A 56,610-nucleotide genomic window follows, 5' to 3' on the forward strand; every position below is an offset into this window, starting at 1 on the left:
CACAAAACCAACGCTGATGTTGCTCGATTATTTCGGGTTCATCCTGCAACGATCACGCGAATTTTAGCGAGACATCACCGATCACCAAGATAAATGTTTAGGTTATACAGTAGGTTAACAAATTAAAGATTTAACGAATTAAGTAAATACTTTTTTACGTTAAGGTATAAATCGTTATTGATGTAAATCGTTTTATATTCTAAAGTGTAAATCCTTCTTTCTGTAAAACGTGAATTACTTTTTTATGTAAAGCAGTAAATCTTTCTTTTGTAAAAAAGGAAATCATGCTTTATTCTCCGACTTGACTCGTCAAATCTCCACAGTTGAGGTGAGCGCAACATGGGTCAGATCATCGGTTTTGTATCGCAAAAAGGCGGGGTTGGTAAAAGTACACTGGCGCGGTTGCTTGCTCGTGAATATGCCGCTAACGGTTGGCAGGTGAAAATTGCTGATCTCGACCCTGGTCAGGGCACTGTTTTCAAATGGCAACAACGGCGGGTGCAGGGATTATTGATGCCAGAAATTAAGGTTGAGCGATTTCGTATTGTTGAAAAAGCACTACCGGATGCAGTGAATTATGATTTATTCATCTTTGATGGAGCAGCGCAATCCAATAGTGGCACATTGGCAATTGCTCAACACAGTGATTTGATTGTATTGCCTACGGGTTTATCTGTTGATGATTTAGAACCCACCATTTTATTGGCACATGAATTGACTGCAAAGGGCATTGCAATAGAACGTATCTTATTGGTGTTTTGTCGGGTTGGTGATAGTCAAGTTGAACTTTCTGAAAGTCTAATGTATGTGCAACAAGCCGGATACAATGTTATTCCAACTGCATTATTAGAACGAACTGCTTATCGGCGAGCGAATGATGCGGGCAAAGCATTAACCGAATGTGCTTTTTTAAACATTGAGAATGAAAGCTGATGCAGTGGCACAAGCAATAATGAATCAGCTTGCTCAATTCACTCAGGATACAACACATGGCTAAACCACCACCTCCATCCAATAAAACTTCTGTTCCTTCTCCAGTGGCAGTAGTAGATAACTTGAAACAACCGCAAGCTGGCGATCTCAAACCGCTGAACTTCAAAGTTGATCCAGCATTCCACCGTGAGTTTAAGACCTACGCTGCTACGCACGGCATCAGCATGTTGGAGCTGTTACGCGAAGGCTTTGATTTGGTTAAACAAAATCGTGTAAAGATTTAAGGAAAGGCGTATTTAAGGAAATCGTCTTTTAAGGATTTCAGGAAAAGATTTAACGAAATAAACCTTTCGTTATCATGGTAGATTTAAGGAAATAACGATTTAAGTAAAAAAGGTTTTAGTTAAAAAAGTATTTCTTTGGGCTGACTTCATGGATTAAAAGAGCAAGTCAGGTGTTTAAGAAATGTCAATGTTATTCGATTATTTCAAGTTCATTCTGTAATACTGGTATGGATTGTCGAGACATCCATTATCAGTGTATGGTTAAAGGAGCATTATCAATTGCGTTGACATTTTAATTACAGGTCGATGATATGCTTTATCAAGCATCTTCAATGGCATCAATCAATATCGAGAATCATTCAGTGAATCACTCAATCCGCAATACGAATATCAACATTCGTGCGCAACGTTGCCAGCGCGACCTCATCGATCAAGCTGCTGAGTTATTGGGTAAAACTCGCTCAGAATTTGTATTAGAAACCGCTTGTCGTGAAGCGCAAGAAGTGTTGTTGGATCAGCGCGTGTTGACACTCGACACTGAAAGTTTCCAAGCCGTTCAACTGTTATTGGATGCGCCGCCGAGTGACAATCCCAAGCTGCGGCAGCTGATGACTATGACAGTGCCTTGGGAAACATGAAATGGCAGTTTGTAGTGCTCCAACACGTTTGACGATTCACCACGATCTCATCCAGTTTGATAGCGGTGAACCCAGTCTTGATCAGTGGTTACAACAACGGGCAGTTCGCAATGAAGGTCGGGGCGCATCTCGCACTTATGTAATTGATGTTGAACACCGAGTGATTGGTTATTACTGTTTGGCAACTGCCTCGATTGCCAGTGATTTAGCACCAGGTCACTTGCGCCGGAATATGCCTGATCCTATTCCCGCGATGGTCTTAGGTCGTTTAGCAGTGGATCGTCATTGGCACGGTCAGGGTTTGGGCAAGGCATTATTGCGAGATGCCATCTTGCGCACAGTGCAGGTATCTGAATTTGTTGGAGTTAAAGCACTTCTAGTTCATGCGCTTTCTGAAGCAGCAACCCTGTTTTATCTCGCTCAAGGTTTCCATCCCTTTCCGCACAGTTCTAACACGCTATTTCTGCCACTTTCGGAGGTGAAGCAACCATAATGTCCGTGATGGGATGAACCCATCACGGATAGTTATGGTGTTAACTCGTATATCATGCCGTCAATATGCCGCAGAATGTCCTGAAACTACAGAATCGCGCAGATGGATGATTTGAACGATAAGCCCGAAGCACAACCCAAACGCACTCCGGAGCGTGAGCTCATCGAGCTTTATCCCAACTGCTTTAACCTGAAGAAACCACGCCCGTTGAAAGTCGGTATTCGTCAAGACTTGCTGGCGGCGGGGCACGCTTCAAAATTGGTCAATTCCGTTATGTATGGCTATTGCCAGCGCATCGCTTATCTCAAGGCGATGCGAATCGGTACGGCACGGATTGATTTACAGGGGCAACCCGCTGGTGAAGTGACTGAGGCTGCTGCAATCATTGCACGGGACGAGCTAGCACTGTTAAGACCCGTCAAGTCATCGAAACCTAAACCACCACACCGAAACCCACACCCGTTTTAACAACTGATGCGCCTTTAACTGCGGAGAATATCGTGAGCGGTCGCCTTGAACTTACCCTGAAATTCAGAATTACCCAAGCCAGTGGTGGTAAAAGCGGGAATGAAGATTGGAATTCAGACCGAGACCGCGCTGGTGGTGACGACTTTGAAACCCAAAGCGTGGAAGAAACTGGAGAAAGCCCAAGCGGAATGGCCGCAATGGGTCGCGTCGATGACCGGCAAGCTGGGTGCAGGTCAATAGCAATGATGGAACGATTGTGATGTTGGAGGATGCGGCAGTGCAGGTGTTCGAGAAGAAGGCGAAGGTGGCAGCGGTGGATAATTCATAATCCGTTGGGAATTCAGGATAAACGCATTTCATTGATTCAAGATGCTGCTGTGCTAACACGGTTAATTCTTTCACTTTGTATCAACCATTCTTAAACCAGCTTTTAAAGCTAAACAATCTCCCGCTGTGCGAAAGTGAGTTGTTCAATCAGATGCTGATAACGATCAAGTTGTTCCTGTTTGTTCGTAAAATCCTGTCGTAATTGATCTAGCTCTCTCTTGATGTCGGCAGTGAGCTTTTCACCCAAACTGTTACGCAACTGTTCTAATTGCTGATATAAATCGCCCGCTGCGTTGCGGAAACAATCCGCTAATTTCGTAAAAACGTCATGTAATGCCTGATTCAAGGTCTCTCGCAGGGATTCAATTGCATCGCGATCTTTGATTTCACCCTTGAAATTTCGGCTGATCAGTTGCGTCATGTCGCCCGCATCGAGTGTCAAAACCGGAATTGTTAATCTCTCCAAGCTATTGATTAGCATGGAACGAAATTGGTCGGGATCAAAGTTTTCACTTTGGGTGTCGATCTCGTTGATCAGTGTTTTACGCAAGCTCAATTTGAGAGCGTCCGGGTCGATCAGACGATTAAATCCTTGTTCAATCTCAAAAGTACAACTGCGGGCATAATGACGCAGTTGCTCAATGGCATCAGTGGGACTGAGATACTCGTAATTGATGACAACGGTTTCTGTGTAGGTCTTGCCGCCAAACCAAGTGGATGGCTTAAATAAGTGAAAACTGACTGTATGATAACGCTCTTCCGTCTTTGAACCTGAGCGAGTATTCAACTGCGCATATTGCCCGATACTGCCTTGGATTTCGTGCAGCAATTTTTTGAGGAGTGTTTTGCCTGATGCAGAGTTTCATCAATCCGTTGACCTAATATCCTTTCCAGATGACGAATGCGTGTTTCGCAGGCGGACTGCTGATCTTGCAGTTTGCGTATATCCCCTTTGTGAAGCTGTCGGTGGCGATTTTCCACTGCATCCAGCAAGCGTCGCAGACGCTCCTGTAATTGTTGACGTACACCAGGGACAATGCTGTCCTGCTGCTCCTGCAATAAGGTCTTTCGATCCTGACGAGCGAGATCATAAGCGTTTAGTAATGCTTGGAAATTACCGATGTGTTGCCAATCCTCGTCAGTAAAAGCGTAGTCGTTCCAGTTTTGGCGGGCTAACTCGACCAGTTCGCCATGCACATGCAGCATGGTTGTCGTCCATTTTTCTCTTGACCAGTTCGCATAACCGTGGGCAAACGTGCTGGCAAAAATTGGTTGAGTCATCTGTCGCAGGATGACGGCAGATTCAGGATGAATCTGTTCGCGCTGTGCCGCCATTTTGTGAATTTTTGTCGCCGCTCCACGACTCAGGCGCGTTTTTAGATTGTCTGTCGTGGCGGTCAGTGAATCTTGATCATGCCCATCGTCAAGAATGGCGGAATCGAACTGTCCCGCCACCAAGACCATGCGTTTGACACCCTTTCCGGGTAACTGCTGAGACAGCAACTCCATGTCCGGTTGATCTAAAAACTGGCTAGACCGCGATAGGAAGAACACAACATCGCATTGGCTCATGTAGTCGCGTGTTTTCTGTGTGCGGCTTTCTATCGGATCATTCATGCCAGGAGTATCGACCACTTCATAGCCTTGCAGCGCGTGATCTGGTAAGTAAAGATGCGTCATCTTCACTAAGGCAGTGTAGCGACCGTTTTCCCCCGTATAGTCATTCAAAAGACCGAGTAATCCGGTTATATCTTCGGTGCAGAATTCTTTTCTGTCGCCTTTTTGCAGTTCGGCGAACACATCAATTTCATTATCATTTGCTAATCTCACCAACTCCCGTGCGACCTTAGCCTGCGGATGGTTGCCTGCTCCAGCGGATAATGCTTCGATCTCTTGCCATTCATGCGGTTCATAAAACTCAACTTCCAAACGTGGCTGTTCGCCGTAAGTAATGCGGGTGAGATTAGCCGTTTTTGGCGTAGCGGCTTCTGGAAGGATGGGTTGACCGTCGAATAACAAGGCGTTGATGAAACTACTCTTTCCCGCTTTAACCTGACCCATGATGCCAATGCTGAGACGTTGTTCATCAGCGGAGAAACGTGCAACTTTATCTGCCAGCTCTTTTTTAAGGGCGATCAGATCGTTGACTTCAGTGAAACTATCAACGTGTTCGTTTAACTGTTCGCAGTAGGTTGAAATTTGCAAACTGAGTTGAGCGATTGGTTGATTCATTATACTAAACCTCCTCTAAGATGAAGTAGTTCTTACCCAGTGGGTAGCGCCTCGATTTGCCGGAAAACATTCTGGTCATACATTGAATAAAAATAAGAAATTCCCGATCAGTCCTATGGATTGGAGTTAATGTACCTACATGGATGTCAAACTTCTTGCTATCGGCAGTACGGATATACCGATGCTTATAAACTCCAGTGCTGTTACGATCTACTATTCCCTTAATTTCGGCAAAGAGATTGGGTAATTGAGATTCATAGATTATCTCCTTACTTTCAGTCATGCACAGCGAAATGTCCTCTGCCCGCCAGGGTACATAGGTCTCGGTGTTCTTGGTCATCATAACGAATACTTTATCTTTCTGCATTCCATACTGACGATAGGTTCCGTCCGCACTAAATAGTGCGTCGTGTTCATCAGGGTCAGCTAATCCACGTCCTCCAGTGATGATACGGCGGCCAAAGCCAATCTCCATCTGAGTCAGATATTCATTTCCAATCTTTTCACCTAGTTGCTCGTAGAACTTTTTTCTTACCCCGTTCCAATCTTTCAAGATATTATCTACAACAAATCCCATATTCATTATTGTCAAAGCCTTATTAAGCTCCTCAGTAGAAAACTTAACAATAACATCAAAAAAAGGTTTATGAAGATTGTTATTATTTTCAAGGTAGCGAACATAGTCATCAATTGATGTAAGATTATCAATAGCTTCTACAATACTTGTAAGTGTAATTTTGCCTATTGTGGTATTAGTGTATTGTTGTTCTTCTTTAGATAGATAAACATCGGATGATATATCTGTTGATTCACCATCTGGTAGTATCCATCCCCACTTAGTCTGACCTATTGTGGCATTGGTAACGTACATACCAGCGCCGTAGTACGCTACCTCAATAGGGCGGCGATATATTTCTCTGCTAAGGTTGTTCTCAGACAACCATAGTGCTACATCAAAATACACTGACGTTCCTTCACAGACCGTAAAGGTCTTAGGAATCAACAGTGTGTTGTTAGATGGATCAATATCAGATAGACTTAATTCGGAAAAATTCTGATTTTCCCGAAATAACCGGTCAAATATGGGATCATTTAATAATGGTGTAGCATATTGCTGACTATCATCTGCATCAGGCTCTGGCAAAGGAATTCCAACCGCACTCCCAATCTTTTTGAGTCCGTGAAAGAATCGCTGACTTAACCCTTGTAAATCTTCACTGATTTTCTGCAAATCGTGTAACTCACGATCAGCAAGATCACGCAAATCCTGAGCGTCACTTATAATATCTTCATCATCACTCAAAGAAAGAATAAGATTCAAACGATTTAGACGCCGCCGTGCAAGATATTGTTTATTGTCAAGAAAACACTGATATGTATTGAATTGACGCTTAAAATTGACAGCAAACCCTACTGTTTGCGGTGCTGCATTCCAAGTTTCAAGATATTTAAGAATAGGGGTTAGCGGAAACTGTTGCGGTTTACGCACTGAAATAGGAATAACATCAAGCGCAGGTAACGCACGATTAGCTAATGTCGTTCGCACCAGCGTCACAATATTTTCCATATCCTGAGGTGTCCGCTTATCGGCACGACTGATAATGATCAGGCGAGGAATTCCTGGCCGGAGACTGGCAAGGAATTTCAAATCCGCTTCGCTGATCGTGCCTGCCTCAGCGGAGATGAGCCAAATTAAGAACTGTGCCGAATTCAGTTGCGAGCGCGCAAGATGCGCATCACTGCGTTCGTGCCAATGCGGATCATCCGGCTTGGAATAGCCGGGCGTGTCGAGCAACGCCAGATTGCGAAAAGTAAATTCCGGTACGCTGACAAACGCAGAGTACAGCAACGCACTGACTTGGCTACCGTATTTCAGTTTTTCATCATGAGTGAGACTGAGAAATTCCGCTTGCGACAACCTTACGCGCCGTTTGAAGAGATTGAGCGCGGTGATGTGTTCTTCTGACCCATGCAACAGATAGGTCGGTAATGACGTGGTTTCGTCAACTTCGGTAACGAGGCGTTTTTGACCAAGCAAAGCGTTAATAAAGCTAGATTTTCCAGCACTGAAGGCTCCACCCAGACCCACTACCACCTTCTGCGCTAGATCCGGAAATTCGCAGAACTCGTGGAAACGCTCCAGTTCTTGTTTTAGGTTTTCCCATAGATCGGCAAAATTATCCGGGCTGCCACGCCGCGCCAGTGCGGGCAGATCCTGAAGCAGGATGGTTTGCAACTGTTTCAGTTCAGTGGCTAATTGATGCTGAACCGGACTGTCATCCACATCTGTATGACAGGCACGGCATAGCAGGCGGTAGCGAGATTCTAAGGCTTCAGTGGACATTGCCGGAGCGATCATCGTGGTTGTCATTGCGAATCTTTCTTTTCCAGCAAGTTTTGCATGATGTCGCGCAGTTTCTCATAATCGATCAGATAACCTTGACGCGCTTGTTCAAATGCTGCCTGTCCTTGCAACAACTCAGCCGCTAATTGATCCAGAGATTGTTGGTGTTGGCGGCTGCGTGTTTCTGTGGCGGTCATGATGTCCTGTTTGGCGGCATCTAACTGGCGTTGCAGATTGGCGCGAAACCTCTCGGAAATCTTACTGACGACTTGAGGAATCACCGAGTTGAGGATGTGTTGCTTGGCTTTCTCGCGTTGTTGAGCCGCTTGCGCTCCCTGATCGTCACCACCTTTCCAATCCACCAATCCCATCAAGACATTGAGCACCGCACCGATGGCGAGTCCAACAGGACCGAGCATGGCTAGTTTAGCGGTTACGGCAGTTATGATCGTGTAATGACAGTTTGCAATCCGATAGGTCAATTTCAGACGATGAGTCTGAGTTCGCATCGAGATTGAAGTGGCTGGAGACATTCAGACTGGTCGGTAGCTCGTTTTCCAGACGATTGAAATAGCGTCTGAGCTTTGGGGCAAACTCCTGTTCAATGCCCTCGGAAATTGCCAGACGCACCGTTTGTCCCAAACCCCCTGAAAATCGCCATTACAAAGTACCAGATGCGCCAATGCGTCCAACTGCGCGACTAAGCGGGTTCGAACCAACTCCATGATCCGTCGCGTGGCAGGACTGACCTGCGCATCCAACGTTTGGTTCTCATCTCCAGGTGCACCTTGAACTGCTGCATTTCCTGCTCTAACTGGTGACGCTGCACCATGATTTGCTCGGCGTCCAAGTTGTCCTGATTCGCCAAAGTCTTTAGGTATTTCTCCAGCCCTTGTAACTCCACCAACAAGGGCAGGATAACAGCTCGATGAAAGCGTTCGTCGACGTGCTGTTGTAGATGTTGCAAGGCGTTCAGAAAAGGTTGTATCTGCTTCCTGGCAGAAACCTGCACGACTTCCAAAAGGTCTTCCTGCAAGATTTGGCGCATTTCAGAAAGCACTTTTTGCTGCACACTATCCACGTCTGCCTGGGGTTTTTTATCGCATTTCGTAATGACCAGCAGGGCGGGCATTTTGTGGATCGCCAATTCCTTTAGAAAATTGCGCAGACTGTCGTGCAAATTACCTTCGTCCACACTGACGACTAAACAGTACGCTAGGCTACGAGGCAGGTAAGCATCGATGGCTCGCGCATGTTCATCAATGCCGGAATCCCAGCCGGGCATGTCCACGAGTGTGAGATGGGGTAAGTCTTGCAGGTTCTTAGACGGTAGGTTTGCTTGCAACCAGCCATTAGGAAGCAGCGGATTGAAATCTTGGTGTTTCACTTGCTGGCGGTTGAGTGAAATTGGTGCTTGCGCGTCTTTATAACCAGTGAATTGTTCCTGCGGCGCATAGCGTAATTCGACGGGAAGAGCAGTTTCCGGATTGACTTCTACCGCGAAGATTTTTTCTCCCAGCAGGGCATTCATTAACGTCGTCTTACCCGAACTGAATGCACCCACCAAGGGGACGCGCACGGTAAAAGCGTCGATCTCTTGACGAAAGTTGCATAAAGACTCGTTCGGACGGTGGTAGTATCGATCGAAGAACTGCTCAATCTCGGGGAAGACGGCTTGCAAGTAACGTTGTTGGGGGAGATTCCCTGGCTGGGGAATCGGGCGCTGCGCGAAAGTGTCCATAAGCTCCTTGGCAGCCCGTCGAGGTTGCCTTCCGTATTTCGATGGTGCGTTTATCCATTCAGCCGTAACGATCTATCAGGAACTGATTCCTTTCCTCTGATGCTCACTTCAGCGATTTTGTCCGCCCGTTATGAGGCTTTCAGCGTCAACTGTAGAAACGGTATTTCGTCGAGCGATAGTCATTAGTTGCCCAGTATTTCTGTGTCACCGTTTGGGCGCGATGCGCTCGCATGAATTGAAAGCACAGATTGCTGAATTACATCCTTATGAAATACCCGCGATTTATAGCCTTGAAGTCGTGGATGTGAATGCGTCATATCTGGAATGGGTGAATCAAAATACCTTGTAACTCAAATACCACCATACGCCAACCACTGTCACACTACCACTGCTACTTTGAGTAATCCCGCAATCCGACCCCGCTCGTCCGCAGCAAAGCCCATACATCTTTAATCTTACTGCGCCATTCCTGTAACTGCCTCTTCTTTACGCTTTATCGCTATTCACTTCATTATTTGCTTATAGAGATTATTTTACTGAATCAACCTTTGATGATGTTGTGTTTCTTTTCCTGCCTCTTTTTGGTTTTTGTTGTTGTTTAATTTCCCCCCTACCAAAGATACGGTTACGTTTACCATCAATGGGTTTTAAGCTGAGATAATAATCGACCTTAGTAAGATATTGACTCGCATCAATCAGGTTTTTTCTGAGTTCAATATCGTTGTGGTTGATCATCCCAATGCCTAAATGCTTATACGTTTCTTTTTTTGCATTACAGTTCCAGTAATTCCCTATACCATTAGTAATGGATTTCCAGTGCTCGCCGATTTCAGTGGCTATCGTAATGTCTTTTCGTACTTTAGCCCCATCTAAGACGTTTACCATCAATGGGTTTTAAGCTGAGATAATAATCGAGTAAGATATTGACTCGCATCAATCAGGTTTTTTCTGAGTTCAATATCGTTGTGGTTGATCATCCCAATGCCTAAATGCTTATACGTTTCTTTTTTTGCATTACAGTTCCAGTAATTCCCTATACCATTAGTAATGGATTTCCAGTGCTCGCCGATTTCAGTGGCTATCGTAATGTCTTTTCGTACTTTAGCCCCATCTAAGAAAAATATAGCTAATCCACCATAAAATGATTACAAATTACAGGCAAATAAAGCATCAACTGTGCAATGGTTCTTTTTGCGAATCGCTTTTGCTTTTGACCAGTAGTGTTCAATCGGGTTTAAGTCAGGTGAATATGGTGGTAAGTATTCTAAAATATGTCCGCTTGCTTTAATCTTCTGCTGAATATCTTGTCTTTTATGGAAAGTAGCATTATCCATGACAAGAACGCAGTTTGCTGGTAGTTTTGGCAACAAATCATCGGTTATCCATAAAAGAAAAACTTGAGAGTTAAGGAACCGCTGATCTATTTAATGTTCTCCACGTTGCCTTTTTAAAAGCATATTTTTATAGAGGGGATATTAAATAAATAGTTTTTGCTTTAGTGATTCAAAATAGTCAACCTCTTTATTAGGTAAAATTAAGGTACTCTTATGCTGTGAACTCTATATTAGGCTTTTAACAGCGCCTTTTTTGCTATTAAGAGATTAGCCAGAGCAAACAAAGTTTGTAGTTGCGCAGTGTTTTTCGCAAGCCCTTTATAACGTACCTTACGGTGCATAAATAGATTTTTAATAATGTGAAATGGATGTTCAACACGCGCGCGTATTTGCGCCTTAATTTTTTCAATCTGTTGCGTGAGATTTTTCAACAAACCATCATCCATTTTTTCAACTTTAGAACGTTTTTCAGCGATATTCCAACTGACCACTTTTTCATTAAATTTGTTTTTAACTTTTTCGCGTTTATCTGCACCAGTGTAGCCAGCATCACCAAAAACTTTTTGTTCTTGACCATGTAAAATGTTTTCAACTTGAGTGACATCATGCTCATTTGCCGCCGTGCCAACCACGGTATGCACTAACCCAGAATTAACGTCAACACCAATGTGTGCTTTCATTCCGAAATACCATTGATTTCCCTTGCGAGTAGAATGCATTTCTGGATCGCGTTCTTTTGCTTCGTTTTTTGTTGAAGAAGGGGCATTGATAATGGTCGCATCAACGATTGTCCCTTGATTTAACAACAATCCTTTCTCGCGTAAATGCGCATTGATTGTAGAAAAAATCACTGTAGTCAGTGCATGACGTTCGAGTAAATGGCGAAATTTCAACAGTGTTGTTGCATCTGGTACCGCTTCAACACTCAAATCAATACCTATGAATTGCAGTAATGATTGACTATCGTAAATTGCATCTTCCAGTGCCTCATCAGCAAGATGATACCATTGCTGTACAAAGTACATCCTTAACATCCGCTCTAATCCTATTGGCGGACGACCACGCTTACCTTGACTATCAGGGTAGTAATAAGGTGTCAATGCTTTAACCAAAGTTGACCATGGAACAATTTTTTCCATATCATTGAGAAAACGTTCACGGCGCGTCGTTTTCTTTTTTGCTAAAAATTCTGATTGTGCAAAAGAAAATTGTTTCATGCTGGTATCATATTTACATTACGACTGATGCCTATTTTATCATTTAGATCGCAACGATGCTGGCTATTTAATCAGTGTTTCCTTAAGTTAAATTAGCGTCACATTTCAGCCCACGAGACGCAACCATGATCCTTCTCCTCGGCGGTGAGAAAAGCGGCACCGGCAAGAGCACCATTGCCGTTAATCTCAGCGTGTGGCTTGCCAATGCGGGAATTGACGTATTATTGATTGATACCGACATGCAGCGCACCGCCAGCCACTTCATTGAACGCCGCAATCAACTCGGTGATCTACCCAAAGTTCATTGCACGGAAAAGCACGGCAACGTCTTTGATAGCGTGCGTGATCTTTCAACTCGTTATGAGCAAATCATTATTGATGCAGGCGGACGTGATTCTGAGGAACTGCGCACCGCAATGGTCGCAAGTCATCTGCTCTATTGCCCGCTCAAAGCCAGTCAACCCGACATTGAAACCAGTGTGCACATGAACGCATTAACTCAACTCGCACGCAGTCTCAATCCACAATTGCAAGCGCGGCTCTTATTATCCATGGCTCCCACCAATCCCGTTATTCACGAAGCAGAGCAAGCGCAGCACGTCTTAACTGAACTGCCGCAATTCACGTTATCCAATACCATCATTCGAGAGCGCAAGGTCTATCGGGATGCCATGAGTGATGGACGCGGCGTGGTGGAAATGAATAACGACAAAGCCACTGCCGAGATCACTGCGCTTGCCCTTGAAATCTACGGAGATCATCCATGAGCTTTCATCTTCCACCTGTTGATCCCAATGCGCTGCGTCAATTCGCAGATGGAGCCAAAGCGCATCGCACTCAACAAGAACCCGCGCCTTGGTCACCATTCGCACCGGATGATCTGCCGCGTTATTCAATTTCAATCCGGTTGAATGAATATCAACTCACCATGTTGCGGTTCATTGCCGAGCAGAATGATGTGAGCCAGCAAAAGGTATTGAATCGCATCGTCATACCGGAACTGGTGAAACAAGCGGAGGAATTGTTTGAAGGGTGATCAGCGCAATTGCTTTGTCAGCGGCAGCAATAAAAAGCCGTGATGCAGATAGAAGTCATGCGTCTTGGATCAACTCTGCATGAGCTTGTGCGGCGCGGTGCATTGCTGGAGTGAGTGGTGGCGGATCAAGCAACAAATCGACAAATCGCTGCTGATCCTCAAGGGATAATCGCATGACGTTGGTTTCTGCCATCTCATTCAAGTGACAGGCGCTACAGCTCAATTCTCTGGGCATCATCACCGTCATTGCGCATTCAACCATTCACGCAGCACATGATTGACTCGGGTTTGCCAACCTTTACCAGTGGCTTTGAACGCCGCCAAGATGTCGGCATCAACGCGGATGGTGGTAGGAATCTTCGTTGGTTGTTTCTGTGCGCCACGCCGCCGAGCCAGCTTTTCCTGTAACTCAGGCAACGACTGACTGGTCATCGCATTAGCCCAATGGATTGCCACTGCATCAGGAGTGTTGGGGTCATAAGGACATTCGGGATCATCGACGCGGTGTGGTGCGGCAGCGAGTGCGGCGGCAATTTGCGCCGGGCTAAAGACAGGCTTGGAAGTATTGTTGTGTGTCATGCACATTGTTAATACACCTTCATCAAAGCACCGAGGTCAACATGCAACTCACTCGTGGTCAACGCTTGCCACTTGCCACTTTAACGGGTTCGACTTTGCAACTTGGTGTTGCGCTGACGGGCATTAACGTTGACATCTCCTGCTTTGGTTTAGATGCGCAACTGCTGCAAGAGTTTCCGCACTGGCTACGGCGGGCACGAGATCAAGGGATTGTGCAATGACACTGCAACCCATCATCCTGCGACATGATCCCAGCACCGAGTTCTTCACTGCTGAACGTTGCTACATCACCGAGTTATCCAATTCAACTACTGATGAACAGCTTTCAATTGCCAGCGCCCGTGTTGCGCCCGGCATCACCACCTGCTGGCATTCTCTGGCTGACACCGTTGAACGCTATGTCATTGTGTCTGGGCAAGGCGTGATTGAAATCGGTGATCTGCCACCGCAGCATTTAACTCGCTTTGATGTCGCCATCATTCCAGCCGGATGCAAACAACGCATCACCAACACTGGAACGATTGACCTGTTATTCCTTGCGCTATGCACACCGCGCTTCCTGCCCGATAGCTATAGTGAATGGACGAGCGTAGATGAAACCGCTGATCGTGATTGATAGCGGTATCGTTCACATTTAATTCATTGCACCGAATGCACATCACCAGTATTCAAGAATTGCTTACCAGTCGCATCTTCGAATTCGTGCAGTGATTTCTCCGCTTCCTCTTTCGATATACCCAAGCGCGTTGCGATTGATTCCAAAAGATAAACCGGCTCTCCATTAGCGGTATAAGCATCCGGTTTCTCCGGCATCAATCCCATTTCCATCGCCACATCATGCGCCACATCCATAAAGGATTGCGGAGCGTTTTCCATCATGCGTGCAAATGCGCGGGCTGCTGCTGGTGATTCACCCAAACCCTGCGCGACCAATTCAGAGTATTCATTGCTGGCGTTTAAGAATGCTGCGGATAATTTATCTTGATTCATGGTTGACCTCGGTGATTGCCCCGACATCGCTGCCGGGGTGAAATGGTTAATGGAGTGATTTGGGTTGCATCAGCCCAGCGAATTGCTCAACCCGCGTCTTCGCCAACTGCTACGCTCCAACGCAGCAGTTGACGCAACAATTATATCAAAATCAATCCGTTAGTTCATTATTACTCGCGTTATTCTGAGCAAGATCAAGCTGTGTCGCGGGCTGACCGACGCCGCTTATCCGTTCGCTCTTTCTCTGGTTCGTGTTGTTTATGCGGTCGGGCATAATTGCCCGCTTAACAAATGCTGGGGCTGTAATAACAAGCTACCAAGTCCAGATATTAGTGGAGGCGCATTGAATATGCTGGCGGAAATGGCACAAAACGCTACATTTACGATTCCAATAGAGGTGTTGCATGGTCGCCTTAGTTATGAAAGCGTTGATTTTATTATTGACAGTGTTTTTAGTTGGTTGCACGCTAGCGCCCGAGTTAAGCGAAAAAGAAAGATGGGATCAATGCGGCGAGCTTTACATTAAAAATCTAAAAAAAACAGGCTTAAAAGACAACGGAAATGCTTTATCTTATATAGGTAATGCCACTGCTTTTGAAATTGTTGATCACTGTGGATATGATTTTTCGGTGCACGATTTAACTCCAGAAATGATTACTGCTTTAGATGGATGTCGAAGCGATCCCGTTTTTGAAAATCAAGGTCAAATAGTTGAAAGGTGGTTTGCGACATATCCCGATAATGGCGAGCTAGTAAATAAAGCAAAGATAGAATGCAAGCGTATTTATGACGCTAATCGCAAATAGACGCTTGACACCATCCGTCCACCTGAATTAGCCTGACTTCACCGTCACACGACGGTCGGGTTAACAGCCGGAAGACGAAGCGCGTAGTGCCACCCCAGCGAAAGGCGCATTTTTTGTGCCCGCAAAGTTTCAAATGGTGGGCTGTGTGAGGGAGCCGAAAGGCTCGCCGGTTCTTCGTTCCGGTCTGTTAACCTCGCATGGTCTGCCATTTACTGTTTAACAGCAGTTGGCAGGCTCCACTCAAAAACGGAGCTTTTATGGAACACTGCAACACCCTTTCCGCTTTACCTATCACCATGAATTCGCGGGAAATTGCGGACTTGGTTAAATCTAACCATGCCGATGTGCGTCGCTCTATTGAACGGCTTGCCGAACGCGGCGTTATCCAACTTCCGCCAACGGCTAAAGTTCAAGATAAACAAAGTTTTAGCCCTAACAACAAGACTATGGTCTATGTTTTCGATCACGCTCATAAGCGCGATTCTTTCATCGTGGTTGCGCAACTGTCGCCTGAATTTACCGCTCGCTTAGTGGATCGCTGGCAGGAATTAGAAGCTGCCGCTGCCGCACCAGCCCCCGTTGAATTATCGCGTATGCAACTGATTGAACTGGCACTTTCCGCAGAGCAAGAACGCCTCGCGTTAGAACAGCACGTTAAAGTGATTCAAGCCAAAGCCGACGCTTTTGATCGGCTCGTCACTTCAACTGCTGGTTCAGTCAACCTCACCAACGCCGCCAAATCGCTGCAAATGCGCCCGCGTGAACTCAGCAAGCGTTTGAATTCAATGCACTGGATTTACAAACGGGCGGGCGGGAACAGCTGGGTCGCGTATCAAGATCGGCTGGAGGAAGGCGTGTTGGAACAAAAAATCACCGTGATTCCCAAACCTGACGGCACGAAAGAGATACGCGAACAGGTGTTGGTGACGGCGCAAGGTCTCGGTCTACTCGCCAAAACAATTAAACCGCAGATTAACCGCAATAGAACTTGAATGGAACAGAATCACTCTGCCAATAATTAGCATTGGCAGAAATTATCGTGGATCAGCATCATCGAATAACGATCAACCGTTGATAACAAGCCCAGCCTCACCGCTGGGCTTATTGTTTTGAGACACCGCGAATTGTGGTGAGCAATTGGATATAGCCAGATTTACTCACGCCAGACACGTTCAAAGTTAACAATGTCCGCCATTCCTCGCTACTAATTGCCAGCGCAACAACTAACGCCTTATCTTGTGACAATTCCCGAAGACCAGCAGGAACAAAATCATCGTTAATTAAAGATTGTTGTATTGGTTGATTAGTCTCTACTGTGCCAATCAAACTGCTTTCTGTGACACCATATAGCGCAGCCATTTTTGAAAGTAATTCAACATTAGGCCGCTTATCACCACGTTCTAGTTTCGATAGAAAACTCTGTCCAAAGCCTAATGCTGTTGCCACTTCGTTCTGTGTCAACCCAGCAGCCTTTCTCGCTTCTTTTAACTTGATATTCAACATCATAGCACCTGCATATCCTCAACTGCTTCTCACTATCTTAACAAAGAAATCTATAAATTTTCGCTTTAATATCCCTTAAAATAGTCTCAATAAGTACTATAATAGAACCATGAACTCAGGAACAAGATGACCTTGGGTTCTGGTTGCCGGTTAATCCGGTTCTGTTTCTACATTCCCGTTGCCCTGACTACTGCCGTTGAAGTGGGCAAATCCGCGAAATCAGTGGAATGGCAGATAGTGGTCAGTTCAATCTGTTGATTTAATTTGAGCCATTTTTTTAGCGTGTGCTGCCATTTGAATAGCTTCTGCTCTTTTCTTCTTTTTGATGTGTGTTTTCAAATTCGATGCTTTGCCTTTCCAGCCCATTTCATAATTCAAACGATAACCATTGAAGTTGTCTTGGCTGATTTTTTCAAGAATGCCTAATTCAATTAGGCGCTTAAATGCTTTGTTAACATTCGGTGGTTTCATGCCCAATTCTTCAGCAATTTGTACTTGTTTGACATGAATAAAATTCTCAAAATCTACCTTGCTAACCACCATGACTAAAACCCGCCAACCCTCAACAGTTAACACGTTCGCAGCCGCTAATTCTTGCAATTTATCTTGAAACATCATGACGAATGAATCCTGAATTTTTTGTCTACGTGTCAGGAACCGTATGATTATATTCCGCAACGCAGCTACCCACTATTTTTAGCACGAGAGGCTTTGCAAGCCGTCATCACGGACATTCACCACCGCGCCCTACATCGCTAATCGGTTGGGCACTCAGAGGAGAATTGATGCTATGAACTTGAATTTACACAAAAATGCCCGCACAACTCCCGCGATCCGGCGTGAACTGCAACATTCCACTAAATCTGAGCGTGAACTCGCCCGCGCATATCATCTGAATCGGGCGACGGTGCGCAAATGGCGTCACCGCGAGACCACTGACGATGCGTCTCATTGTCCGCATCATCTACATACCACTTTGAAACCATTGGAAGAATTGATCGCCGTGGAGTTGCGCACGACGTTGTTGCTACCCATCGATGACTTGCTGGTCGTGCTGCGCACCTGTTTTAACCCTGAGGTGTCGCGCTCAGGGCTACAGCGTTGTTTACGTCGCCACCACGTTTCCAACCTTAAAGACTTGATTCCAAAAGAAGAAGGTGCGAAAAAACCACCTAAACAGTTCAAAGATTACGCGCCCGGTTTTATCCACATTGATATTAAATACCTCCCTAAGATGCCGGATGAACAAGCCCATCGCTATCTTTTTGTCGCCATTGATCGGGCAACGCGTTGGGTCTATGCCAAGGTTTTTGCTCAGAAAACTGCCGCCAACGCCAGCGCGTTTCTCCAGCAAGTGATCGCTGCTGCCGCGTTTAAGATTGAAAAGGTGTTGACCGACAATGGCAAGGAGTTTACTGATCGTTTCTGCGCTACCGGCGAACGCGAACCGACTGGTCGCCATCGCTTTGATTTAATTTGTAAAGAACACCAGATTGAGCATCGCCTAATTCCGCCCTCGCATCCGCAAACGAACGGCATGGTCGAGCGATTTAACGGACGGATTGCCGAGGTGGTGGCGACGACGCGCTTTGATTCTGGAAAGAAGTTAGAGGAAACGCTGCACCATTATGTGCGGATGTATAACCATCAGATACCCCAAAAAGCCCTTGGACATGTGTCACCGGTGCAAGCGTTGAAAAACTGGCAACAGAAGGAACCTGAACGCTTCAAAAAACAGGTCTACAATCTCTCGGGTCTTGACAAGTATCTCAAGCTGTTGGTTGAGCATCTCAATCATCGACGAATCATCGTGATGGCTTTCAATCTCAGCGGCGTAGGCACGAAGAGCAGTGGGTAAATCGGTGGGAATGGCTGCGGATGCGGGTTGCTTCATGGGGCGCGGGTTGATAGATGGCGGGCGAAAGTAAGCGTCCTCCAGTTTCTCGAACACGTCCCAAACCTGATCAGTCTCCAGCATCTTGGCATGACGAGCCGCACCGCGTTCTGTCCATAGGGTTAACGCCTTGACTCGCGGCGATATTTTCACAGAGTGACTATTAGCTACTCTGTGCAAGTCTTTGAATTCACGCAGATCATCTCCTTCCAACACAAAGAAGTGCTTGCCACACTCAAAGCGATCTTGATTGCGCGAGTGGTTTTTACGGATGTTGTCGGTTTCAGTTCTGTAGACCTGAGCCAGCAAATCAGTTGTCAGAACGCGGACATCTTGAAAGGTGATAACGGGCAGGGTTTCAATGGTTACTGCGGAATATGAAGCGCGTTTCATAAAAAGCTCCAATGTCTTAAATGGAGCCTGCCGACGCTGGTGATTATCAGAAGAGGCGACAGACTGTTAAGCGAGGTAATCACAACCGGGACATTGGAACCGGCGAGCCTTGCGGCTCCCTCGCGTACAGCCTGCCTTTGAAATCTTGCGGGCACAAAAAATGCGCCTTTCGCTGGTGGCACTACGCGCCAAGTCTCAGGGTGATTATCCCGACCGTCAGTTGTGACGGCAAAATCAGCCTATACCGAGATGAACGCGGGCGTCAAGGGCGTTGTGTTTGGGTGTGATTTCACGCCATGCGATGAAGGCGAAAAATGAATGGCTCAAGTGGAGCGCCTTTTTTTAGACATAATACATATACAGAACGGAGTCCCTGGAAGCCGCGTGGTTACTGGTCTGAAAAATGCAAAAATTATGTTAGGACATAATTAAATTATGTGACAGCATAATTTTTTGAGGTCTAAAAGTGACGACTAAACATGAGCGTTGACATCCAGGAACAGGAAAATCCACCCGAAACGCGGTATCAAGACAAACTGAACGAAGGTTTTTATGTTTATGTGCCGCGTAGACTGTCAAGACCCGAGAGATTGTAGACCTGTTTTTTGAAGCGTTCAGGTTCCTTCTGTTGCCAGTTTTTCAACGCTTGCACCGGTGACACATGTCCAAGGGCTTTTTGGGGTATCTGATGGTTATACATCCGCACATAATGGTGCAGCGTTTTTTCTAAATTTTGTGCAGAATCAAAGCGCGTCGTCGCCACCACCTCGGCAATCCGTCCGTTAAATCGCTCGACCATTCCGTTCGTTTGCGGATGCGAGGGCGGAATTAGGCGATGCTCAATCTGGTGTTCTTTACAAATTAAATCAAAGCGATGGCGACCAGTCGGTTCGCGTTCGCCGGTAGCGCAGAAACGATCAGTAAACTCCTTACCGTTGTCGGTCAACACCTTTTCAATCTTAAACGCGGCAGCAGCGATCACTTGCTGGAGAAACGCGCTGGCGTTGGCGGCAGTTTTCTGAACAAAAACCTTGGCATAGACCCAACGCGTTGCCCGATCAATGGCGACAAAAAGATAGCGATGGGCTTGTTCATCCGGCATCTTAGGGAGGTATTTAATATCAATGTGGATAAAACCGGGCGCGTAATCTTTGAACTGTTTAGGCGGTTTTTTCGCACCTTCTTCTTTTGGAATCAATTCTTTAAGGTTGGAGACATGGTGGCGACGTAAGCAACGCTGTAGCCCTGAGCGCGACACCTTGGGGTTAAAACAGGTGCGGAGCACGACCAATAAGTCATCGATGGGTAGCAACAACGTTGTGCGCAACTCCACGGCGATCAATTCTTCCAATGGTTTCAAAGTGGTATGTAGATAATGCGGACAATGAGACGCATCGTCAGTGGTCTCGCGGTGACGCCATTTGCGCACCGTCGCTCGATTCAGATGATATTCGCGGGCGAGTTCACGCTCAGATTTAGTGGAATGTTGCAGTTCACGCCGGATCGCGGGCATTTTTGTGTAAATTCAAGTTCATAGCATCAATTCTCCTCTGAGTGCCCCACCGATTAGCGATGTAGGGCGCGGTGGTGAATGTCCGTGATGACGGCTTGCAAAGCCTCTCGTGCTAAAAATAGTGGGTAGCTGCGTTGCGGAATATAATCATACGGTTCCTGACACCTAAAGACTTTGGCGAATCAGGACAACTTGGACGCCGAGCAAATCATGGTGCAGCGTCACCAGTTAGAGCAGGAAATGCAGCAGTTCAAGGTGCACCTGGAGATGGAGAACCAAACGTTGGATGCGCAGGTCAGTCCTGCCACGCGACGGATCATGGAGTTGGTTCGAACCCGCTTAGTCGCGCAGTTGGACGCATTGGCGCATCTGGTACTTTGTAATGGCGATTTTCAGGGGGGTTTGGGACAAACGGTGCGTCTGGCAATTTCCGAGGGCATTGAACAGGAGTTTGCCCCAAAGCTCAGACGCTATTTCAATCGTCTGGAAAACGAGCTACCGACCAGTCTGAATGTCTCCAGCCACTTCAATCTCGATGCGAACTCAGACTCATCGTCTGAAATTGATCTATCTGGACTGCAAACTGTCATTACCACGATCATAACTGCCGTAACCGCTAAACTAGCCATGCTCGGTCCTGTTGGACTCGCCATCGGTGCGGTGCTCAATGTCTTGATGGGATTGGTGGATTGGAAAGGTGGTGACGATCAGGGAGCGCAAGCGGCTCAACAACGCGAGAAAGCCAAGCAACACATCCTCAACTCGGTGATTCCTCAAGTCGTCAGTAAGATTTCCGAGGATCTTCGCGCCAATCTGCAACGCCAGTTAGATGCCGCCAAACAGGACATCATGACCGCCACAGAAACACGCAGCCGCCAACACCAACAATCTCTGGATCAATTAGCGGCTGAGTTGTTGCAAGGACAGGCAGCATTTGAACAAGCGCGTCAAGGTTATCTGATCGATTATGAGAAACTGCGCGACATCATGCAAAACTTGCTGGAAAAGAAAGATTCGCAATGACAACCACGATGATCGCTCCGGCAATGTCCACTGAAGCCTTAGAATCTCGCTACCGCCTGCTATGCCGTGCCTGTCATACAGATGTGGATGACAGTCCGGTTCAGCATCAATTAGCCACTGAACTGAAACAGTTGCAAACCATCCTGCTTCAGGATCTGCCCGCACTGGCGCGGCGTGGCAGCCCGGATAATTTTGCCGATCTATGGGAAAACCTAAAACAAGAACTGGAGCGTTTCCACGAGTTCTGCGAATTTCCGGATCTAGCGCAGAAGGTGGTAGTGGGTCTGGGTGGAGCCTTCAGTGCTGGAAAATCTAGCTTTATTAACGCTTTGCTTGGTCAAAAACGCCTCGTTACCGAAGTTGACGAAACCACGTCATTACCGACCTATCTGTTGCATGGGTCAGAAGAACACATCACCGCGCTCAATCTCTTCAAACGGCGCGTAAGGTTGTCGCAAGCGGAATTTCTCAGTCTCACTCATGATGAAAAACTGAAATACGGTAGCCAAGTCAGTGCGTTGCTGTACTCTGCGTTTGTCAGCGTACCGGAATTTACTTTTCGCAATCTGGCGTTGCTCGACACGCCCGGCTATTCCAAGCCGGATGATCCGCATTGGCACGAACGCAGTGATGCGCATCTTGCGCGCTCGCAACTGAATTCGGCACAGTTCTTAATTTGGCTCATCTCCGCTGAGGCAGGCACGATCAGCGAAGCGGATTTGAAATTCCTTGCCAGTCTCCGGCCAGGAATTCCTCGCCTGATCATTATCAGTCGTGCCGATAAGCGGACACCTCAGGATATGGAAAATATTGTGACGCTGGTGCGAACGACATTAGCTAATCGTGCGTTACCTGCGCTTGATGTTATTCCTATTTCAGTGCGTAAACCGCAACAGTTTCCGCTAACCCCTATTCTTAAATATCTTGAAACTTGGAATGCAGCACCGCAAACAGTAGGGTTTGCTGTCAATTTTAAGCGTCAATTCAATACATATCAGTGTTTTCTTGACAATAAACAATATCTTGCACGGCGGCGTCTAAATCGTTTGAATCTTATTCTTTCTTTGAGTGATGATGAAGATATTATAAGTGACGCTCAGGATTTGCGTGATCTTGCTGATCGTGAGTTACACGATTTGCAGAAAATCAGTGAAGATTTACAAGGGTTAAGTCAGCGATTCTTTCACGGACTCAAAAAGATTGGGAGTGCGGTTGGAATTCCTTTGCCAGAGCCTGATGCAGATGATAGTCAGCAATATGCTACACCATTATTAAATGATCCCATATTTGACCGGTTATTTCGGGAAAATCAGAATTTTTCCGAATTAAGTCTATCTGATATTGATCCATCTAACAACACACTGTTGATTCCTAAGACCTTTACGGTCTGTGAAGGAACGTCAGTGTATTTTGATGTAGCACTATGGTTGTCTGAGAACAACCTTAGCAGAGAAATATATCGCCGCCCTATTGAGGTAGCGTACTACGGCGCTGGTATGTACGTTACCAATGCCACAATAGGTCAGACTAAGTGGGGATGGATACTACCAGATGGTGAATCAACAGATATATCATCCGATGTTTATCTATCTAAAGAAGAACAACAATACACTAATACCACAATAGGCAAAATTACACTTACAAGTATTGTAGAAGCTATTGATAATCTTACATCAATTGATGACTATGTTCGCTACCTTGAAAATAATAACAATCTTCATAAACCTTTTTTTGATGTTATTGTTAAGTTTTCTACTGAGGAGCTTAATAAGGCTTTGACAATAATGAATATGGGATTTGTTGTAGATAATATCTTGAAAGATTGGAACGGGGTAAGAAAAAAGTTCTACGAGCAACTAGGTGAAAAGATTGGAAATGAATATCTGACTCAGATGGAGATTGGCTTTGGCCGCCGTATCATCACTGGAGGACGTGGATTAGCTGACCCTGATGAACACGACGCACTATTTAGTGCGGACGGAACCTATCGTCAGTATGGAATGCAGAAAGATAAAGTATTCGTTATGATGACCAAGAACACCGAGACCTATGTACCCTGGCGGGCAGAGGACATTTCGCTGTGCATGACTGAAAGTAAGGAGATAATCTATGAATCTCAATTACCCAATCTCTTTGCCGAAATTAAGGGAATAGTAGATCGTAACAGCACTGGAGTTTATAAGCATCGGTATATCCGTACTGCCGATAGCAAGAAGTTTGACATCCATGTAGGTACATTAACTCCAATCCATAGGACTGATCGGGAATTTCTTATTTTTATTCAATGTATGACCAGAATGTTTTCCGGCAAATCGAGGCGCTACCCACTGGGTAAGAACTACTTCATCTTAGAGGAGGTTTAGTATAATGAATCAACCAATCGCTCAACTCAGTTTGCAAATTTCAACCTACTGCGAACAGTTAAACGAACACGTTGATAGTTTCACTGAAGTCAACGATCTGATCGCCCTTAAAAAAGAGCTGGCAGATAAAGTTGCACGTTTCTCCGCTGATGAACAACGTCTCAGCATTGGCATCATGGGTCAGGTTAAAGCGGGAAAGAGTAGTTTCATCAACGCCTTGTTATTCGACGGTCAACCCATCCTTCCAGAAGCCGCTACGCCAAAAACGGCTAATCTCACCCGCATTACTTACGGCGAACAGCCACGTTTGGAAGTTGAGTTTTATGAACCGCATGAATGGCAAGAGATCGAAGCATTATCCGCTGGAGCAGGCAACCATCCGCAGGCTAAGGTCGCACGGGAGTTGGTGAGATTAGCAAATGATAATGAAATTGATGTGTTCGCCGAACTGCAAAAAGGCGACAGAAAAGAATTCTGCACCGAAGATATAACCGGATTACTCGGTCTTTTGAATGACTATACGGGGGAAAACGGTCGCTACACTGCCTTAGTGAAGATGACGCATCTTTACTTACCAGATCACGCGCTGCAAGGCTATGAAGTGGTCGATACTCCTGGCATGAATGATCCGATAGAAAGCCGCACACAGAAAACACGCGACTACATGAGCCAATGCGATGTTGTGTTCTTCCTATCGCGGTCTAGCCAGTTTTTAGATCAACCGGACATGGAGTTGCTGTCTCAGCAGTTACCCGGAAAGGGTGTCAAACGCATGGTCTTGGTGGCGGGACAGTTCGATTCCGCCATTCTTGACGATGGGCATGATCAAGATTCACTGACCGCCACGACAGACAATCTAAAAACGCGCCTGAGTCGTGGAGCGGCGACAAAAATTCACAAAATGGCGGCACAGCGCGAACAGATTCATCCTGAATCTGCCGTCATCCTGCGACAGATGACTCAACCAATTTTTGCCAGCACGTTTGCCCACGGTTATGCGAACTGGTCAAGAGAAAAATGGACGACAACCATGCTGCATGTGCATGGCGAACTGGTCGAGTTAGCCCGCCAAAACTGGAACGACTACGCTTTTACTGACGAGGATTGGCAACACATCGGTAATTTCCAAGCATTACTAAACGCTTATGATCTCGCTCGTCAGGATCGAAAGACCTTATTGCAGGAGCAGCAGGACAGCATTGTCCCTGGTGTACGTCAACAATTACAGGAGCGTCTGCGACGCTTGCTGGATGCAGTGGAAAATCGCCACCGACAGCTTCACAAAGGGGATATACGCAAACTGCAAGATCAGCAGTCCGCCTGCGAAACACGCATTCGTCATCTGGAAAGGATATTAGGTCAACGGATTGATGAAACTCTGCATCAGGCAAAACACTCCTCACAAAAATTGCTGCACGAAATCCAAGGCAGTATCGGGCAATATGCGCAGTTGAATACTCGCTCAGGTTCAAAGACGGAAGAGCGTTATCATACAGTCAGTTTTCACTTATTTAAGCCATCCACTTGGTTTGGCGGCAAGACCTACACAGAAACCGTTGTCATCAATTACGAGTATCTCAGTCCCACTGATGCCATTGAGCAACTGCGTCATTATGCCCGCAGTTGTACTTTTGAGATTGAACAAGGATTTAATCGTCTGATCGACCCGGACGCTCTCAAATTGAGCTTGCGTAAAACACTGATCAACGAGATCGACACCCAAAGTGAAAACTTTGATCCCGACCAATTTCGTTCCATGCTAATCAATAGCTTGGAGAGATTAACAATTCCGGTTTTGACACTCGATGCGGGCGACATGACGCAACTGATCAGCCGAAATTTCAAGGGTGAAATCAAAGATCGCGATGCAATTGAATCCCTGCGAGAGACCTTGAATCAGGCATTACATGACGTTTTTACGAAATTAGCGGATTGTTTCCGCAACGCAGCGGGCGATTTATATCAGCAATTAGAACAGTTGCGTAACAGTTTGGGTGAAAAGCTCACTGCCGACATCAAGAGAGAGCTAGATCAATTACGACAGGATTTTACGAACAAACAGGAACAACTTGATCGTTATCAGCATCTGATTGAACAACTCACTTTCGCACAGCGGGAGATTGTTTAGCTTTAAAAGCTGGTTTAAGAATGGTTGATACAAAGTGAAAGAATTAACCGTGTTAGCACAGCAGCATCTTGAATCAATGAAATGCGTTTATCCTGAATTCCCAACGGATTATGAATTATCCACCGCTGCCACCTTCGCCTTCTTCTCGAACACCTGCACTGCCGCATCCTCCAACATCACAATCGTTCCATCATTGCTATTGACCTGAGCACCCAGCTTGCCGGTCATCGACGCGACCCATTGCGGCCATTCCGCTTGGGCTTTCTCCAGTTTCTTCCACGCTTTGGGTTTCAAAGTCGTCACCACCAGCGCGGTCTCGGTCTGAATTCCAATCTTCATTCCCGCTTTTACCACCACTGGCTTGGGTAATTCATTGAATTTCAGGGTAAGTTCAAGGCGACCGCTCACGATATTCTCCGCAGTTAAAGGCGCATCAGTTGTTAAAACGGGTGTGGGCTCTTTTGGTGGTTTCGGTGCTTTGGATGGTTTAGGTTTCGATGACTTGACGGGTCTTAACAGTGCTAGCTCGTCCCGTGCAATGATTGCAGCAGCCTCAGTCACTTCACCAGCGGGTTGCCCCTGTAAATCAATCCGTGCCGTACCGATTCGCATCGCCTTGAGATAAGCGATGCGCTGGCAATAGCCATACATAACGGAATTGACCAATTTTGAAGCGTGCCCCGCCGCCAGCAAGTCTTGACGAATACCGACTTTCAACGGGCGTGGTTTCTTCAGGTTAAAGCAGTTGGGATAAAGCTCGATGAGCTCACGCTCCGGAGTGCGTTTGGGTTGTGCTTCGGGCTTATCGTTCAAATCATCCATCTGCGCGATTCTGTAGTTTCAGGACATTCTGCGGCATATTGACGGCATGATATACGAGTTAACACCATAACTATCCGTGATGGGTTCATCCCATCACGGACATTATGGTTGCTTCACCTCCGAAAGTGGCAGAAATAGCGTGTTAGAACTGTGCGGAAAGGGATGGAAACCTTGAGCGAGATAAAACAGGGTTGCTGCTTCAGAAAGCGCATGAACTAGAAGTGCTTTAACTCCAACAAATTCAGATACCTGCACTGTGCGCAAGATGGCATCTCGCAATAATGCCTTGCCCAAACCCTGACCGTGCCAATGACGATCCACTGCTAAACGACCTAAGACCATCGCGGGAATAGGATCAGGCATATTCCGGCGCAAGTGACCTGGTGCTAAATCACTGGCAATCGAGGCAGTTGCCAAACAGTAATAACCAATCACTCGGTGTTCAACATCAATTACATAAGTGCGAGATGCGCCCCGACCTTCATTGCGAACTGCCCGTTGTTGTAACCACTGATCAAGACTGGGTTCACCGCTATCAAACTGGATGAGATCGTGGTGAATCGTCAAACGTGTTGGAGCACTACAAACTGCCATTTCATGTTTCCCAAGGCACTGTCATAGTCATCAGCTGCCGCAGCTTGGGATTGTCACTCGGCGGCGCATCCAATAACAGTTGAACGGCTTGGAAACTTTCAGTGTCGAGTGTCAACACGCGCTGATCCAACAACACTTCTTGCGCTTCACGACAAGCGGTTTCTAATACAAATTCTGAGCGAGTTTTACCCAATAACTCAGCAGCTTGATCGATGAGGTCGCGCTGGCAACGTTGCGCACGAATGTTGATATTCGTATTGCGGATTGAGTGATTCACTGAATGATTCTCGATATTGATTGATGCCATTGAAGATGCTTGATAAAGCATATCATCGACCTGTAATTAAAATGTCAACGCAATTGATAATGCTCCTTTAACCATACACTGATAATGGATGTCTCGACAATCCATACCAGTATTACAGAATGAACTTGAAATAATCGAATAACATTGACATTTCTTAAACACCTGACTTGCTCTTTTAATCCATGAAGTCAGCCCAAAGAAATACTTTTTTAACTAAAACCTTTTTTACTTAAATCGTTATTTCCTTAAATCTACCATGATAACGAAAGGTTTATTTCGTTAAATCTTTTCCTGAAATCCTTAAAAGACGATTTCCTTAAATACGCCTTTCCTTAAATCTTTACACGATTTTGTTTAACCAAATCAAAGCCTTCGCGTAACAGCTCCAACATGCTGATGCCGTGCGTAGCAGCGTAGGTCTTAAACTCACGGTGGAATGCTGGATCAACTTTGAAGTTCAGCGGTTTGAGATCGCCAGCTTGCGGTTGTTTCAAGTTATCTACTACTGCCACTGGAGAAGGAACAGAAGTTTTATTGGATGGAGGTGGTGGTTTAGCCATGTGTTGTATCCTGAGTGAATTGAGCAAGCTGATTCATTATTGCTTGTGCCACTGCATCAGCTTTCATTCTCAATGTTAAAAAAGCACATTCGGTTAATGCTTTGCCCGCATCATTCGCTCGCCGATAAGCAGTTCGTTCTAATAATGCAGTTGGAATAACATTGTATCCGGCTTGTTGCACATACATTAGACTTTCAGAAAGTTCAACTTGACTATCACCAACCCGACAAAACACCAATAAGATACGTTCTATTGCAATGCCCTTTGCAGTCAATTCATGTGCCAATAAAATGGTGGGTTCTAAATCATCAACAGATAAACCCGTAGGCAATACAATCAAATCACTGTGTTGAGCAATTGCCAATGTGCCACTATTGGATTGCGCTGCTCCATCAAAGATGAATAAATCATAATTCACTGCATCCGGTAGTGCTTTTTCAACAATACGAAATCGCTCAACCTTAATTTCTGGCATCAATAATCCCTGCACCCGCCGTTGTTGCCATTTGAAAACAGTGCCCTGACCAGGGTCGAGATCAGCAATTTTCACCTGCCAACCGTTAGCGGCATATTCACGAGCAAGCAACCGCGCCAGTGTACTTTTACCAACCCCGCCTTTTTGCGATACAAAACCGATGATCTGACCCATGTTGCGCTCACCTCAACTGTGGAGATTTGACGAGTCAAGTCGGAGAATAAAGCATGATTTCCTTTTTTACACAAAGAAAGATTTACTGCTTTACATAAAAAAGTAATTCACGTTTTACAGAAAGAAGGATTTACACTTTAGAATATAAAACGATTTACATCAATAACGATTTATACCTTAACGTAAAAAAGTATTTACTTAATTCGTTAAATCTTTAATTTGTTAACCTACTGTATAACCTAAACATTTATCTTGGTGATCGGTGATGTCTCGCTAAAATTCGCGTGATCGTTGCAGGATGAACCCGAAATAATCGAGCAACATCAGCGTTGGTTTTGTGCCCTGAAGTCACCATTGCAACCACTTCTCGCTGTTGTAATGGTGTCAATTTGAAGCGCCGTCCACCAATTCTTCCCTCTTTGCGTGCTGCCACCAAACCCGCTTGCGTCCGTTCACGAAGAATCTCACGCTCAAATTCTGCGAACGCACCCACCATTTGAATCATCAATCGACCGGCTGGAGTTGTGGTGTCAACCGGTTCAGTCAAACTTTGAAACGCAGCACCGGCGTTGCCAATTTTCTCAAGAATCACCAACAAATCTTTCAACGAACGCGACAACCGATCCAACTTCCAAACCACCACGACATCATCGGGACGCAAGTGATCCAACAACCGTTCCAGTTCGGGACGACTCCAACGACCACCTCCAACCTTTTCCTGAAAGATGCGCTCACAACCAGCAGCAGTTAACGCACTGATTTGACTGGTAATTTCTTGATCTTGAGTAGAAACACGAGCATAACCAAAGCGCATGAGCACAACCTCCATTAACGTTTAAGCACATTATGCAACCCGTTTATGCAACATTCTAACCCTTGAAAAACCATGGAAGTTCATTCAGAAAGTAAACGAGCGTTTGTGCAAGCCACACCGAAAAACCGAATGATGCGCAGTCAAATACTGAATGAACCTGAATGAATCGCCAAATAACCAATTAACACTGAACAAAAAACCACCGATTAAACACAATCACCAAAGCAAATAACCACGCCGCAGATGAATTAAAACCGAATTGAACAACCGCCCTAGCATTGAATTAAACCTGAATGAAAATGTAACCATTGAACAACCAAAACCAGCAATAAACGAATTAACTCGACCAATTAACCCAACCTCAAAGCTATTGAAAAAACCCAACCATCACAATTAAAAACCCAGACATCACAATAAACCAGAACCATCAAACACCCATTAAAACCGAATTAAACTCTGCCAGTTAAACCAAACCAACCAAATAAAGAAATGAGTAAATAATTAAATAAAGCAAAAAAATAAGCCCTGCTCTACCCAATTAAAAAACCCAATAAAACCTGAATTAAAACTGCACGAAACCCAACAACCAACCCAAGCCCCACCAAAAATCACCCACCCACCCAAATCAGAGTAGAATTGTCAACATCAAGAATCGAACAAAGCAAGACCACACCACCGTAAAAACGCATGAGAAAGCCCTAGAGCCTTCCAAGCCGAAGCCTAACCACTTTTGAAGGGTCAACCCTCAAAAAAGCGTCAGACAGCGTTAGAACCCAAATTAACGCCATTAACCACATCGTCCTCAACCGACAAACCACAGTTATCAAAAACACACCCAACAGCAAACACAGCAGGGGATAACACGCCCAACAACACCCTACGGGGGCGGGTATACAAGGCGCGTTTTCGAGAAATCTCTTCAAATCAACATCTTGTTGCACCATCGCGCAATTGTCGATAATGGCATATCCATCTCAGTTGCGATCTCCTGATAAGTCATCCCCTTTGCCCGCATCTGCCTTGCCGTTGTCCGTTTATCTTCGTTACTAACCCGCACACCTGTCTTGGTGTAGTGATCGTCCCAACGCCCAGCATCAGCCTCTTTCTTATGTTGTGCCCGCAGCTCATCAGGAATAATTGCCCGCAACTGTGGTAATAACTCAGCCGGAATAATTGCTTGCATCCAATTGTATAAAGTTGAACGACGAAAGCGATAACGTGGATCAACTTCAATTCCATTCCATACAACCTTTTCACCGCGCATTGCTGCTTGTGCTCGCCGAATAATCGGGCGCATGGTGCGTCGCGCTTCTTTAACTGTTAATCCCGGTGTCCACATTTGTGCTGTCTTAATGATTTCTTCTTCAATACGATCATAGGGCACAAACCACGATAATGAAACACTGGCTAAAAATAACCATGTATCCCGATGACCTTCGGGAATACCGCCGAGAAAATACCAATCCGCAATCTTCATTAAATCTTGATAAACTAAATACCAGCGATGATAAATACTACCTTTATATTTACGACCTTCTCGTGCTGCACCTAAACTGCGCATTCGTGCTGACCTTGGCTTATTGGATGGTTTCCACTCCGGTCGTTCTCCTAATACAGCATCAGACAATTGATGCAATGTCCACCGTTTTCCTGTCAGTACCTTCGCCGTGACTTCAGCCCCGTTTTTGCTGTTGATTGTTCCGCACAAGCGCAGTACCCGAGTGCAATCCCTCGCTACCGGATCAGCTCCAATCGGTGCGAGTGTTGCGATCAACTTGTTCTGCACCAGTTGCCAAACGGGTAAGGCTTTAGCTGGCACTGGCTTGATTAACCAATACAGGTGCATTCCGCGTCCGCTGTAGACCACTTGCGAGGGTGCAGGCAGCCTGGCAGCAATAAGTAACTGTAATGCTTTATCAATATCGACACAACCATCTATATCAACATAACACGTCCGCAACGATGACAGCAGCGATACCCGTCGCCAGTGATGGAACTGATTGACAGTGAAATAACGGTCTTCTTGACCTTGTTGGGCAGCGAGGAATTGCGAAATCAGCGGTGAATCGGCGCGGTGTACTTGCCAGCCACCACTAGGTTTGCGCTTTTCCCAGAACACCACGACACCATGTGCTGGGCGTGGATGTACTTGGTCAAAATGACCTTGTGTATTGAGGTGTTGTAACGTGAAGGGCTGTTGTTGCGGTTGCATGGGTCAAACCTCTTCGTAAGAAGTTGACCGCTCGGGAATGCAATAGGCTAAAATCTAATTGTTGCCGATGCTTAGACCGTAGGGCGGTTGATGCTGAAACGTGACGGGAGTTTTTTACTGACTCCTTCACGCGGCGCTAGAATACACAAAAATGACTCAGGGACAAAGCCATGAGCCGTTTTTATTTGTGCATTTTATTACTCGCTATCTATGAACAGTTATTTAAACGCATACAGTTTTAGCTAACGGAGGGTTGTCGCTTTCTAACTCAGAAATAAGCTCCTTAGTTAAGCGATTATGGAAGAATATCTCTATTAAATCTTTGTCTTCAATCAAATAAACGCATTTATAACAACCTACTGAATTAAGACTATCGAACTGCCAGTTTTCGCCTTTACCTTTCCATAAAAAAGACGCCAGAACATCGCTGCCGCAGATAGGACAACGAATATCTGAAAGTTCAAAACAGTAGTCGTTTTGCTTTTTTTCTATGCAATTAATTAATTTATTTTTGAATCTCATTTCTGAAATCCACAGCTCTTCTTCGTAAAAACTTTGCATGTCCCACAGAGCTTCAGAAATATATGTGGGACTAAATTTATTTCGTATTTTTAGAATCAAAAACAATAATCCTTTTTCGATTTTATCATCCGACTTATTTATCTTTCTTGTTATTACTTTTCTTGTATCCTTGAAGACTGACCATATTTCTCCTTCCGATTGTGGATATAATGCCTCAAAAAGTTTTAACCCTGTAACATCCTCGAGCAAGCAATCTAAATAAGGTATTCCAGCATTGAAAAAAAGTTCAATACACTTCTGTGTGTCTCGTGGTATGTATCCTTTATGGGCAATATCATTTCTGAGTTGACGTAGTTTATGCGCGTTGTTATTCAGTGCACTAGATATGTTTTTTTCTAATTTGAATTTTTCTTGAATGATATGAATTTTTTCATCACTATTAGGATATTTTACTCTAAGCAAAGCTTCACAAGCCCCCCATATAAGAGGAACAATAGACGGCCACCGCTCGTATGCAATTAGCATTATTGCAGTTTCAAAAGATTGTAATGCTGATGCAACTCCTTCTTTGTTAAGGACGTCATCAGAAAATTGAAAGAAAAAACAGAGCGGTTTTTGTAAGTCAGTTGGCACAACGTTCGTCATAGTTATCACAATTCTATAAAATACTGGACATGTTTTCTGCAGCGTTGACAGCTTTTTTGTTGGGTAATGCAACAACCACCAAGTTATAGCGTTACATTCACTTTCGCCTTCTTCTCAAACACCACCAGCGCCGGATTTTCCAACGTTACAATCTTCCCCATATTACTATTAACTTGAACACCCAGCTTGCCGGTCATCGACGCCACCCATTGCGACCATTCCGCTTGGGCTTTCTCCAGTTTCTTCCACGCTTTGGGTTTCAAGGTCGCCACCACCAACGCGGTCTCAGTCTGAATGCCGATTTTCATTCCTGATTTAATGACCACAGGTTTCGGTAATTCATTAAATTTTACGGTTAATTCAAGACGACCAGACACGATATTTTCCTCTGTTAAAGGTGCATTACGAGGCAGTTTAGGTTTAGGTTCTGCCAGCGGTTTGAATCTCACTGGTTTGAAATTTACCAGCTTGGCTTGAGCAACCGCTGCCTCAGCTTCAGTGACTTCACCTGCTGGTTGCCCCTGTAAATCAGTTCGCATTGCCCCTGCTTGTATTGAGCTGAGATAACCCTTCTGCCAGCAGTACATACTGAGCGACAGCCTCACCTCGCGGCGATTATAACCTGCTGCAACTAAATCCTTGTGAACGCCGAATTTCAATGGATGCGGATTGTTGGGATCAAAACAGGCGGGATATAGCGCTGGAAGATCAAGTGGTGGCACAGTTACAAACTGCACCTCAGGTTCGTCATTTGACACTGACACTTGCAAATTATCCACTGATTCCATGTTCATTAAGATCATGTTTTATCAATACATTCTTGATAAAGGTATTTCTGAAACCCATTAAATACCCTTCTAATTTCATCCGGCTGACCAAGATTATCTATTGCATCTGTAAGTGAAGAATTATATTTAAGCAGCAACAATGGTGTTAACTTCTTTTCATCCAATTCATCAACGCCTAAATCTACATAATGCGACAACACGAAATCAAGAAAAACCTGTTGTTGACTATTAAAGATCGCGCTGATCTGTGCCATTGCCCGCCCGACGCGCTCTTCTCGGGTGAGCGGTTGAGTAGCATAAGCAACATGCGCCAACACATCAAATAAATCGCTCTTCTCAGCGTTGATAAGTTGTTGCATTTCAAACAGTTGCTCTTTACCAAACCCTTTCTCAGCAAGTCCATTTAATAGCTTACGGCGTGTATCTGGTGCGCTCCACAAGGTGCGTAACTGGGTTTCATCATTAAAGAATGCGGGCAGTGTACCAAACAACAGCTTCAGAAACTGCTGCGCTGACATCGGTGTTCCATCTTGATGCCAAAAACTGGTTGCCATCTGGTGTTGCAAGGTGCGCACCTTATCATCAGCCAGCTTCACCTTGAGCTTGCATTGACACACACAAGGGCGTTGCCCACACAGATAACAAGGTGGTGCTGGTTCCTGCACACCTTCGTTGCGATTACGGGGACCACTCACCGGTTCAATTGGTTCACCATCCCATTCGGGATCATTAAAATGTTGATGTGCCTGTACGAAATCATAAACAGTGAAATACTCTTTGCCCTCATATAACCGTGTTCCTCGTCCAATAATTTGCTTGAATTCAATCATGGACTTGATAGGACGCAATAACACAATGTGACGAATGTTGCGGGCATCAACACCAGTTGAGAGTTTGTGCGAGGTGGTTAAGATAGTAGGAATGGTCTTTTCATTGTCTTGAAAGTCACGCAGATATTGTTCACCCAGTGCGCCTTCATCTGCCGTCACACGCTGGCAATACTGCGGATCATTACTCACCTTATTTTGGTTAATCAAGTCACGGATTATTAACGCATGTCCTTGATTTGCACAGAAAACCAGTGTTTTTTCATAGGGTTTAATCTGTGCCATGAATAATGAAACTAAGTAGGATTCCCGTTCTCTTATTTCAATAATACGATTAAAATCATTTATTTGATATGTTTTGCCAGTATCAATTTGACCTTCCAGCACCAGATCATCTGCGGTATAACAGTATTCATCTAACGTGGTGGTGATTTGCTTCACTCGAAACGGAGTTAAAAACCCATCGTTAATGCCGTCTTTCAATGAATAAATAAACACCGGCTCACCAAAATAAGCATAGGTGTCTACATTATCTTTGCGCTTTGGAGTGGCAGTTAAACCCAATTGCACTGCTGGAGTAAAGTAATCCAGAATGCCGCGCCATGAGCTTTCATCATTGGCACCACCGCGATGACATTCGTCGACAATAATGACATCAAAGAAGTCGGGGGAATAGTCACCAAAGTACGGTGCTGGCTGCCCATTTGCCGATGATCCACTCATAAAGGTTTGAAAAATGGTAAAAAAAAGATTCCCATTCGTTGGCACCCTGCCTTCTCTGCGAATATCTGCCGGTTCAATCCGAATCAACGCATCTTCGGGGAAGGCTGAAAAAGCGTTATAGGCTTGATTGGCAAGGATATTACGATCTGCAAGGAAAAGAATGCGCGGACGACGGGTGACTCTGTTGTGGTGTTTCCATGCGTGTAGATTCCAACGACTCTGAAATAATACCCAAGCGATTTGAAAAGCAATAAAGGTTTTGCCGGTTCCAGTGGCAAGGGTTAATAAAATCCTGTCTTGACCGGCAGTGATAACAGTTAGCACCTTTTTAATAGCAATATCTTGATAGTAACGCGGTTGGAAATAACCACCACGATCTTCAAACGGAATGGCAGCAAAACGTTCATGCCAAACATTGTGTTGATTAAAGGTTAAATCCCACAATTCTTGTGGTGTTGGATAGCGTTGAATTTCACCCTCAACACCAGTGCGCATATCAATTTGATAAATACCTTGCCCATTCGTGGCATAAGCAAAACGCACCTCTAATTTATCAGCATAATCTTTTACTTGTCCCACGCCTTTAGTGAATGCTTCATGCCACGCTTTCGCTTCAATCACTGCCAGCTTGTGATTGCGGTATTCCAACACATAATCAGCGAATAATGGTTGAGCGCGTTTCCCAGTACCTTGTAAACGTCCGAGTGTAATTGGATATTCACGCCGGATGCGACTATCTGGAATAACACTCCAACCCGCTGCTTTTAATGCAGGATCAATATAATCAGCGCGGGTTTCAGCTTCATTCATTACATCATCCGAATTGTGGTTCCGTACCGCGCCAATTTACGATCTACCGTTAGCAGAATGAGAGGCTCACTAATAGATTGTGCCACCAGCAAACGATCAAACGGGTCTTTATGATCGGTAAAGGTTGGTAATTGGCTGGCTTGCAAGATATGTGCATTGTCGATTGGCAACCAAGTGAAACCATCGGCAACCACTCGCTGACAAAATGTCGGCATATTCAAATCGAGTTTGCCTTGATTCACTTTAATCGCCATTTCCCATAACGAGGCACGACTGACATATACTGCTTCTGATGTGCTTTCGATTAAATCTTTGGCAGCAGCGGGCACTTTCTCAGGCATACCTTGCCACCACAAAATCAAATGCGTATCCAATAATAGGCGCATGAATTTATTGCCCTGCTGGTGGTGCGTGGTCGTTATCTGCGAGGCAATCAAATAAATCATCAATGGAATCGTCAAAATCATCTGCCATCCAGATTTTCCCTTCCATGCTACCCGGTGGTGCGATTTTGCAACGTGGTTGGTAGGCTGATAGCAGTGCGATTGGTTGTCCGGCACGGGCTATCACGACTTCCTTGCCTTGTTCGACCGCTTCTAATAAGCGGGAAAGGTGAGTTTTTGCTTCATGGATGTTGACTATTTGCATGAGATACCCTCGCTTGACTAAGCATTAGTTTAGTATGCTTAATACTGGAATGCAAGATTAGTATTTTAACGCATGTAAGCCAAAATCATGCCAGCTCACAAATTGCCACTAAATGCTTGATTTAAGAGGGATTTTTTCAAGTCATCAAGTGCGGTGAGTTTGCGTTGATAAATGGATTCGAGGTGCTGGGTTTCTTTATGCAAAGTATCAAATTGCAAGGTAAACTGAACTTGATTTTTAAGGTCAGGAAGCCACGATCTATATTCAAAAAGATATTCCCGATTTACCTTCGGCATTCCTGCACGAGCCGAACCTTGAACCGCATAATCAGTAAAGGATTTGCAAAGCAATAAATGAAAAAGGTAATCACGAGTAATTTCATTTGGAAATGGCATGAGTGGGTACATATCAGCACTGCATAAACCATTGAAATCGGGACGAGCTACTTTCATCAAGTACGGTCGAATCTTGCTGTAAAGAACCATTGATTTATCAAAAAGAAATTTACCTGAAATGAGACCCTCTTCACGAGCAGTCTTGAGATCAACAAAGCAACCCTTTTTTGATTCAATGTTTCCCGCACCAACGTGAATCAAATCAATAAAATTATCTTTTCGTGGATCAACAAGTCTGGATGTGATAGAACAAATATCTCCCAACTTTTTCTCAACCCACCCCTCACCACGTTCTGTGAAAACAGATTGTAGATGACTTTCAAATAAAGCACGGGCATTTTTAAGGTTCTGTTCGGCATTCGCTTTGGCGGTGGCGATACCAGCAAAGGCTTGGTCAAGAATGGCGACGATGCGGTGTTATTCGTGGAGTGACGGGAAAGGAATAATCTGCGCTTTTATATCACCATCAGTAACCGCTGGATAGCTTGCTCCTTTCTGAAGAATTCCCATATTTTTGGTGAACTTTTCAGTAAATAAAAAGTAGAAAATAAAACGATTGTTAATTTCTGGTTTAGGTCTAATAACAAAATAACCCGTACTGCAAATTTGTTTATCAAGATGTTCTGGGACAATAGCAATTCTTTGCAAGGTGGGACGAATAGTTGCAAAAATGATGTCATTTTCTTTTACAACTTTCCTAGCTCGACTGGGTGCAGCAGAGCCTTTGATGCGTTGGGTTTCTTCAATTTGAAATGTTGAATTAGAAACACTAGAAACATCAATATAATTAAACATCCATTCTGGTGATTGAGAAGGGTTAATTGTTTCGGTCTTTTGCAGAACATCACCAAGTTTCTTTACTTGCCAATCCGCTTTCATTACATTCTCTCGCTATTCGATCCCAGTAAATCACGAATCACTGCCAACACTTCTGCACTTTCCGCATCTAATGCAATCATCTCATCCATAATATCGACTGGACTACGATGAATGATTGCCTCTCCACCATTAGGATTCTTCACTGATAAATCATAAGTATTGGAATCAATACCGGAAACATCCACGCTCCAGCTTTGCAACGAATCCGTTTGAGTCTTTTGTAATTCGATGTCAAGACCCGAGAGATTGTAGACCTGTTTTTTGAAGCGTTCAGGTTCCTTCTGTTGCCAGTTTTTCAACGCTTGCACCGGTGACACATGTCCAAGGGCTTTTTGGGGTATCTGATGGTTATACATCTGCACATAATGGTGCAGCGTTTTTTCTAAATTTTGTGCAGAATCAAAGCGCGTCGTCGCCACCACCTCGGCAATCCGTCCGTTAAATCGCTCGACCATGCCGTTCGTTTGCGGATGCGAGGGCGGAATTAGGCGATGCTCAATCTGGTGTTTTTTACAAACTAAATCAAAGCGATGGCGACCAGTCGGTTCGCGTTCACCGGTGGCGCAGAAACGATCCGTAAACTCCTTACCGTTGTCGGTCAACACCTTTTCCATCTTAAACGCGGCAGCAGCGATCACTTGCTGGAGAAACGCGCTGGCGTTGGCGGCAGTTTTCTGAGCAAAAACTTTGGCATAGACCCAACGCGTTGCCCGATCAATGGCGACAAAGAGGTAGCAATGGACTTTTTCATCCGGCATCTTAGGGAGGTATTTAATATCAATGTGGATAAAACCGGGCGCGTAATCTTTGAACTGTTTAGGCGGTTTTTTCGCACCTTCTTCTTTTGGAATCAAGTCTTTAAGGTTGGAGACATGGTGGCGACGTAAACAACGCTGTAGCCCTGAGCGCGACACCTCAGGGTTAAAACAGGTGCGCAGCACGACCAGCAAGTCATCGATGGGTAGCAACAACGTCGTGCGCAACTCCACGGCGATCAATTCTTCCAATGGTTTCAAAGTGGTATGCAGATGATGCGGACAATGAGACGCATCGTCAGTGGTCTCGCGGTGACGCCATTTGCGCACCGTCGCTCGATTCAGATGATATTCGCGGGCGAGTTCACGCTCAGATTTAGTGGAATGTTGCAGTTCACGCCGGATCGCGGGAGTTGTGCGGGCATTTTTGTGTAAATTCAAGTTCATAGCATCAATTCTCCTCTGAGTACCCAACCGATTGGGGATGTAGGGCGCGGTGGTGAATGTCCGTGATGACGGCTTGCAAAGCCTCTCGTGCTAAAAATAGTGGGTAGCTGCGTTGCGGAATATAATCATACGGTTCCTGACATTCCATGCTCCGCCAAATGATTACGACCGGCACTGCGATCATCGACAACGCCTATTCCCCAAAGGGGCGCGATGTCTCTGAACTGCTGGATGACGCCGAGCACAATATCTTTGCCATTGCTGAACGCGAGGCACGAGTTGGCGGCGGCTTTCAACCGATGAGTTTGGTGCTCAAGGATGCCATTGCACGAATTGATGCCCTGTCTCAGTCGGGCAATCACATCACGGGATTACCGACGGGATTCACCAAACTTGATGAAATGACATCAGGGCTACAACCGGCTGATTTGATTATCATTGCGGGTCGTCCGTCAATGGGAAAGACCGCATTAGCGATGAACATTGCTGAATATGTGGCGATGACTGCCAAGCGTTCAGTGGCAATCTTCAGTATGGAAATGCCGAGTCACTCATTGGGAATGCGAATGGTGTCGTCATTGGGTCACATTGATCACCAGAATGTACGCACCGGTCAATTAAGTGATACGGAGTGGCCGTTAGTGACTGCGGCAATGATGAAACTATCCAGTGCTGAGTTATTCATTGATGACACGCCAGCCCTCTCACCGTTGGAATTAAGAACCCGCGCTCGACGCTTAAAACGGGAATGGAATGATCTTGGTTTAATCGTGATTGATTATCTGCAATTGATGCAGGCATCCACTCACGAGAACCGCAATAATGAAGTGGCGGAAATCTCTCGTGCGCTCAAGGCATTGGCAAAAGAGTTGAATATCCCAATCATCGCCATTTCACAATTGAATCGCAGTTTGGAACAACGCCAGAACAAGCGTCCAGTGATGTCTGATTTACGCGAATCAGGCGCATTAGAACAGGACGCGGATTTGATCCTGTTTGTCTACCGCGATGAGGTCTATAACCCAGAGAGCAAAGACGTTGGGACTGCCGAGATCATCATTGCCAAACAGCGCAACGGCCCGATTGGAACGGTGCGCCTCACCTTTCTCGGTAAATACACCAAGTTTGAGAACTTCATTCCCAATGAAGTCGAACCACCAGATGTTGTGCCTCCGTTACCGGCGGAATACTAGATATTGTGGTTTAGCTGAACAGTTCACTGTGTGAACCAAGCCGGACTAACCGCAAGATATTGTGATCCAATTTCCGATAGACCAATAACAAATCAGGTTTGATGTGACACTCGCGGTTGCCTGTCCACTGACCGCTTAGTGCATGATCGCGGTTACTCGCTGGCAAGGTTTGGTCAGCAACTAACGCTGCCAGTATCTTCATCACTAACGCATCCAGATCAGAACGGTGCTGCGGATTTGCCTTCGTGTGCTTGTAATCGCGTTTGAAAGTTGATGATCGTTCAATCGTCCGCATTCAAATCCGCCATCAGATCATCAATGCTGTTGAAATGTTGACCTTTACCTGCCTCCAGTTCAGTGATCGCAGCGCGGGTTATTGCACTCGCTGCTCTAACTTCAAAGGGTAAACAACGATCATCAGCAATGCGGCGCATCAATAAGCGAATCGCATCAGAGATGGATAAACCCATTGCATCCAATGCTTCCTCAGCACGTTCTTTGGTCACGGGATCAATGCGGGCACGAACATAGGTGTTGACGCTAGACATGATGATGCGCTCCTTACTGTTGGAGTGTTGACTGTAGTCTTAATCGGACTACACAACAATCGTCTTAGCGGATCATCACCGTTAATTGATAACTGTCAGGAACCGTATGATTATATTCCGCAACGCAGCTACCCACTATTTTTAGCACGAGAGGCTTTGCAAGCCGTCATCACGGACATTCACCACCGCGCCCTACATCCCCAATCGGTTGGGTACTCAGAGGAGAATTGATGCTATGAACTTGAATTTACACAAAAATGCCCGCACAACTCCCGCGATCCGGCGTGAACTGCAACATTCCACTAAATCTGAGCGTGAACTCGCCCGCGAATATCATCTGAATCGAGCGACGGTGCGCAAATGGCGTCACCGCGAGACCACTGACGATGCGTCTCATTGTCCGCATCATCTACATACCACTTTGAAACCATTGGAAGAATTGATCGCCGTGGAGTTGCGCACGACGTTGTTGCTACCCATCGATGACTTGCTGGTCGTGCTGCGCACCTGTTTTAACCCTGAGGTGTCGCGCTCAGGGCTACAGCGTTGTTTACGTCGCCACCACGTTTCCAACCTTAAAGACTTGATTCCAAAAGAAGAAGGTGCGAAAAAACCACCTAAACAGTTCAAAGATTACGCGCCCGGTTTTATCCACATTGATATTAAATACCTCCCTAAGGAAACACTGATTAAATAGCCAGCATCGTTGCGATCTAAATGATAAAATAGGCATCAGTCGTAATGTAAATATGATACCAGCATGAAACAATTTTCTTTTGCACAATCAGAATTTTTAGCAAAAAAGAAAACGACGCGCCGTGAACGTTTTCTCAATGATATGGAAAAAATTGTTCCATGGTCAACTTTGGTTAAAGCATTGACACCTTATTACTACCCTGATAGTCAAGGTAAGCGTGGTCGTCCGCCAATAGGATTAGAGCGGATGTTAAGGATGTACTTTGTACAGCAATGGTATCATCTTGCTGATGAGGCACTGGAAGATGCAATTTACGATAGTCAATCATTACTGCAATTCATAGGTATTGATTTGAGTGTTGAAGCGGTACCAGATGCAACAACACTGTTGAAATTTCGCCATTTACTCGAACGTCATGCACTGACTACAGTGATTTTTTCTACAATCAATGCGCAGTTACGCGAGAAAGGATTGTTGTTAAATCAAGGGACAATCGTTGATGCGACCATTATCAATGCCCCTTCTTCAACAAAAAACGAAGCAAAAGAACGCGATCCAGAAATGCATTCTACTCGCAAGGGAAATCAATGGTATTTCGGAATGAAAGCACACATTGGTGTTGACGTTAATTCTGGGTTAGTGCATACCGTGGTTGGCACGGCGGCAAATGAGCATGATGTCACTCAAGTTGAAAACATTTTACATGGTCAAGAACAAAAAGTTTTTGGTGATGCTGGCTACACTGGTGCAGATAAACGCGAAAAAGTTAAAAACAAATTTAATGAAAAAGTAGTCAGTTGGAATATCGCTGAAAAACGTTCTAAAGTTGAAAAAATGGATGATGGTTTGTTGAAAAATCTCACGCAACAGATTGAAAAAATTAAGGCGCAAATACGCGCGCGTGTTGAACATCCATTTCACATTATTAAAAATCTATTTATGCACCGTAAGGTACGTTATAAAGGGCTTGCGAAAAACACTGCGCAACTACAAACTTTGTTTGCTCTGGCTAATCTCTTAATAGCAAAAAAGGCGCTGTTAAAAGCCTAATATAGAGTTCACAGCATAAGAGTACCTTAATTTTACCTAATAAAGAGGTTGACTATTTTGAATCACTAAAGCAAAAACTATTTATTTAATATCCCCTCTATAAAAATATGCTTTTAAAAAGGCAACGTGGAGAACATTAAATAGATCAGCGGTTCCCTAAGATGGCATTCTAGCCTCCTCCAACAAGGGCAACCGCCGATCCAGATAACTTACTGATTTTAATTTGTTAAAAACTAACTTCAGGACTAAGAACTAACTTTACAGAGTTTAAAGACTACACTTACATGTCAAATAAATGTCTAAACTCTCCGCTTAAATGACCACCAACACCGATCATTTACGTTCCTGCGATATTGTTACCGCACTAATAAAATGCCTGATAAATTTTCAGTTTTTAGTATCAAAATAATAAAAAACACTTACCAACCAAAAACACTAACTTTTCTTTATACAATCAAATAAATAAGCTGATTTCACACGCTGTAAATATAAATATATCTTAAATTTGAAACAAAACACTTGTTTTCTATGTTTATATGCAGATTTTGAGTAATCTTTAGTGACAAGCAACACTAAAATGCGATGTTTTTAATAGAAAAGCCTTTATGGATTATAATTATAGCTAGTATAATATGCTATGTAAGCCAACTATCAATTAGTTATGATAAGATAACTAATTGTATAACCACTATGCTAGGACGCCTATAGCAAATATGCTAGTGCGACCTATAGTAAAAAAGAGTAATCATATATGAACGGCATCAAACCTATGTCTCGCGAAACTCGACAGGTGCTTGAAGATAGCATTTGTGTTAAAAACGAATTTTCCATGATTATCACAAAAGATTTCGATGCGATTGGAGCACTCGCAGAAATTGAACGATTAGTCATTAATTTATTGAAAACAGACGATGTGGTCTTTTTAACAGAATCAACTAAGACATCACCAAAAACAAATTTGGATATTGGTACTTTAGCTAGAGACTTTCTTAATGCAATAATAATTCATGATACATTGATAGCTGAAGCATTCCCATATCATAATTTTAATCCTTTAGTACATTTATTTATAAAACACTTAGATGATGAAGATGATACTTTTAAAAAAATGAAGGTATTTTCAGTAACGATATTTAATAAAATAAAAATAATGAATATGTTAAGAGCCGAAGGGTTATATGAAAAATCAAATAAATTTATTTATAACATCCGGCAAGAAGCAAAAAATAGTCTGATTAAAGCAATTAACAACAGACATCGTTCTGTCAACAAAAACAGCATCAGCATAAAAAGATACATAGATTATTTGTTCAATAAACATGCGCGTCTTCTTGTAATACGTATAGACCTTTACTTATACTAACGAAAATTTGCGGATAAGAAATCCTGTTGAACTTGAAAAAGCAATAAATGATCGAATTGTGTTTTTTAAGGAAACACTGATTAAATAGCCAGCATCGTTGCGATCTAAATGATAAAATAGGCATCAGTCGTAATGTAAATATGATACCAGCATGAAACAATTTTCTTTTGCACAATCAGAATTTTTAGCAAAAAAGAAAACGACGCGCCGTGAACGTTTTCTCAATGATATGGAAAAAATTGTTCCATGGTCAACTTTGGTTAAAGCATTGACACCTTATTACTACCCTGATAGTCAAGGTAAGCGTGGTCGTCCGCCAATAGGATTAGAGCGGATGTTAAGGATGTACTTTGTACAGCAATGGTATCATCTTGCTGATGAGGCACTGGAAGATGCAATTTACGATAGTCAATCATTACTGCAATTCATAGGTATTGATTTGAGTGTTGAAGCGGTACCAGATGCAACAACACTGTTGAAATTTCGCCATTTACTCGAACGTCATGCACTGACTACAGTGATTTTTTCTACAATCAATGCGCAGTTACGCGAGAAAGGATTGTTGTTAAATCAAGGGACAATCGTTGATGCGACCATTATCAATGCCCCTTCTTCAACAAAAAACGAAGCAAAAGAACGCGATCCAGAAATGCATTCTACTCGCAAGGGAAATCAATGGTATTTCGGAATGAAAGCACACATTGGTGTTGACGTTAATTCTGGGTTAGTGCATACCGTGGTTGGCACGGCGGCAAATGAGCATGATGTCACTCAAGTTGAAAACATTTTACATGGTCAAGAACAAAAAGTTTTTGGTGATGCTGGCTACACTGGTGCAGATAAACGCGAAAAAGTTAAAAACAAATTTAATGAAAAAGTGGTCAGTTGGAATATCGCTGAAAAACGTTCTAAAGTTGAAAAAATGGATGATGGTTTGTTGAAAAATCTCACGCAACAGATTGAAAAAATTAAGGCGCAAATACGCGCGCGTGTTGAACATCCATTTCACATTATTAAAAATCTATTTATGCACCGTAAGGTACGTTATAAAGGGCTTGCGAAAAACACTGCGCAACTACAAACTTTGTTTGCTCTGGCTAATCTCTTAATAGCAAAAAAGGCGCTGTTAAAAGCCTAATATAGAGTTCACAGCATAAGAGTACCTTAATTTTACCTAATAAAGAGGTTGACTATTTTGAATCACTAAAGCAAAAACTATTTATTTAATATCCCCTCTATAAAAATATGCTTTTAAAAAGGCAACGTGGAGAACATTAAATAGATCAGCGGTTCCCTAAGATGCCGGATGAAAAAGTCCATTGCTACCTCTTTGTCGCCATTGATCGGGCAACGCGTTGGGTCTATGCCAAAGTTTTTGCTCAGAAAACTGCCGCCAACGCCAGCGCGTTTCTCCAGCAAGTGATCGCTGCTGCCGCGTTTAAGATGGAAAAGGTGTTGACCGACAACGGTAAGGAGTTTACGGATCGTTTCTGCGCCACCGGTGAACGCGAACCGACTGGTCGCCATCGCTTTGATTTAGTTTGTAAAAAACACCAGATTGAGCATCGCCTAATTCCGCCCTCGCATCCGCAAACGAACGGCATGGTCGAGCGATTTAACGGACGGATTGCCGAGGTGGTGGCGACGACGCGCTTTGATTCTGCACAAAATTTAGAAAAAACGCTGCACCATTATGTGCAGATGTATAACCATCAGATACCCCAAAAAGCCCTTGGACATGTGTCACCGGCGCAAGCGTTGAAAAACTGGCAACAGAAGGAACCTGAACGCTTCAAAAAACAGGTCTACAATCTCTCGGGTCTTGACATCGAATTACAAAAGACTCAAACGGATTCGTTGCAAAGCTGGAGCGTGGATGTTTCCGGTATTGATTCCAATACTTATGATTTATCAGTGAAGAATCCTAATGGTGGAGAGGCAATCATTCATCGTAGTCCAGTCGATATTATGGATGAGATGATTGCATTGGATGCGGAAAGTGCAGAAGTGTTGGCAGTGATTCGTGATTTACTGGGATCGAATAGCGAGAGAATGTAATGAAAGCGGATTGGCAAGTAAAGAAACTTGGTGATGTTCTGCAAAAGACCGAAACAATTAACCCTTCTCAATCACCAGAATGGATGTTTAATTATATTGATGTTTCTAGTGTTTCTAATTCAACATTTCAAATTGAAGAAACCCAACGCATCAAAGGCTCTGCTGCACCCAGTCGAGCTAGGAAAGTTGTAAAAGAAAATGACATCATTTTTGCAACTATTCGTCCCACCTTGCAAAGAATTGCTATTGTCCCAGAACATCTTGATAAACAAATTTGCAGTACGGGTTATTTTGTTATTAGACCTAAACCAGAAATTAACAATCGTTTTATTTTCTACTTTTTATTTACTGAAAAGTTCACCAAAAATATGGGAATTCTTCAGAAAGGAGCAAGCTATCCAGCGGTTACTGATGGTGATATAAAAGCGCAGATTATTCCTTTCCCGTCACTCCACGAACAACACCGCATCGTCGCCATTCTTGACCAAGCCTTTGCTGGTATCGCCACCGCCAAAGCGAATGCCGAACAGAACCTTAAAAATGCCCGTGCTTTATTTGAAAGTCATCTACAATCTGTTTTCACAGAACGTGGTGAGGGGTGGGTTGAGAAAAAGTTGGGAGATATTTGTTCTATCACATCCAGACTTGTTGATCCACGAAAAGATAATTTTATTGATTTGATTCACGTTGGTGCGGGAAACATTGAATCAAAAAAGGGTTGCTTTGTTGATCTCAAGACTGCTCGTGAAGAGGGTCTCATTTCAGGTAAATTTCTTTTTGATAAATCAATGGTTCTTTACAGCAAGATTCGACCGTACTTGATGAAAGTAGCTCGTCCCGATTTCAATGGTTTATGCAGTGCTGATATGTACCCACTCATGCCATTTCCAAATGAAATTACTCGTGATTACCTTTTTCATTTATTGCTTTGCAAATCCTTTACTGATTATGCGGTTCAAGGTTCGGCTCGTGCAGGAATGCCGAAGGTAAATCGGGAATATCTTTTTGAATATAGATCGTGGCTTCCTGACCTTAAAAATCAAGTTCAGTTTACCTTGCAATTTGATACTTTGCATAAAGAAACCCAGCACCTCGAATCCATTTATCAACGCAAACTCACCGCACTTGATGACTTGAAAAAATCCCTCTTAAATCAAGCATTTAGTGGCAATTTGTGAGCTGGCATGATTTTGGCTTACATGCGTTAAAATACTAATCTTGCATTCCAGTATTAAGCATACTAAACTAATGCTTAGTCAAGCGAGGGTATCTCATGCAAATAGTCAACATCCATGAAGCAAAAACTCACCTTTCCCGCTTATTAGAAGCGGTCGAACAAGGCAAGGAAGTCGTGATAGCCCGTGCCGGACAACCAATCGCACTGCTATCAGCCTACCAACCACGTTGTAAAATCGCACCACCGGGTAGCATGGAAGGGAAAATCTGGATGGCAGATGATTTTAACGACCCTATTGATGATTTATTTGATTGCCTCGCAGATAACGACCACGCGCCACCAGCAGGGCAATAAATTCATGCGCCTATTATTGGATACGCATTTGATTTTGTGGTGGCAAGGTATGCCTGAGAAAGTGCCCGCTGCTGCCAAAGATTTAATCGAAAGCACATCAGAAGCAGTATATGTCAGTCGTGCCTCGTTATGGGAAATGGCGATTAAAGTGAATCAAGGCAAACTCGATTTGAATATGCCGACATTTTGTCAGCGAGTGGTTGCCGATGGTTTCACTTGGTTGCCAATCGACAATGCACATATCTTGCAAGCCAGCCAATTACCAACCTTTACCGATCATAAAGACCCGTTTGATCGTTTGCTGGTGGCACAATCTATTAGTGAGCCTCTCATTCTGCTAACGGTAGATCGTAAATTGGCGCGGTACGGAACCACAATTCGGATGATGTATGTAATGAATGAAGCTGAAACCCGCGCTGATTATATTGATCCTGCATTAAAAGCAGCGGGTTGGAGTGTTATTCCAGATAGTCGCATCCGGCGTGAATATCCAATTACACTCGGACGTTTACAAGGTACTGGGAAACGCGCTCAACCATTATTCGCTGATTATGTGTTGGAATACCGCAATCACAAGCTGGCAGTGATTGAAGCGAAAGCGTGGCATGAAGCATTCACTAAAGGCGTGGGACAAGTAAAAGATTATGCTGATAAATTAGAGGTGCGTTTTGCTTATGCCACGAATGGGCAAGGTATTTATCAAATTGATATGCGCACTGGTGTTGAGGGTGAAATTCAACGCTATCCAACACCACAAGAATTGTGGGATTTAACCTTTAATCAACACAATGTTTGGCATGAACGTTTTGCTGCCATTCCGTTTGAAGATCGTGGTGGTTATTTCCAACCGCGTTACTATCAAGATATTGCTATTAAAAAGGTGCTAACTGTTATCACTGCCGGTCAAGACAGGATTTTATTAACCCTTGCCACTGGAACCGGCAAAACCTTTATTGCTTTTCAAATCGCTTGGGTATTATTTCAGAGTCGTTGGAATCTACACGCATGGAAACACCACAACAGAGTCACCCGTCGTCCGCGCATTCTTTTCCTTGCAGATCGTAATATCCTTGCCAATCAAGCCTATAACGCTTTTTCAGCCTTCCCCGAAGATGCGTTGATTCGGATTGAACCGGCAGATATTCGCAGAGAAGGCAGGGTGCCAACGAATGGGAATCTTTTTTTTACCATTTTTCAAACCTTTATGAGTGGATCATCGGCAAATGGGCAGCCAGCACCGTACTTTGGTGACTATTCCCCCGACTTCTTTGATGTCATTATTGTCGACGAATGTCATCGCGGTGGTGCCAATGATGAAAGCTCATGGCGCGGCATTCTGGATTACTTTACTCCAGCAGTGCAATTGGGTTTAACTGCCACTCCAAAGCGCAAAGATAATGTAGACACCTATGCTTATTTTGGTGAGCCGGTGTTTATTTATTCATTGAAAGACGGCATTAACGATGGGTTTTTAACTCCGTTTCGAGTGAAACAAATCACCACCACGTTAGATGAATACTGTTATACCGCAGATGATCTGGTGCTGGAAGGTCAAGTTGATATTGATAAAACATATCAAATAAATGATTTTAATCGTATTATTGAAATAAGAGAACGGGAAGCCCACTTAGTTTCATTATTCATGGCACAGATTAAACCCTATGAAAAAACACTAGTTTTCTGTGTAAATCAAGGACATGCGTTAATGATCCGTGATTTGATTAACCAAAATAAGGTGAGTAATGATCCGCAGTATTGCCAGCGTGTGACAGCAGATGAAGGCGCACTGGGTGAACAATATCTGCGTGACTTTCAAGACAATGAAAAGACCATTCCCACAATCTTAACCACCTCGCACAAACTCTCAACTGGTGTTGATGCCCGCAACATTCGTCACATTGTGTTATTGCGTCCAATCAAGTCCATGATTGAATTCAAACAAATTATTGGACGAGGAACGCGGTTATATGATGGCAAAGAGTATTTCACTGTTTATGATTTCGTACAGGCACATCAACATTTTAATGATCCCGAATGGGATGGTGAACCAATTGAACCGGTGAGTAGTTCCCGTAGTCCCCGCGAAGGTGTGCAGGAACCAGCACCGCCTTGTTATCTGTGTGGGCAACGTCCTTGTGTGTGTCAATGCAAGCTCAAGGTGAAGCTGGCTGATGATAAGGTGCGCACCTTGCAACACCAGATGGCAACCAGCTTTTGGCATCAAGATGGAACACCGATGTCAGCGCAGCAGTTTTTGGAAGTGTTATTCGGTACACTGCCCGCCTTCTTCAATGATGAAACCCAGTTACGCACCTTGTGGAGCGCACCAGATACACGCCGTAAGCTATTAGATGGACTTGCTGAGAAAGGGTTTGGTAAAGAGCAACTGTTTGAAATGCAACAACTTATCAACGCGGAGAAGAGCGATTTATTTGATGTGTTGGCGCATGTCGCTTATGCTACTCAACCGCTCACCCGAGAAGAGCGCGTCGGGCGGGCAATGGCACAGATCAGCGCGATCTTTAATAGTCAACAACAGGTTTTTCTTGATTTCGTGTTGTCGCATTATGTGAACTTAGGTGTTGAAGAATTGGATGAAAATAAGTTAACGCCGTTGTTGCAGCTTAAATATAATTCTTCACTTACAGATGCAATGAATGATCTTGGTCAGCCGGATGAAATCAGAAGGGTATTTAATGGGTTTCAGAAATACCTTTATCAAGAATGTATTGATAAAACATGATCTTAATGAACATGGAATCAGTGGATAATTTGCAAGTGTCAGTGTCAAATGATGAACCTGAGGTGCAGACTGTCACAGCACCGCAGCTTGATCTGATTGCGCTCTATCCGGCTTGCTTTGATCTAGCTCGTCCACGTCCACTGAAGTTGAGGATTCACCTTGACTTACTGGCAGCAGGTCATCATCCCGTTGACATCAAGTGGGTATTGGGTTCGTATTGCAAGCGTAAAAACTACCTTCAAACCATACAACTCGGTGCGACACGGATCGATCTACAGGGTCAACCAGCAGGCGAGGTGACTGAAGCTGAGACGATTATCCCGCAACGGGAACTGGCAATTATTTATGCGCGATTAGGTAAAATCCCACGCAAGCCAAAACCGGTTAAGATCAAAAGGGTTAAAAAGCCGAAATCACCACAGGAAGCTAAACCTGTTCCACCACTTGATGCCCCTTTGACCCCGGAGAGTATTGTGAGCGGTCGCCTTGAATTGACAGTGAAGTTTAATGAATTGCCTCAACCTGTTGTCGTTAAAGCTGGAATGAAGATTGGTATTCAGACTGACACTGCATTGGTGGTGACAACCTTAAAACCTAAAGCATGGAAGAAATTAGAGAAGGCACAAGCCGATTGGAAACAATGGGTTGCTTCAATGACTGGTAAGTTAGGTACTCAAGTTAATAGTGATGGTGGTACGATTGTGATGTTGGAAGATGTAGCAATACAGGTGTTTGAAAAGAAGGTGAAGGTTGAAAGTTAACGATGCTCTACTTATACCCAATCTTGGTTCCTTTTGTGCTATTGATCTACGGTTGTTCTTCGCAACAGCTCTATAACACGGGTCAAGCGTGGCAACAAAACGAGTGCAATAAAATCATCGACACACAGGAACAAAACCGATGTATGGCGAGTAGCAACACTTCATACGAAGATTACAAACGCCAAATTCAAGAGACCAAGGATGCGAAGTAGTAGTGCCCAAATCAACAGGACATGTATAGATTTTTATCTTGGTTTGGTACAATGAAATTTGCTAGTATTACACCGATTTGCAAACCAGTATCCTCTGGATAAATCTGAAACTAACCTTATGATTCTAGGAGAAAATATGAGTATTCTTTACACATATTATGTTGTGCTTTCAGCAGATACACATGGACATAAAAAAGCCGATTCAATAATAGAACCGGCTTTCCTTTTTTAACCACTAAATTCTTTTAACCGGCTAAACCAACAGACCTCAACAAGTTACTGGTTTTGCCTTCAATGTACGCAATCAACGCTGACACTTAACAAATTGATCCGGTTTTATCCGTTTCAAAACAGCAAAAGTAACCGCGCTGACTAAGGCTCAAGTTTACACGATCCGCCCCTTGTAAAAAAGAGCCTTTTGTTGATTGCGTCAAGGTAGCTAACATGGCACTTGACAATAAAACCACTGAAAACAAAGACTTTTTCAACACCGGTTGTATTTCCGAAGCACAACAACAGCCCTTCACGTTACAACGCCTCAACACCCAAGGTCATTTTGACCAAGTACATCCACGCCCAGCACATGGTGTCGTAGTGTTCTGGGAAAAGCGCAAACCCAGTGGTGGCTGGCAAGTACACCGCGCCGATTCACCGCTGATTTCGCAATTCCTCGCTGCCCAAAAAGGTCAAGAAGACCGTTATTTCACTGTCAATCAGTTCCATCACTGGCGACGAGTATCGCTGCTGTCATCGTTGCGGACGTGTTATGTCGATATAGATGGTTGTGTCGATATTGATAAAGCATTACAGCTACTTATTGCTGCCAGGCTGCCTGCACCCTCGCAAGTGGTCTACAGCGGACGCGGAATGCACCTGTATTGGTTAATCAAGCCAGTGCCAGCTAAAGCCTTACCAGTTTGGCAACTGGTGCAAAACAAATTGATCGCAACACTCGCATCGATTGGAGCTGATCCGGTAGCGAGGGATTGCACTCGGGTACTGCGCTTGTGCGGAACGATCAACAGCAAAAACGGGGCTGAAGTCACGGCGAAGGTACTGACAGGAAAACGGTGGACATTGCATCAATTGTCTGATGCTGTATTAGGAGAACGACCGGAGTGGAAACCATCCAATAAGCCAAGGTCAGCACGAATACGCAGTTTAGGTGCAGCACGAGAAGGTCGTAAATATAAAGGTAGTATTTATCATCGTTGGTATTTAGTTTATCAAGATTTAATGAAGATTGCGGATTGGTATTTTCTCGGTGGTATTCCCGAAGGTCATCGGGATACATGGTTATTTTTAGCCAGTGTTTCATTATCGTGGTTTGTGCCCTATGATCGTATTGAAGAAGAAATCATTAAGACAGCGCAAATGTGGACACCAGGATTAACAGTTAAAGAAGCGCGACGCACCATGCGCCCGATTATTCGGCGAGCACAAGCAGCAATGCGCGGTGAAAAGGTTGTATGGAATGGAATTGAAGTTGATCCACGTTATCGCTTTCGTCGTTCAACCTTATACAATTGGATGCAGGCGATTATTCCGGCTGAGTTATTACCACAGTTGCGGGCAATTATTCCTGATGAGCTGCGGGCACAACATAAGAAAGAGGCTGATGCTGGGCGTTGGGACGATCACTACACCAAGACAGGTGTGCGGGTTAGTAACGAAGATAAACGGACAACGGCAAGGCAGATGCGGGCAAAGGGGATGACTTATCAGGAGATCGCAACTGAGATGGATATGCCATTATCGACAATTGCGCGATGGTGCAACAAGATGTTGATTTGAAGAGATTTCTCGAAAACGCGCCTTGTATACCCGCCCCCGTAGGGTGTTGTTGGGCGTGTTATCCCCTGCTGTGTTTGCTGTTGGGTGTGTTTTTGATAACTGTGGTTTGTCGGTTGAGGACGATGTGGTTAGTGGCGTTAATTTGGGTTCTAACGCTGTCTGACGCTTTTTTGAGGGTTGACCCTTCAAAAGTGGTTAGGCTTCGGCTTGGAAGGCTCTAGGGCTTTCTCATGCGTTTTTACGGGGGTGTGGTCTTGGTGGTCTTGCTTTGTTCGATTCTTGATGTTGACAGCTGCATTCTACTCTGATTTGGAGTGGGTGGGTGATTTTTGGGTGGGGTTGGGCTTGGGCTGGTTGTTGGGTTTCGTGCAGTTTTAATTCAGGTTTTATTGGGTTTTTTAATTGGGTAGAGCAGGGCTTATTTTTTTGCTTTATTTAATTATTTACTCATTTCTTTATTTGGTTGGTTTGGTTTAACTGGCAGGTTTAATTCGGTTTTAATGGGTGTTTGATGGTTCTGGTTTATTGTGATGTCTGGGGTTTTTAATTGTGATGGTTGGGTTTTTTCAATAGCTTTGAGGTTGGGTTAATTGGTCGAGTTAATTCGTTTATTGCTGGTTTTGGTTTGTTCAATAGTTTCGTTTTCATTCAGGTTTAATTCAATGTTAGGGCGGTTGTTCAATTCGGTTTTAATTCATCTGCGGCGTGGTTATTTGCTTTGGTGATTGTGTTTAATCGGTGGTTTTTTGGTTCAGTGTTAATTGGTTCATTCGGTGATGATTCATTCAGGTTCATTCAGTATTTGACTGCGCATCATTCGGTTTTTCGGTGTGGCTTGCACAAACGCTCGTTTACTTTCTGAATGAACTTCCATGGTTTTTCAAGGGTTAGAATGTTGCATAAACGGGTTGCATAATGTGCTTAAACGTTAATGGAGGTTGTGCTCATGCGCTTTGGTTATGCTCGTGTTTCTACTCAAGATCAAGAAATTACCAGTCAAATCAGTGCGTTAACTGCTGCTGGTTGTGAGCGCATCTTTCAGGAAAAGGTTGGAGGTGGTCGTTGGAGTCGTCCCGAACTGGAACGGTTGTTGGATCACTTGCGTCCCGATGATGTCGTGGTGGTTTGGAAGTTGGATCGGTTGTCGCGTTCGTTGAAAGATTTGTTGGTGATTCTTGAGAAAATTGGCAACGCCGGTGCTGCGTTTCAAAGTTTGACTGAACCGGTTGACACCACAACTCCAGCCGGTCGATTGATGATTCAAATGGTGGGTGCGTTCGCAGAATTTGAGCGTGAGATTCTTCGTGAACGGACGCAAGCGGGTTTGGTGGCAGCACGCAAAGAGGGAAGAATTGGTGGACGGCGCTTCAAATTGACACCATTACAACAGCGAGAAGTGGTTGCAATGGTGACTTCAGGGCACAAAACCAACGCTGATGTTGCTCGATTATTTCGGGTTCATCCTGCAACGATCACGCGAATTTTAGCGAGACATCACCGATCACCAAGATAAATGTTTAGGTTATACAGTAGGTTAACAAATTAAAGATTTAACGAATTAAGTAAATACTTTTTTACGTTAAGGTATAAATCGTTATTGATGTAAATCGTTTTATATTCTAAAGTGTAAATCCTTCTTTCTGTAAAACGTGAATTACTTTTTTATGTAAAGCAGTAAATCTTTCTTTGTGTAAAAAAGGAAATCATGCTTTATTCTCCGACTTGACTCGTCAAATCTCCACAGTTGAGGTGAGCGCAACATGGGTCAGATCATCGGTTTTGTATCGCAAAAAGGCGGGGTTGGTAAAAGTACACTGGCGCGGTTGCTTGCTCGTGAATATGCCGCTAACGGTTGGCAGGTGAAAATTGCTGATCTCGACCCTGGTCAGGGCACTGTTTTCAAATGGCAACAACGGCGGGTGCAGGGATTATTGATGCCAGAAATTAAGGTTGAGCGATTTCGTATTGTTGAAAAAGCACTACCGGATGCAGTGAATTATGATTTATTCATCTTTGATGGAGCAGCGCAATCCAATAGTGGCACATTGGCAATTGCTCAACACAGTGATTTGATTGTATTGCCTACGGGTTTATCTGTTGATGATTTAGAACCCACCATTTTATTGGCACATGAATTGACTGCAAAGGGCATTGCAATAGAACGTATCTTATTGGTGTTTTGTCGGGTTGGTGATAGTCAAGTTGAACTTTCTGAAAGTCTAATGTATGTGCAACAAGCCGGATACAATGTTATTCCAACTGCATTATTAGAACGAACTGCTTATCGGCGAGCGAATGATGCGGGCAAAGCATTAACCGAATGTGCTTTTTTAACATTGAGAATGAAAGCTGATGCAGTGGCACAAGCAATAATGAATCAGCTTGCTCAATTCACTCAGGATACAACACATGGCTAAACCACCACCTCCATCCAATAAAACTTCTGTTCCTTCTCCAGTGGCAGTAGTAGATAACTTGAAACAACCGCAAGCTGGCGATCTCAAACCGCTGAACTTCAAAGTTGATCCAGCATTCCACCGTGAGTTTAAGACCTACGCTGCTACGCACGGCATCAGCATGTTGGAGCTGTTACGCGAAGGCTTTGATTTGGTTAAACAAAATCGTGTAAAGATTTAAGGAAAGGCGTATTTAAGGAAATCGTCTTTTAAGGATTTCAGGAAAAGATTTAACGAAATAAACCTTTCGTTATCATGGTAGATTTAAGGAAATAACGATTTAAGTAAAAAAGGTTTTAGTTAAAAAAGTATTTCTTTGGGCTGACTTCATGGATTAAAAGAGCAAGTCAGGTGTTTAAGAAATGTCAATGTTATTCGATTATTTCAAGTTCATTCTGTAATACTGGTATGGATTGTCGAGACATCCATTATCAGTGTATGGTTAAAGGAGCATTATCAATTGCGTTGACATTTTAATTACAGGTCGATGATATGCTTTATCAAGCATCTTCAATGGCATCAATCAATATCGAGAATCATTCAGTGAATCACTCAATCCGCAATACGA

59 protein-coding genes and 5 pseudogenes (1 of these 64 only partly in view) are annotated in these 56,610 nt (G+C 44.3%); 32 read left to right on the forward strand and 32 right to left on the reverse strand.

Annotated elements, in window-relative coordinates:
- The first annotated feature begins 339 nt into the window (after positions 1–339).
- The 6 genes from CXB77_RS18365 (at position 340) to CXB77_RS20015 (ending at position 3,056) form a co-directional block, all read left to right on the forward strand.
- The gene (locus CXB77_RS18365; protein ID WP_105075016.1) at positions 340–933 is read left to right on the forward strand and encodes a ParA family protein; all 594 of its coding nucleotides are present in this window, start codon (positions 340–342) and stop codon (positions 931–933) included.
- 56 nt (positions 934–989) lie between these two features.
- Complete coding sequence (locus CXB77_RS18370) at positions 990–1,217, forward strand: hypothetical protein (protein ID WP_197711113.1); 228 nt, start codon at positions 990–992, stop codon at positions 1,215–1,217.
- Between the two features lie 311 nt (positions 1,218–1,528).
- Positions 1,529–1,855 (forward strand): DUF1778 domain-containing protein, encoded by a 327-nt coding sequence (locus tag CXB77_RS18375; protein ID WP_242445876.1) that lies wholly within the window; start codon positions 1,529–1,531, stop codon positions 1,853–1,855.
- A gap of 1 nt (position 1,856) precedes the next feature.
- The gene (locus tag CXB77_RS18380; RefSeq protein WP_105075007.1) at positions 1,857–2,348 is read left to right on the forward strand and encodes a GNAT family N-acetyltransferase; all 492 of its coding nucleotides are present in this window, start codon (positions 1,857–1,859) and stop codon (positions 2,346–2,348) included.
- Between the two features lie 102 nt (positions 2,349–2,450).
- Positions 2,451–2,816 carry a ProQ/FINO family protein gene (locus CXB77_RS18385; RefSeq protein WP_105075017.1) on the forward strand — a complete coding sequence of 122 codons (366 nt, stop codon included), beginning with the start codon at positions 2,451–2,453 and terminating at the stop codon, positions 2,814–2,816.
- Positions 2,817–2,915: 99 nt separating this feature from the next.
- Complete coding sequence (locus CXB77_RS20015; protein WP_172452752.1) at positions 2,916–3,056, forward strand: hypothetical protein; 141 nt, start codon at positions 2,916–2,918, stop codon at positions 3,054–3,056.
- Between the two features lie 196 nt (positions 3,057–3,252).
- On the opposite strand, the gene CXB77_RS18390 is transcribed toward CXB77_RS20015, so the two are convergent.
- From CXB77_RS18390 to CXB77_RS18410, 5 genes are all read right to left on the reverse strand, one after another.
- Positions 3,253–3,930 carry a hypothetical protein gene (locus CXB77_RS18390; protein ID WP_172452753.1) on the reverse strand — a complete coding sequence of 226 codons (678 nt, stop codon included), beginning with the start codon at positions 3,928–3,930 and terminating at the stop codon, positions 3,253–3,255.
- Complete coding sequence (locus tag CXB77_RS18395) at positions 3,927–5,375, reverse strand: dynamin family protein (RefSeq protein ID WP_105075019.1); 1,449 nt, start codon at positions 5,373–5,375, stop codon at positions 3,927–3,929. Before CXB77_RS18395 ends, CXB77_RS18390 begins: the two co-directional genes overlap by 4 nt.
- Before the next feature lie 4 nt (positions 5,376–5,379).
- Complete coding sequence (locus tag CXB77_RS18400; protein WP_105075020.1) at positions 5,380–7,746, reverse strand: dynamin family protein; 2,367 nt, start codon at positions 7,744–7,746, stop codon at positions 5,380–5,382.
- Entirely contained in the window at positions 7,743–8,138 is a 396-nt protein-coding gene (locus CXB77_RS18405; RefSeq protein WP_146108875.1) for a hypothetical protein, read from the reverse strand. The genes CXB77_RS18400 and CXB77_RS18405 overlap by 4 nt, the downstream gene beginning before the upstream one ends.
- A 281-nt stretch (positions 8,139–8,419) precedes the next feature.
- Positions 8,420–9,460: a dynamin family protein gene (locus CXB77_RS18410; RefSeq protein ID WP_105075022.1), complete on the reverse strand. Its 1,041-nt coding sequence runs from the start codon at positions 9,458–9,460 to the stop codon at positions 8,420–8,422.
- Between the two features lie 130 nt (positions 9,461–9,590).
- Between CXB77_RS18410 and cutA the strand changes: the two genes are divergently transcribed.
- Positions 9,591–9,809 (forward strand): divalent cation tolerance protein CutA, encoded by a 219-nt coding sequence (gene cutA / locus CXB77_RS18415; RefSeq protein ID WP_105075023.1) that lies wholly within the window; start codon positions 9,591–9,593, stop codon positions 9,807–9,809.
- Positions 9,810–9,988: 179 nt separating this feature from the next.
- Here the strand turns inward: cutA and CXB77_RS18420 are convergent, their stop codons facing one another.
- The 3 genes from CXB77_RS18420 to CXB77_RS18430 all read right to left on the reverse strand — a co-directional run bounded on the left by CXB77_RS18420 (position 9,989) and on the right by CXB77_RS18430 (position 12,011).
- The gene (locus CXB77_RS18420) at positions 9,989–10,348 is read right to left on the reverse strand and encodes a hypothetical protein (RefSeq protein WP_146108876.1); all 360 of its coding nucleotides are present in this window, start codon (positions 10,346–10,348) and stop codon (positions 9,989–9,991) included.
- Positions 10,349–10,605: 257 nt separating this feature from the next.
- Entirely contained in the window at positions 10,606–10,884 is a 279-nt protein-coding gene (locus CXB77_RS18425) for a transposase (RefSeq protein WP_105075025.1), read from the reverse strand.
- A 140-nt stretch (positions 10,885–11,024) separates the two neighbouring features.
- Positions 11,025–12,011 carry an IS5 family transposase gene (locus tag CXB77_RS18430; RefSeq protein WP_105072451.1) on the reverse strand — a complete coding sequence of 329 codons (987 nt, stop codon included), beginning with the start codon at positions 12,009–12,011 and terminating at the stop codon, positions 11,025–11,027.
- Between the two features lie 125 nt (positions 12,012–12,136).
- Here CXB77_RS18430 and CXB77_RS18435 point away from each other — a divergent pair, with 125 nt between their 5' ends.
- Positions 12,137–12,778 carry a division plane positioning ATPase MipZ gene (locus CXB77_RS18435; RefSeq protein ID WP_105075026.1) on the forward strand — a complete coding sequence of 214 codons (642 nt, stop codon included), beginning with the start codon at positions 12,137–12,139 and terminating at the stop codon, positions 12,776–12,778.
- Complete coding sequence (locus tag CXB77_RS18440) at positions 12,775–13,047, forward strand: hypothetical protein (RefSeq protein WP_105075027.1); 273 nt, start codon at positions 12,775–12,777, stop codon at positions 13,045–13,047. The genes CXB77_RS18435 and CXB77_RS18440 overlap by 4 nt, the downstream gene beginning before the upstream one ends.
- A 55-nt stretch (positions 13,048–13,102) precedes the next feature.
- Here the strand turns inward: CXB77_RS18440 and CXB77_RS18445 are convergent, their stop codons facing one another.
- Together CXB77_RS18445 and CXB77_RS22720 are read right to left on the reverse strand one after the other, a co-directional pair.
- Positions 13,103–13,309, reverse strand: coding sequence for a DUF1778 domain-containing protein (locus CXB77_RS18445; protein ID WP_105075028.1), 207 nt, complete (start codon positions 13,307–13,309; stop codon positions 13,103–13,105).
- Entirely contained in the window at positions 13,291–13,632 is a 342-nt protein-coding gene (locus tag CXB77_RS22720; RefSeq protein WP_242445877.1) for a BrnA antitoxin family protein, read from the reverse strand. The genes CXB77_RS18445 and CXB77_RS22720 overlap by 19 nt, the downstream gene beginning before the upstream one ends.
- A gap of 35 nt (positions 13,633–13,667) precedes the next feature.
- Here CXB77_RS22720 and CXB77_RS18455 point away from each other — a divergent pair, with 35 nt between their 5' ends.
- Both CXB77_RS18455 and CXB77_RS18460 read left to right on the forward strand, forming a co-directional pair.
- Positions 13,668–13,847 (forward strand): hypothetical protein, encoded by a 180-nt coding sequence (locus CXB77_RS18455; protein WP_105075029.1) that lies wholly within the window; start codon positions 13,668–13,670, stop codon positions 13,845–13,847.
- Positions 13,844–14,242 carry a cupin domain-containing protein gene (locus tag CXB77_RS18460; RefSeq protein ID WP_172452755.1) on the forward strand — a complete coding sequence of 133 codons (399 nt, stop codon included), beginning with the start codon at positions 13,844–13,846 and terminating at the stop codon, positions 14,240–14,242. The genes CXB77_RS18455 and CXB77_RS18460 overlap by 4 nt, the downstream gene beginning before the upstream one ends.
- A gap of 23 nt (positions 14,243–14,265) precedes the next feature.
- Here the strand turns inward: CXB77_RS18460 and CXB77_RS18465 are convergent, their stop codons facing one another.
- A complete protein-coding gene (locus tag CXB77_RS18465) occupies positions 14,266–14,616 on the reverse strand; it encodes a hypothetical protein (RefSeq protein WP_105075030.1) in 351 nt (116 codons plus the stop codon).
- 404 nt (positions 14,617–15,020) lie between these two features.
- On the opposite strand from CXB77_RS18465, the gene CXB77_RS18470 reads away from it, so the two are divergent.
- Positions 15,021–15,422 carry a hypothetical protein gene (locus CXB77_RS18470; RefSeq protein WP_146108877.1) on the forward strand — a complete coding sequence of 134 codons (402 nt, stop codon included), beginning with the start codon at positions 15,021–15,023 and terminating at the stop codon, positions 15,420–15,422.
- Between the two features lie 257 nt (positions 15,423–15,679).
- Positions 15,680–16,414 carry a phage antirepressor KilAC domain-containing protein gene (locus tag CXB77_RS18475; RefSeq protein WP_105075056.1) on the forward strand — a complete coding sequence of 245 codons (735 nt, stop codon included), beginning with the start codon at positions 15,680–15,682 and terminating at the stop codon, positions 16,412–16,414.
- Positions 16,415–16,523: 109 nt separating this feature from the next.
- On the opposite strand, the gene CXB77_RS18480 is transcribed toward CXB77_RS18475, so the two are convergent.
- Together CXB77_RS18480 and CXB77_RS18485 are read right to left on the reverse strand one after the other, a co-directional pair.
- A complete protein-coding gene (locus CXB77_RS18480; RefSeq protein WP_242445878.1) occupies positions 16,524–16,928 on the reverse strand; it encodes a helix-turn-helix domain-containing protein in 405 nt (134 codons plus the stop codon).
- 243 nt (positions 16,929–17,171) lie between these two features.
- Positions 17,172–17,543: a winged helix-turn-helix transcriptional regulator gene (locus CXB77_RS18485; RefSeq protein WP_105075033.1), complete on the reverse strand. Its 372-nt coding sequence runs from the start codon at positions 17,541–17,543 to the stop codon at positions 17,172–17,174.
- A gap of 172 nt (positions 17,544–17,715) precedes the next feature.
- Here CXB77_RS18485 and CXB77_RS18490 point away from each other — a divergent pair.
- Positions 17,716–18,687: pseudogene (locus CXB77_RS18490) on the forward strand (IS481 family transposase); the annotation flags it as partial.
- On the opposite strand, the gene CXB77_RS24915 reads toward CXB77_RS18490, so the two are convergent.
- Complete coding sequence (locus CXB77_RS24915) at positions 18,604–19,212, reverse strand: ORF6N domain-containing protein (protein WP_105075034.1); 609 nt, start codon at positions 19,210–19,212, stop codon at positions 18,604–18,606. The pseudogene CXB77_RS18490 and the gene CXB77_RS24915 sit on opposite strands and share 84 nt — an antisense overlap.
- A 556-nt stretch (positions 19,213–19,768) precedes the next feature.
- Positions 19,769–20,725: an IS481 family transposase gene (locus tag CXB77_RS18500; RefSeq protein ID WP_105075035.1), complete on the reverse strand. Its 957-nt coding sequence runs from the start codon at positions 20,723–20,725 to the stop codon at positions 19,769–19,771.
- 192 nt (positions 20,726–20,917) lie between these two features.
- On the opposite strand from CXB77_RS18500, the gene CXB77_RS18505 reads away from it, so the two are divergent.
- Genes CXB77_RS18505 through CXB77_RS18515 form a run of 3 tightly spaced genes read left to right on the forward strand, consistent with a single transcriptional unit; the run spans position 20,918 to position 26,239 of the window.
- Positions 20,918–21,748, forward strand: a complete 831-nt coding sequence (locus tag CXB77_RS18505) for a hypothetical protein (protein WP_146108878.1) — start codon at positions 20,918–20,920, stop codon at positions 21,746–21,748.
- On the forward strand, positions 21,745–24,111 hold the full coding sequence (locus tag CXB77_RS18510) for a dynamin family protein (RefSeq protein ID WP_105075020.1): 2,367 nt from the start codon (positions 21,745–21,747) through the stop codon (positions 24,109–24,111). Before CXB77_RS18505 ends, CXB77_RS18510 begins: the two co-directional genes overlap by 4 nt.
- 31 nt (positions 24,112–24,142) lie before the next feature.
- A complete protein-coding gene (locus CXB77_RS18515; protein ID WP_172452756.1) occupies positions 24,143–26,239 on the forward strand; it encodes a dynamin family protein in 2,097 nt (698 codons plus the stop codon).
- 108 nt (positions 26,240–26,347) lie between these two features.
- On the opposite strand, the gene CXB77_RS18520 is transcribed toward CXB77_RS18515, so the two are convergent.
- From CXB77_RS18520 to CXB77_RS18590, 15 genes and pseudogenes are all read right to left on the reverse strand, one after another.
- Positions 26,348–27,061, reverse strand: a complete 714-nt coding sequence (locus CXB77_RS18520) for a ProQ/FINO family protein (protein ID WP_105075038.1) — start codon at positions 27,059–27,061, stop codon at positions 26,348–26,350.
- Between the two features lie 102 nt (positions 27,062–27,163).
- Positions 27,164–27,655, reverse strand: a complete 492-nt coding sequence (locus CXB77_RS18525; protein ID WP_105075007.1) for a GNAT family N-acetyltransferase — start codon at positions 27,653–27,655, stop codon at positions 27,164–27,166.
- Between the two features lies 1 nt (position 27,656).
- The gene (locus tag CXB77_RS18530; protein WP_242445876.1) at positions 27,657–27,983 is read right to left on the reverse strand and encodes a DUF1778 domain-containing protein; all 327 of its coding nucleotides are present in this window, start codon (positions 27,981–27,983) and stop codon (positions 27,657–27,659) included.
- A gap of 311 nt (positions 27,984–28,294) precedes the next feature.
- On the reverse strand, positions 28,295–28,522 hold the full coding sequence (locus tag CXB77_RS18535; RefSeq protein ID WP_197711113.1) for a hypothetical protein: 228 nt from the start codon (positions 28,520–28,522) through the stop codon (positions 28,295–28,297).
- Positions 28,515–29,171 carry a ParA family protein gene (locus tag CXB77_RS18540; RefSeq protein WP_105075005.1) on the reverse strand — a complete coding sequence of 219 codons (657 nt, stop codon included), beginning with the start codon at positions 29,169–29,171 and terminating at the stop codon, positions 28,515–28,517. Before CXB77_RS18540 ends, CXB77_RS18535 begins: the two co-directional genes overlap by 8 nt.
- Positions 29,172–29,418: 247 nt before the next feature.
- Positions 29,419–30,000 (reverse strand): recombinase family protein, encoded by a 582-nt coding sequence (locus CXB77_RS18545; protein ID WP_242445875.1) that lies wholly within the window; start codon positions 29,998–30,000, stop codon positions 29,419–29,421.
- A gap of 904 nt (positions 30,001–30,904) precedes the next feature.
- Positions 30,905–32,197, reverse strand: coding sequence for a replication protein (locus CXB77_RS18550; protein WP_105075039.1), 1,293 nt, complete (start codon positions 32,195–32,197; stop codon positions 30,905–30,907).
- A gap of 222 nt (positions 32,198–32,419) precedes the next feature.
- The gene (locus CXB77_RS18555; RefSeq protein ID WP_146108879.1) at positions 32,420–33,352 is read right to left on the reverse strand and encodes a hypothetical protein; all 933 of its coding nucleotides are present in this window, start codon (positions 33,350–33,352) and stop codon (positions 32,420–32,422) included.
- A gap of 95 nt (positions 33,353–33,447) precedes the next feature.
- Positions 33,448–34,158 carry a ProQ/FINO family protein gene (locus CXB77_RS18560; protein ID WP_242445881.1) on the reverse strand — a complete coding sequence of 237 codons (711 nt, stop codon included), beginning with the start codon at positions 34,156–34,158 and terminating at the stop codon, positions 33,448–33,450.
- A gap of 5 nt (positions 34,159–34,163) precedes the next feature.
- Entirely contained in the window at positions 34,164–36,512 is a 2,349-nt protein-coding gene (gene hsdR / locus CXB77_RS18565) for an EcoAI/FtnUII family type I restriction enzme subunit R (RefSeq protein ID WP_105075041.1), read from the reverse strand.
- A complete protein-coding gene (locus CXB77_RS18570; RefSeq protein WP_105075042.1) occupies positions 36,512–36,898 on the reverse strand; it encodes a type II toxin-antitoxin system VapC family toxin in 387 nt (128 codons plus the stop codon). The genes hsdR (CXB77_RS18565) and CXB77_RS18570 overlap by 1 nt, the downstream gene beginning before the upstream one ends.
- A gap of 4 nt (positions 36,899–36,902) precedes the next feature.
- On the reverse strand, positions 36,903–37,160 hold the full coding sequence (locus CXB77_RS18575) for a type II toxin-antitoxin system Phd/YefM family antitoxin (protein WP_105075043.1): 258 nt from the start codon (positions 37,158–37,160) through the stop codon (positions 36,903–36,905).
- A gap of 95 nt (positions 37,161–37,255) precedes the next feature.
- Positions 37,256–37,966, reverse strand: a complete 711-nt coding sequence (locus tag CXB77_RS18580; protein WP_105075044.1) for a restriction endonuclease subunit S — start codon at positions 37,964–37,966, stop codon at positions 37,256–37,258.
- A 6-nt stretch (positions 37,967–37,972) separates the two neighbouring features.
- The gene (locus CXB77_RS18585; protein WP_105075045.1) at positions 37,973–38,434 is read right to left on the reverse strand and encodes a restriction endonuclease subunit S; all 462 of its coding nucleotides are present in this window, start codon (positions 38,432–38,434) and stop codon (positions 37,973–37,975) included.
- A gap of 230 nt (positions 38,435–38,664) precedes the next feature.
- Positions 38,665–39,636: pseudogene (locus tag CXB77_RS18590) on the reverse strand (IS481 family transposase); the annotation flags it as partial.
- Between the two features lie 143 nt (positions 39,637–39,779).
- Between CXB77_RS18590 and dnaB the strand changes: the two are divergent.
- A pseudogene (gene dnaB / locus CXB77_RS18595) lies at positions 39,780–40,829 on the forward strand (replicative DNA helicase); the annotation flags it as partial.
- A gap of 10 nt (positions 40,830–40,839) precedes the next feature.
- Here dnaB and CXB77_RS18600 read toward each other — a convergent pair.
- The gene (locus tag CXB77_RS18600; protein WP_105075047.1) at positions 40,840–41,124 is read right to left on the reverse strand and encodes a type II toxin-antitoxin system YafQ family toxin; all 285 of its coding nucleotides are present in this window, start codon (positions 41,122–41,124) and stop codon (positions 40,840–40,842) included.
- Complete coding sequence (locus tag CXB77_RS18605) at positions 41,111–41,377, reverse strand: type II toxin-antitoxin system RelB/DinJ family antitoxin (RefSeq protein ID WP_105075048.1); 267 nt, start codon at positions 41,375–41,377, stop codon at positions 41,111–41,113. The genes CXB77_RS18600 and CXB77_RS18605 overlap by 14 nt, the downstream gene beginning before the upstream one ends.
- A gap of 235 nt (positions 41,378–41,612) precedes the next feature.
- On the opposite strand from CXB77_RS18605, the pseudogene CXB77_RS18610 reads away from it, so the two are divergent.
- The 14 genes and pseudogenes from CXB77_RS18610 to CXB77_RS18680 all read left to right on the forward strand — a co-directional run.
- Positions 41,613–42,056: pseudogene (locus tag CXB77_RS18610) on the forward strand (IS481 family transposase); the annotation flags it as partial.
- A gap of 81 nt (positions 42,057–42,137) precedes the next feature.
- Positions 42,138–43,124: an IS5 family transposase gene (locus tag CXB77_RS18615; RefSeq protein WP_105073789.1), complete on the forward strand. Its 987-nt coding sequence runs from the start codon at positions 42,138–42,140 to the stop codon at positions 43,122–43,124.
- Positions 43,125–43,875: 751 nt separating this feature from the next.
- Entirely contained in the window at positions 43,876–44,487 is a 612-nt protein-coding gene (locus CXB77_RS18620) for a hypothetical protein (RefSeq protein WP_105075050.1), read from the forward strand.
- A 151-nt stretch (positions 44,488–44,638) separates the two neighbouring features.
- A complete protein-coding gene (locus tag CXB77_RS18625; protein ID WP_105073789.1) occupies positions 44,639–45,625 on the forward strand; it encodes an IS5 family transposase in 987 nt (328 codons plus the stop codon).
- Positions 45,626–45,780: 155 nt separating this feature from the next.
- Positions 45,781–46,314: pseudogene (locus CXB77_RS18630) on the forward strand (DDE-type integrase/transposase/recombinase); the annotation flags it as partial.
- A gap of 230 nt (positions 46,315–46,544) precedes the next feature.
- On the forward strand, positions 46,545–47,723 hold the full coding sequence (locus CXB77_RS18635; protein WP_105072995.1) for a restriction endonuclease subunit S: 1,179 nt from the start codon (positions 46,545–46,547) through the stop codon (positions 47,721–47,723).
- Between the two features lie 95 nt (positions 47,724–47,818).
- Positions 47,819–48,076: a type II toxin-antitoxin system Phd/YefM family antitoxin gene (locus CXB77_RS18640; RefSeq protein ID WP_105075052.1), complete on the forward strand. Its 258-nt coding sequence runs from the start codon at positions 47,819–47,821 to the stop codon at positions 48,074–48,076.
- A 4-nt stretch (positions 48,077–48,080) separates the two neighbouring features.
- Positions 48,081–50,819, forward strand: coding sequence for an EcoAI/FtnUII family type I restriction enzme subunit R (hsdR, locus tag CXB77_RS18645; protein WP_242445882.1), 2,739 nt, complete (start codon positions 48,081–48,083; stop codon positions 50,817–50,819).
- Between the two features lie 5 nt (positions 50,820–50,824).
- Positions 50,825–51,580, forward strand: coding sequence for a ProQ/FINO family protein (locus tag CXB77_RS18650; protein ID WP_172452750.1), 756 nt, complete (start codon positions 50,825–50,827; stop codon positions 51,578–51,580).
- 656 nt (positions 51,581–52,236) lie between these two features.
- A complete protein-coding gene (locus CXB77_RS18660; protein WP_105072991.1) occupies positions 52,237–53,586 on the forward strand; it encodes a replication protein in 1,350 nt (449 codons plus the stop codon).
- 931 nt (positions 53,587–54,517) lie between these two features.
- Complete coding sequence (locus CXB77_RS18665; RefSeq protein WP_242445875.1) at positions 54,518–55,099, forward strand: recombinase family protein; 582 nt, start codon at positions 54,518–54,520, stop codon at positions 55,097–55,099.
- 247 nt (positions 55,100–55,346) lie between these two features.
- Complete coding sequence (locus CXB77_RS18670; protein ID WP_105075005.1) at positions 55,347–56,003, forward strand: ParA family protein; 657 nt, start codon at positions 55,347–55,349, stop codon at positions 56,001–56,003.
- Positions 55,996–56,223 carry a hypothetical protein gene (locus CXB77_RS18675; protein ID WP_197711113.1) on the forward strand — a complete coding sequence of 76 codons (228 nt, stop codon included), beginning with the start codon at positions 55,996–55,998 and terminating at the stop codon, positions 56,221–56,223. The genes CXB77_RS18670 and CXB77_RS18675 overlap by 8 nt, the downstream gene beginning before the upstream one ends.
- A 311-nt stretch (positions 56,224–56,534) precedes the next feature.
- Positions 56,535–56,610: the 5' portion of a DUF1778 domain-containing protein gene (locus CXB77_RS18680; RefSeq protein WP_242445876.1), read on the forward strand. 251 nt of this gene lie beyond the right edge of the window; 76 of the gene's 327 nt are visible here — the first part of the coding sequence; its start codon is at positions 56,535–56,537; its stop codon lies off the right edge, out of view.

The sequence above is a fragment of the Chromatium okenii genome (assembly GCF_002958735.1).
GTDB lineage: Bacteria > Pseudomonadota > Gammaproteobacteria > Chromatiales > Chromatiaceae > Chromatium > Chromatium okenii_A.

What these genes read in the sequence shown, in the direction of transcription:
- CXB77_RS18560 (WP_242445881.1), bottom strand. Translation starts at nt 34,158, where the DNA reads ATGAACATGGAATCAGTGGATAATTTGCAAGTGTCAGTGTCAAATGAC.
- CXB77_RS18485 (WP_105075033.1), bottom strand. Translation starts at nt 17,543, where the DNA reads ATGATGTTTCAAGATAAATTGCAAGAATTAGCGGCTGCGAACGTGTTA.
- hsdR (WP_105075041.1), bottom strand. Translation starts at nt 36,512, where the DNA reads ATGAATGAAGCTGAAACCCGCGCTGATTATATTGATCCTGCATTAAAA.
- CXB77_RS18385 (WP_105075017.1), top strand. Translation starts at nt 2,451, where the DNA reads ATGGATGATTTGAACGATAAGCCCGAAGCACAACCCAAACGCACTCCG.
- CXB77_RS18440 (WP_105075027.1), top strand. Translation starts at nt 12,775, where the DNA reads ATGAGCTTTCATCTTCCACCTGTTGATCCCAATGCGCTGCGTCAATTC.
- CXB77_RS18615 (WP_105073789.1), top strand. Translation starts at nt 42,138, where the DNA reads ATGAAACAATTTTCTTTTGCACAATCAGAATTTTTAGCAAAAAAGAAA.
- CXB77_RS18550 (WP_105075039.1), bottom strand. Translation starts at nt 32,197, where the DNA reads ATGCAACCGCAACAACAGCCCTTCACGTTACAACACCTCAATACACAA.
- CXB77_RS18525 (WP_105075007.1), bottom strand. Translation starts at nt 27,655, where the DNA reads ATGGCAGTTTGTAGTGCTCCAACACGTTTGACGATTCACCACGATCTC.
- CXB77_RS20015 (WP_172452752.1), top strand. Translation starts at nt 2,916, where the DNA reads ATGAAGATTGGAATTCAGACCGAGACCGCGCTGGTGGTGACGACTTTG.
- CXB77_RS18545 (WP_242445875.1), bottom strand. Translation starts at nt 30,000, where the DNA reads ATGGAGGTTGTGCTCATGCGCTTTGGTTATGCTCGTGTTTCTACTCAA.
- CXB77_RS18465 (WP_105075030.1), bottom strand. Translation starts at nt 14,616, where the DNA reads ATGAATCAAGATAAATTATCCGCAGCATTCTTAAACGCCAGCAATGAA.
- CXB77_RS18665 (WP_242445875.1), top strand. Translation starts at nt 54,518, where the DNA reads ATGGAGGTTGTGCTCATGCGCTTTGGTTATGCTCGTGTTTCTACTCAA.
- CXB77_RS18620 (WP_105075050.1), top strand. Translation starts at nt 43,876, where the DNA reads ATGAACGGCATCAAACCTATGTCTCGCGAAACTCGACAGGTGCTTGAA.
- CXB77_RS18635 (WP_105072995.1), top strand. Translation starts at nt 46,545, where the DNA reads ATGAAAGCGGATTGGCAAGTAAAGAAACTTGGTGATGTTCTGCAAAAG.
- CXB77_RS18540 (WP_105075005.1), bottom strand. Translation starts at nt 29,171, where the DNA reads ATGGGTCAGATCATCGGTTTTGTATCGCAAAAAGGCGGGGTTGGTAAA.
- CXB77_RS18370 (WP_197711113.1), top strand. Translation starts at nt 990, where the DNA reads ATGGCTAAACCACCACCTCCATCCAATAAAACTTCTGTTCCTTCTCCA.
- CXB77_RS18410 (WP_105075022.1), bottom strand. Translation starts at nt 9,460, where the DNA reads ATGGACACTTTCGCGCAGCGCCCGATTCCCCAGCCAGGGAATCTCCCC.
- CXB77_RS18605 (WP_105075048.1), bottom strand. Translation starts at nt 41,377, where the DNA reads ATGTCTAGCGTCAACACCTATGTTCGTGCCCGCATTGATCCCGTGACC.
- CXB77_RS18460 (WP_172452755.1), top strand. Translation starts at nt 13,844, where the DNA reads ATGACACTGCAACCCATCATCCTGCGACATGATCCCAGCACCGAGTTC.
- CXB77_RS18570 (WP_105075042.1), bottom strand. Translation starts at nt 36,898, where the DNA reads ATGCGCCTATTATTGGATACGCATTTGATTTTGTGGTGGCAAGGTATG.
- CXB77_RS18535 (WP_197711113.1), bottom strand. Translation starts at nt 28,522, where the DNA reads ATGGCTAAACCACCACCTCCATCCAATAAAACTTCTGTTCCTTCTCCA.
- CXB77_RS18670 (WP_105075005.1), top strand. Translation starts at nt 55,347, where the DNA reads ATGGGTCAGATCATCGGTTTTGTATCGCAAAAAGGCGGGGTTGGTAAA.
- CXB77_RS18435 (WP_105075026.1), top strand. Translation starts at nt 12,137, where the DNA reads ATGATCCTTCTCCTCGGCGGTGAGAAAAGCGGCACCGGCAAGAGCACC.
- CXB77_RS18430 (WP_105072451.1), bottom strand. Translation starts at nt 12,011, where the DNA reads ATGAAACAATTTTCTTTTGCACAATCAGAATTTTTAGCAAAAAAGAAA.
- CXB77_RS18470 (WP_146108877.1), top strand. Translation starts at nt 15,021, where the DNA reads ATGGTCGCCTTAGTTATGAAAGCGTTGATTTTATTATTGACAGTGTTT.
- CXB77_RS18625 (WP_105073789.1), top strand. Translation starts at nt 44,639, where the DNA reads ATGAAACAATTTTCTTTTGCACAATCAGAATTTTTAGCAAAAAAGAAA.
- CXB77_RS18650 (WP_172452750.1), top strand. Translation starts at nt 50,825, where the DNA reads ATGAACATGGAATCAGTGGATAATTTGCAAGTGTCAGTGTCAAATGAT.
- CXB77_RS18480 (WP_242445878.1), bottom strand. Translation starts at nt 16,928, where the DNA reads ATGATGTTGAATATCAAGTTAAAAGAAGCGAGAAAGGCTGCTGGGTTG.
- CXB77_RS18500 (WP_105075035.1), bottom strand. Translation starts at nt 20,725, where the DNA reads ATGCCCGCGATCCGGCGTGAACTGCAACATTCCACTAAATCTGAGCGT.
- CXB77_RS18575 (WP_105075043.1), bottom strand. Translation starts at nt 37,160, where the DNA reads ATGCAAATAGTCAACATCCATGAAGCAAAAACTCACCTTTCCCGCTTA.
- CXB77_RS18405 (WP_146108875.1), bottom strand. Translation starts at nt 8,138, where the DNA reads ATGCTCGGTCCTGTTGGACTCGCCATCGGTGCGGTGCTCAATGTCTTG.
- hsdR (WP_242445882.1), top strand. Translation starts at nt 48,081, where the DNA reads ATGCGCCTATTATTGGATACGCATTTGATTTTGTGGTGGCAAGGTATG.
- CXB77_RS24915 (WP_105075034.1), bottom strand. Translation starts at nt 19,212, where the DNA reads ATGAAACGCGCTTCATATTCCGCAGTAACCATTGAAACCCTGCCCGTT.
- CXB77_RS18475 (WP_105075056.1), top strand. Translation starts at nt 15,680, where the DNA reads ATGGAACACTGCAACACCCTTTCCGCTTTACCTATCACCATGAATTCG.
- CXB77_RS18530 (WP_242445876.1), bottom strand. Translation starts at nt 27,983, where the DNA reads ATGCTTTATCAAGCATCTTCAATGGCATCAATCAATATCGAGAATCAT.
- CXB77_RS18445 (WP_105075028.1), bottom strand. Translation starts at nt 13,309, where the DNA reads ATGGTTGAATGCGCAATGACGGTGATGATGCCCAGAGAATTGAGCTGT.
- CXB77_RS18365 (WP_105075016.1), top strand. Translation starts at nt 340, where the DNA reads ATGGGTCAGATCATCGGTTTTGTATCGCAAAAAGGCGGGGTTGGTAAA.
- CXB77_RS18520 (WP_105075038.1), bottom strand. Translation starts at nt 27,061, where the DNA reads ATGGATGATTTGAACGATAAGCCCGAAGCACAACCCAAACGCACTCCG.
- CXB77_RS18375 (WP_242445876.1), top strand. Translation starts at nt 1,529, where the DNA reads ATGCTTTATCAAGCATCTTCAATGGCATCAATCAATATCGAGAATCAT.
- CXB77_RS18585 (WP_105075045.1), bottom strand. Translation starts at nt 38,434, where the DNA reads ATGAAAGCGGATTGGCAAGTAAAGAAACTTGGTGATGTTCTGCAAAAG.
- CXB77_RS18380 (WP_105075007.1), top strand. Translation starts at nt 1,857, where the DNA reads ATGGCAGTTTGTAGTGCTCCAACACGTTTGACGATTCACCACGATCTC.
- CXB77_RS18510 (WP_105075020.1), top strand. Translation starts at nt 21,745, where the DNA reads ATGACAACCACGATGATCGCTCCGGCAATGTCCACTGAAGCCTTAGAA.
- CXB77_RS18660 (WP_105072991.1), top strand. Translation starts at nt 52,237, where the DNA reads ATGGCACTTGACAATAAAACCACTGAAAACAAAGACTTTTTCAACACC.
- CXB77_RS18455 (WP_105075029.1), top strand. Translation starts at nt 13,668, where the DNA reads ATGCAACTCACTCGTGGTCAACGCTTGCCACTTGCCACTTTAACGGGT.
- CXB77_RS22720 (WP_242445877.1), bottom strand. Translation starts at nt 13,632, where the DNA reads ATGTGCATGACACACAACAATACTTCCAAGCCTGTCTTTAGCCCGGCG.
- CXB77_RS18675 (WP_197711113.1), top strand. Translation starts at nt 55,996, where the DNA reads ATGGCTAAACCACCACCTCCATCCAATAAAACTTCTGTTCCTTCTCCA.
- CXB77_RS18395 (WP_105075019.1), bottom strand. Translation starts at nt 5,375, where the DNA reads ATGAATCAACCAATCGCTCAACTCAGTTTGCAAATTTCAACCTACTGC.
- cutA (WP_105075023.1), top strand. Translation starts at nt 9,591, where the DNA reads ATGAGGCTTTCAGCGTCAACTGTAGAAACGGTATTTCGTCGAGCGATA.
- CXB77_RS18400 (WP_105075020.1), bottom strand. Translation starts at nt 7,746, where the DNA reads ATGACAACCACGATGATCGCTCCGGCAATGTCCACTGAAGCCTTAGAA.
- CXB77_RS18640 (WP_105075052.1), top strand. Translation starts at nt 47,819, where the DNA reads ATGCAAATAGTCAACATCCATGAAGCAAAAACTCACCTTTCCCGCTTA.
- CXB77_RS18600 (WP_105075047.1), bottom strand. Translation starts at nt 41,124, where the DNA reads ATGCGGACGATTGAACGATCATCAACTTTCAAACGCGATTACAAGCAC.